Genomic DNA, 47,404 nt, shown 5'->3' with positions numbered 1-47,404 from the left:
TATTTCCCCCACTCGTTGCCGTAATGTTTTCTCCGGCTGACAGCTGTATGGTTTTAGGTGTGACTTGAGCGATTCCTTCAGGAGCAGAAAGTAGCAATGCTGACTTTTTAAGTTCGGTCAGCGCATCGCTCAGTAAAAATAAAATAACCCACTGATGTTTATTCAATATAAAATTTAAAACATAACAACTAGAATCTATACTGTATCAGTAATCTTCAATTATAAATTCAGTTCTTCTTCTCGTGACAATACTTTAAAGGGAATCAGCTATTGTGTGTGAATATTTAAAATGCCCCGGGCCTGACTCTTAACGTTTGACTTATTGCATCCCAGAAACTGACAATTTCATCTTGATTATAAGGTGAAGGAATCCATTCTTCGTTGAGAAGTTCAAGGCTAAAGACAGGGGTTTTATAGCTACCCGTTTTTTCATTTGTTAGCATAATAAAATCATAACGGTCATTATCATTCTTTTCCGAATACTTGCCTTTTGCTAACAACTCCTCAGTAAAAAGTCCATTTATATTACGTACACCTTGACGTAGCAAAGAGCCATTAACCGATAATAAATTACTTACTATCCCTCCACTTCGTTCTAAGAGACTATCCTTTTCCTGAATAAAATTATTGGTCGATATCCCAAATCGTAACTGGCTGGTATTATTACTTTCATAAAGCATATCTATACTTTCTCTATCTTTATTATTATCGAGTATAAATGCATTCTGAATGCAGTTACCCGGTTTCATCGGAATTTCATCCTCTGCTCGCCCTTGGATTCTAACGAGTAAATCATTAAGTTCTGCCAATTTATTTGGCACATTATTTTCATAATTTTTCGGGGATGATTTTCGGTAATCATCATAACGTTTATCAAGTCCATTTTTTGCAGCCAGTTCTATCTTTATAGCCACACCATTGCTATAAAGATGAGCTTCAAGCACTCTGAACACATCATCATAAGTTTCTTGCTCTACACGTTCAAAAATGACACCATTTAACCCATCTGGTAATTTATATATGTTTTTTAGATATGGCATATCAATTGAAGAAATGGTTTTTTTAGATACTAATTCCCGTTCACGCAAGTGAATACTTTGCTCAAAAGCAGGTGCATACATACGTTTGGTAGTTATTTCACTATCATTGACTGTGATAATACTTTTTTCTGACGGCATATATGCTTCGGGAAAATCTACCAGATAGCGACCGACGCAGCGTGTTTTCATATTTTGTAATAATATACTCACTTTAATCTTCTCTTCTCTGGATAATTTAGTTTGGAAAGGTGATGCTGCTTTATGATTGTAGACCCATATACCGTATATCGAGGTGATAATTAGAGTCAATATAAGAAAGTATTTCCTTTTCATTATCGATAGGCCAGCGTGGTGTTTTTAACTTCCTGCGCAATCTTAATTATTGAACGAAGGGTGAATAACCGGGCGTCATCAGTTGGATTGTCGCCTTTCTTTTTATAGGCTCCTTCATGCGATACTTCAACACCCAACATCGCTTTCAGTCCACTGTCTGTAAACTTTGCAGCCTGTACAGGAACAGTACCATCACCAGAATCCTCCGCTGGAGAAATAATATACTCTTTACTTAACCAGTTAGCTTTATTTTGATCGGTAGTCAGTATGACTGTACGGGCATCCGTAATTTCTTCCAGATATCTATCAGCAATCACACCCTTGTATGCTAATATCGAAAAATCTTTCCCTTTACTTTTGTCATGCCAACCATGAACGTTGGATTTCCAACATACTTTTGCATAGGAAAGATAATCACTCCTAAATTTAGAATCGCTATGTTTTCCACCGCGCCCGTAAAATGAATAAGAGTTTTTATTGAACTTACCATCTAGTTTATTTATAAATATTTCAACTTTAGTTATTATATTTATATACTCACTCCAGCTTGCATCTAATAAAATATTATCTCTTTTTTTATCTTCCGGGTTAAGAAAGCGATCCTCACATAATGTCCACCAGGCATTTCTTTCTTTATATATTTCCGTGAATGGATTACCATTTTTTGGTAATCCTTCTTTCAGCCCCTCTATCTGCAACCAGCCTGAACCATAAGATTTACCAGGCAACAGTTCTAAAGGGCCGGGGGATTGTGCTAATACCGCAGTCATCTTCGCCCCCGTATTTCCAAGAACTATCCCCGCACTGCTTGCTTCTCCGGCCTTCATTCTGCGGTATGCCGTGGGTGAACCTAAAGTGGGCATAACTCCATGCACAATACCTAATACTTTATCGCTGCCACTCATATTTTCGGAGAAATGACGAGCAACAAGTCCGCCCATAGAATGAGTGACCAGGATAACTTTTTCACATAACATTCCACGGCTATTATATTTATGAATTACTTCCGTCACTCTTTTATTAAGTAGTGTTGCGGAATCAACATTCGATGCCAGCCAGTTATATCCAGCACCATGTACAGGGAATAGATATTTATAGCTTAATGCTATTTCATCTTGCGTGAGATTTGCCTCGCCGATTTCAGCTTTCAGATTGTGATTTGCTAATTTTTCACGTTGCGTTAATTTTCCATTATTTGTTTGCTTATTTTCTTGCATTTCAGCATGATCATTCAGTGCTTTCTGAAGCCAGGGTAAAAATTCTCCGTAACTCATATACCCTGCTTCTCCCCATTTTCGCTCTTTTCTCGACGAAAATAGTAACTTCTCCATATGGTCTTCTTCATCGACATCACCGTCATCATCGACTGATGTTCTTTTATAATGTAGCAGGCGTTTCCGATCCTCAGCCCCCTTCATTGACCAGTCCCAAACAGTACTAAGAGTTGAATCTAATCGCCAGAGAGGTTTTTTATCAGCCCCAGTTAAATTACTCCCCATAACACCAGGTAGAAATATTACAGGAATGACTCTATTAGGCAGTTTGTAAATAACAGCTTTTGCATCTTTTTCTTTTGCTTCTGGTACCACATTAGTAGGGTTATTTATTCCAGCCATCTTTTATTCCTCATCCTGTAAATAAGCTTTAAATGAATCCACATTCACGCCAGATTGCTTTGGAGCACTTCCGGATGAAGCCGTGGTCAATGTCTGCTCAGTTCCATCTCCACTGACTAACCGGATCATTTGTCCCGCTACAGGTGAATCATCATATGGCCAGCGAACTTCCGGCGTAACAGCAAAATCAGCGCTCTCCCATTCCTGTGCCGCCTGAGTGATACTCTTTCCAACGAACTTCTGCCAGACAGCTCCGCGTTCTATGATTTTGTCCGGCGCTGCGCATTCAACAGTACCGTCAGCAATTCGAATATATCCTCCGCCGCTTGTCAGGATGATTTCCTTTTTGGCACTGATAATGATTTTTCCTTCACTGCTGCTGATACGAATATCTTTCAGCGCATCCAGGGTCATTTCATCACTCTGAGCCTGAATCTCCACTTTCCCTTTACTGGCAAACAGCTTGATGCCCAGCTTCTGTGCATACAAGCTGATACGTTCCCCGGCAGCTACAGTCAGTTTCTTGAGGATACTGAAATCTGTATTTCCCCCACTCGTTGCCGTAATGTTTTCTCCGGCTGACAGCTGTATGGTTTTAGGTGTGACTTGAGCGATTCCTTCAGGAGCAGAAAGTAGCAATGCTGACTTTTTAAGTTCGGTCAGCGCATCACTCAGTAAAGCCTTCTGAGTTTGTAGGTCTGCAAGCTCAGCTTTCGCTGTCTCTGCGGCACTGCTTAATGACTCAGCAAGGCTTTGCGCTTGTTGTAACTGACTCAGTGCAGCAGACATTTCCAGCATCATCCCGCCAGCAGAGGTCTGTGCATCTGCAGTAATGAACACGCCTGCACCACCGCGTACGGTCACCCATTTATCCGTACGCAGTTCAGCCCCTTCACCACGCAATGCCCGCGCTCCATCCACGTTGTGACCTATGTTGAGCTGGGTTTTGCCGCCGTACTCGGTACTGAGCTTGATATGCTCTTCGCCGCGCTTGTCTTCCATGCGCAGCTTGTTGTTCGCCGGGGTGCGCACCACGTTGCGGGTGTTGTTCGCTTCCGAGACGTGGTCGGTGTGGCGTGAATCATGCAGGGCATGAGCAATATACGGGCGGTCGGGGTCGCCGTCGTGGAAAGCTATCGCCACTTCGGTACCCTGAATCAGCGGGAAGTGAATGCCATACACATCGCCGCCGTAGGGTTTGGCGAGACGCACAGGCATACTTTCCTGGCCCTGCGCTTTGTCGTCCTGGTCGGCGTCGAATTTCACCCGGTACAAACCGGATGCGTCCTGCCAGGCATAGATATCGTTGGCTTTTGCGCTGGTCACGCGCGCCATCATGGTGCCGCTGACCTGAGGGCGGCCCAGCAGAGGTGGGCGCCAGCACAGGGTTTCGCTGTAGGGAACGGCATGAAAGTAAATTTGAAGCGAGTCTTCTCGGCTAGCTGTGAACGCCGTGCTGATAATGACAATGCCGTTTTCCGTACCGGCAGGGAGTGTTGGTATTACGGTATCTTCACTTATGGTCAGTACCTGAGCAGGGCGCAGCCTGGCATCATTCGAAATGCCGGTAATCAATATTTGTGACGAGAGAAAGCGCTCATGATCGAGACGAGCAAGAAAGTTACCTGTTTCTGCTGTTGGGTCGAGTTTATCCCCCGTATCGAGATGACGGGGTTTGTAATGATAAACTTCGCCGTAGGTAGAACCTTCACCGTCACCACGAGTCATGTCAGCTCTTGCGGATTGCAATACTTTCTGAGCTTCACGGTAGTTATAGTCTTTCGTCGTAACTGATGAAGAAACGACATTATGCTGAACATGTATATCCCAGACTGATTCAACATCATTATCGTTCATACCTGATGGACTATTCAGTGGCAGTGTTTTGCCGAACTCATAAGCACTCTGCTTATCTGCAAAATGTACTACTTCGGTTTGTGTATCAGGTTGTAAGGTGAAGAAATAAAATACTCCTACCTCTGACAGCAAACGCTGAATAAACGTCAGGTCACTTTCCTGATACTGGTTTATCTGCTCGCGCTTTGGATATGTCTGCTTTAATGAAAATTCATATTCCCAGCTTTTGAGTCCATGCTCAATAAGTACCTGCTCGATGACTTCTGGAACAGATTTATTGACAAAAAATCGATGTGTACGGAACTGATTGCTAAGTAATGACAAGTACGGTTCAATAATTAATTGATATGTTGCCTGATCCTTGGAACCACTGATGCGTTGAAAATGTGTTATCACACCATGAACAATTTTCTCTCCACTGATGGCCATTAATGGCCCGGTACCCATAGTAAGTGTGACAGACTGACGGAGCAGCGAGGAGTTAAGAATGTTTTTTTCTTCTGAGGTGCAATGAATAATGTATCGATATAAACTGCTTACCCCTTCTTTACCACTAAAATCTACGACATCAAGTAATGATTGGCAGGAAGGAATATCTAATCGATAGCGATTAATTGTCGTTTCGGTGACCATTGATTTGATTGTATTCGTCAGGTTCATTGAACTTACTCCTTGATTAAAATCCAAACATCCATAGTTATGTAATTATCATCAAATGCTAATTAATACACCGGAATAATTGAATGAACAATAATATTCAATCTTAATAACATTAAGATATAGGATAAATAGATTATTGAATTAGACAATAGCCTTAGTGAGACTGATTTTTTTTAGTTGATTATCATGCCGCAGATAAAACACAACTCCGTCTCGTTCTGAATTTAGCCATATTTCTTCACGACCATTATCCTGTACCCGGTACAGTGAAAAACCAAGACTGGAGAGATATTGTCCAAGTATCATGGAATCCCCACCTATGAAGGTTATGATGCTCATTTCTCTTTGCCCACCATCAGGTGCCACATATGAAAATGAGTATTTACTTGATATTCTTGGAGCTTTCTTTATTTCATTATCAGTAAACATATAGTAACTGTACAAATCACTTTGTTTATATTCTCTCTCCCCTGCCTCTGGAATAAGTACATATAGAGATACCCCCCCAAGAATAAGAACAACCAGGACAATTATTTTTTTGGATAGAGACATATTACTGGTCACTCATAAATGAATAGTGCGTACCATCGTTCGTCAAAATTTTCACCTTACCGGAGTTTAAATCACAGAAGGGATGTATCCATGTCATAAACGCCGGTAAATTACCTTTATAGGGTTTCCCAGAAACACATTGCTTTTCCGGATTGGGAAATAATAAAGGTAAAAATCCTTTGTTTTTATAACCCCCAATAGGACCATAATAATCCCATCGCTTTAATGCATCCTGCTTACTAATTAGTTGGAGCCTGGATTGATAATTCGACGGTAAAATTGCCCTATAAAACCCCAATAGATCAGATGTTAAATCTTCCCCACTAAATCCACTATCAGTATGCCAACTAAAAAACCACTGTGACTGGTAGTTTTCAAAAAGGCAGGCCGTAGTTAACATCATTGATAAAGCTATACTGTGGATTTCTTCTACCGAAAGGCCTTTGCTTATTTCCCAACGTACAAACTTCCCTGTCCCAAATGTTTTTTTATGGACAAACATTTTTTGGCTATAAGTTATCTGATAACTGCAATTGCTACTCGACTCCCCTTTACGAAAGTCAGCCAATAAACTGATAATATCAGTACCCTGAGCGTGTCCAATATCAATCCAGCCAAGGATTTCACTATAGACAAGCCCAGTCCTGCGGTCATTGGTCCATTCATAAGGCTCAATTATGTCACTACGCTTACTCATAAACTAATCTCTATTTTATTTAAAAGAATGTTCTGAATTTCTGCTGCCTTAATGCTCAGTCAGGCTCTGTAGTAAACAAGTACCCATCGTCAGAGTTGCAGGTTTACGCACTAACTGCTCGGGTTCTATATTCCTATTAGTACTGGTGAAATAAATGGAGTAGCAATAGAGTTCACTTAATACCTCGTTACCACTGAAATTCTCTACATCCAGCGGAAATGAACATGAGGTAATATCAAGACGATAACGATTCATGCTTGTATTAGTCATTGAAACTAGTGTATTCAAAGTATCAGGCGAACTCATGAAATTTGCTCCTTGTTATCAATCAGGGATATATCACAATTAGTTCACTATAATTCCAAACATTAAAATAAACACATTCATTATTACAAGATTTAGCTGTCCCAGTTGTATCTGTAGAACACAAAAATTTCATCTTTAATTTTATATAGTCGTTGAACTCGTAAAAAAAATAATAATAGCAACTATCATCCACAAGACCGAAAGAAATTTCCCTGTGAGTTTTTTAGATTTGATAAATAAGAAAATTTGCATTAAAATTATTAGAAACAAAATCAGGATCAGAAAAATATATCGATTGCCTGCATTATCTTCAATAGTTCCGGATACGACTGCAGGATCAACATCTGACATCCAGTCATATTTACTGCCAGAGAATAATAGCATCAGCGACACACCCAAAGCATATATTCCGTACAGACCGATAAGTATACCTTTATTCATTAGTAGTTCACCTGACGAGCTGGCTAAAACGCTGCCAGTGTTTCACAATAAAATCTCCATAACTGGTATTTTTCTTTATACTTTCCATAGACTGTTCAGTGCCACAGTTATACACTTGCCGTTACGTTATATAGCTCTTAAATGATAGTAGCCTAACGTTAGGTTATTAATATGGATTTGGTTGTAACGGCATTATTTGAAACTGGCTAATTCAATAAACATTCTTATCATTAACGGTATTTTACTTTAACCAGGCGAATTTATAGAAAGTTTCACAGCGGACCTAGCTGTGTCATTTTGTTTATCGCCTTAACCCTTTTACATTCCAGTTATTATCGATGAAAAATTCGTAATGGTAGTTAACACCATTCAGATTATAGCTTGATGAATACCGATAGCCGCTATCAAGAATGACATTTATACAGGTATCAGGGTAAGAAAATTTAAGCCCCTCGTTAACAGCAAGCCTTTTTTCACCATCATAGTTAGAATATAAACTATAACGACTTAATACATCCCTCTTATCTAAACTAAAACATACCCTTCCTTTATCTACATAAAATGGTTTAAATCCCCCGATTTCCTTTCCTTCATGCTCTCCCCCGGGGCAACCAGTTAATAAACCGCACAAAGGAATTGCTAATATTATTTTTTTCATCCTGGTTTTTTTGCACTATCCATAGCCAGTATCCTTTATTTAAAGGTGCTCACCAAACCATGTACCCGTTTATAGCAATCCCATACCCTCCATCAATGCGGCAGTTCACAACTTAATGTTGTTCTGACCATGCCTCTGTATAGCTCAAGATATTTACCCCTCAAGATTTCTCAGCGCTTCTATAATTTACAGTTGACAGGTACCGACTGAGTTGTCCATCACATAGCGACAATATGGCAGGGATATTTCTCTTTCGGTCGGTGTCACGTTATAAATATGCCCGCCGTTTATTTCCAGGGTGATAACGAAACTCCGCGGCTCATCATATTCTTTTGAAATTAATAGATACTCGATGATGAACTGTCCCTTATCCGGGAAATGGTAAAAAGAAGGTGGAATACATAATTTCCCATCCGCTACAGTAAGGCCTGGAGAGAAATTAAAGTTCTTTTCTTTTGAAGGTGTGCTGCGGGGATTAATCCCCATATTTGCGGGCTGATAATCCCGAGCATCTGTAATGTTAAAACATACATTGTCCCCCTGCTGACTGACCTGTGCTGTTTCATCAAAACGCATTCTGTCGCCCGGCCCCGGACATCCAGTCAGCATCAATAAACACAAGGCAAGCGAACAAGCAGGCCATAACACACGAAAGCCTGTCGTCTTCACCATGGGAAACCCCGTAATGCGTTTTTGTATTGTTTACGTATCACTGGTTCAGAAATATCGCCATCAAGGGTATAGCGATAGCTGACCATCCAACTGACCAGGCCTCTCCCGATAACATTCATCCCTCTGGCTCGTTGCCAGACATGGCTCATCTCGTGGATAAACAGGTGTTGAAAGTTATCTCAAAGCCTCTTGATCCGTTAATGAGATGCCAAAAACTTGTCCATTCGAAACTTCAACTCCTGTAACAATTTTTCGGGGGCCAGAACTCTGTGTTGCAGATGTCAGAATGTATCTGACAATAAATTGTCCTTTATCCGGCAAAGGCCAGAAGGATGGAGGAATACACAACTTCCCATCAGCTATTTTCAAATCAGAGCCGAACATAAATTTCTGTTGATTAAAAGGTGTACCTCTGGGGCTAATAGCAAGAGCTGAAAGTTGATAATTGTCTGCATCACCGATTTCAAAACATACTCTATTACTCATCATGCTGACGTGGGCTTCCTCATCAGGTTGCAATCTGTCGCCTGGCCCAGGGCAACCAGCCAGTGTTGTCAGACTGGAAAAGAGAAGTGTTGTATGTAAAAGGCGAGTTTTTTTTCTTTTCACCAAGGGAACCCCCGCAGAGTGTCTTTATACCGCTGCCGGATGACAGTTTCGCTGATATCCCCATCAAGCCTACATCGATAGCTCACCATCCAGCTGATCAAGCCCCTGCCTATAACATTCATCCCTTTCGTCCGTTGCCAGACATGGCTCATTCAAATGTTGCAAGAAAGGAAGCGTTGCAGATAAGTCATCCCTGTACCAGTCACGAAAATACAGCTCACCGTTTGGCGTCATCGCAGTATTCTTATCCTGCGGATCAAAAGGCAGATAGCTTTCCTTGTGGATCCACACCATGCTGTAATCTATGGTGGAACCAAATACCGTTTTTGCTAAAGCAATCTCTCCGGAAGTCAGTAACCGAGCCCCGCCTTCTTTTAATTGATCGACCATCTGAAACCTCCGTTACTGCTCACCAAACTCCAGCACAATCCCGTCTTCTTCATCCCATCCCAGCGCCAGGCTGTGGGTTTTCTGTTGCCCGGCTTTGCGTTGCAGAAGTTGTTGGCTGAGTACCGGCAAAATCTGCTGGTTGAGCAGGCTGTCTATGTTGCGCGCGCCAGTGTCCGGCAGCAGGCAGGCGGCAACCAGGGTGTCGTAAAGGCTTTCGTCAATGGTTGTTTGCAGGCCGTAATGGTTTTTCAGGCGCTTCGCGACCTGCGCCAGCTTCATTTCCACAATGATTCTTAACGCTTTAGCATCCAGTGGGCGGTAAATCAGCGTCTGGAAGCGAGCGAGCAGAGCGGGTTGGAAATGTTCGCGCAGTATCGGTCGCAGTAATTCCTGTAGATCGCCATCTGAAGCTTCCGGTTGTTCGTCCAGCAATTGCATGATGTGGTCGCTGCCAAGGTTGGCGGTCATCAGGATCACGGTGTTACGGAAGTCGATTTCACGCCCTTCGCCGTCGCGCATAAAGCCACGGTCAAACACCTGGTAGAACAGGTTGATCACGTCGCGGTGCGCTTTTTCCACTTCATCAAGCAGCACCACGCTGTAAGGACGCTTGCGCACTGCTTCGGTAAGAATGCCGCCCTGGCCGTAGCCCACGTAGCCTGGAGGTGAGCCTTTAAGCTGGGAAACGGTGTGCGCTTCCTGGTATTCGGATAAGTTGATAGTGATCAGGGATTTCTCGCCGCCGAACAGGCTGTCAGCCAGCGCCAGCGCTGTTTCGGTTTTACCCACACCGCTCGGGCCGACCAGCAGGAACACGCCCAGCGGGCCGTTTTCTGGCGTAAGTCCGGTTTTCGCGGCACGCAGGCGTTGTGCCATGTCGATAAGCGCCGTGTCCTGGCCGACCACGCGGTTGGCGAGGTGGTTTTCCAGCATCAGCAGATCGGTCTGTTCGTCTTTCAGCAGACTGGTCAGCGGCACGCCGGTCCAGTCGGCAATCACGGTGGCGACAGTGCGCACATCCACATCCAGCGACAGCAGTGGAGCACTACCTTGTAAATCTTTGAGTTGCTGTTGCAGCGCATTGGCGACGGCCTGACGGCTGATGTCCAGGCGGACTTCGAGCAGTTGCTGGGTGAGCAATTTTTCCGCGTGGTATTGGGTTTCCAGCGCGGCGAGGTGTTCGTTCAACGCAGCAGTCTGTTGTTCAATTTGCTCCAGGCGCTCGCCATGGCTGTTGCTACCCAGCGCGATATCTTCCAGCAGCGCCTGGTTTTCCAATTCCAGCGCGGTGATTTGCGCTTTCAGGCGGGTGAGTTCTTCCGGTAACGTGTCGAGGCTCATGCGCACGCGGGCAGATGCGGTGTCGAGCAAGTCAACCGCTTTGTCCGGCAACTGGCGGCCCGTGATGTAGCGGCGCGACAGACTGACTGCGGCTTTCACAGCTTCATCGGTAATATGCACGCCGTGATGTTGCGCGTAACGGGATTTCAGGCCGCGCAACATCAGGCAGGCCATTTCATCATCCGGTTCGTCTACCTTAACTATCTGGAAACGGCGCTCCAATGCAGCATCACGCTCGAAATACTGTTTGTATTCAGACCAGGTGGTGGCCGCGATAGTGCGCAATTCGCCACGTGCCAGTGCTGGTTTCAGCAAGTTTGCGGCATCTGCCCCGCCCGCCTGGTTGCCTGCGCCGATGATGGTGTGCGCTTCGTCGATAAATAGCAGCACTGGGGTCGGGGAGTTTTGTACCGCGTCGATGACGTTTTTCAGGCGCTGTTCAAATTCGCCTTTTACACCTGCACCCGCCTGCAAGAGGCCAAGATCCAGAGTACGAAGGCTGACGGTTTTTAGGCTGTCCGGCACATTGCCTTCGGCAATGCGCAACGCCAAGCCTTCGACCAGCGCGGTTTTGCCCACGCCCGGTTCGCCCACCAGAATCGGGTTGTTTTTACGGCGGCGCGAGAGAATGTCAACCATCTGGCGGATTTCGTTGTCGCGGCCAAAGACCGGGTCGATTTTCCCTTCTTGCGCTTTGGCTGTTACATCGAGAGTGAATTTATCGAGTGCAGCCTGTAGTGCTTCACTCAGGGTGTTGCCGGAAACACTGGTCGGTTTTTCTTCCGTAAGTGAGGACGGTTCGCGGTTCAGGCTTTCTTGCTGTTGCAGTTCAGCACGTTCATCTGACTGCACATCCAACAGCGGTTTCAGGCGCTCAAGCTGCGAGCGGGAGAGACTCAGCAGCGGCCACAAGCTGTCGCAGACCAGTATTGACGGTTTATCAGTTAACGCCGCAAGCAGATGATGACTGCGGATTTGTGCATCGTCGTCTTCAAGCGAAGCAATCAGCCATGCCTGTTTAATCAGATGCAGTAGAAGTTCGGCCAATTGTGGACGGCTACGCACGGAGCGCGGCATGGTATCAAGGTGTGCCAGCAAACTCTGCCAAATATTGTCCATGTCCCATTCGTAACGGCGGGCCAGCACAGTTATATCCCCCTCCCCGAGCTCCAGCAGTTTAAGCAACCAGTGTTCGACAGTAATTTCCGCATGTGCCCGGCTCTGGCACAGCGTGGCGGCTGCTTCCAGCGCGCGGGCACAGTACGGGTTTAAACGACGAAGTAATACGGCTGACTGGTTATCCATGCTGGCTCCTTGATTGGGTACGCTACCGCCCTTAGCCTTCTCCTTTGCAGGAGACCCAGGCCCATAAGGTCGATGATTTTTTTGCTGTTTTTGTTTGCCCACACTTTGTCGGATGGCGAGTTGCGTATTCGCGCTACGCTTCGTTCGGGCAAACAAAAACAGCAGACGGTTTCCCGTCTGCTGTGAGTGCTGCCTTACGCGGTAGTACGTTCGTTCCAGGAGTCGGAATGAATGATGTTGCCGTCTTTGTAAGTCCAGGTGATTTTTTCGTAACGCAGTTCAATCATTTCCAGATGGTTGTGTTTTTCCATCGCAGGATTTTTGATGTCATGCATTTTTGGTGCGACTTTCACCAGCTTGACGTTTTCCAGTTTGGTGTTGAAGTACTCAACTTCCTGGCCTGCGTCATTGATGCGATACCATTTGAATTCAGCAGATTTCAGCGTCTGGCCGGTCGTTACCGCTTTGTAGAGGTATGGACTGGAAGAGTCGATTTCTTTGGTAAACAGGAACGGGGTGTGGATACGGGTTCCCGTTAATTTTCCGGTGTTGTTATCGGTCGGGATGTACAGGTTGTGTTCCTGCGCCACCACTTCGATGCTGCCTTCACGGTCTTTAACATCTACGGAGCCTTTAATATCCGCACCGCCGTCGTCTTTCAGCCACAGGTAGACTGGAATAGCCATGTTTACTTCTCCATTTCGTAGGTTGTGACATCACCCTTAGCCGGTGATGTTGTTTTGCCCGGTACCTGGCAAGCATCTGCCTGAGGCACCAGACTGATCTCAACGCGGCGGTTAACCGCGCGATTTGCATCTGAATCATTGGGTTTCAGTGGACGGCTTTCGCCGTAGCCCTGTACCGCAAAGCAACTTTCCGGCACATCACCGGTGTCACGCATCCAGTCACGGACTGATTCAGCGCGTTTGAGGGAAAGAATCTGGTTGGACTTGTCATCGCCGGTATCATCGGTGTGCCCAGCGACAACAATCAGCCAGCCTGGTTTGACTTTGATATTGACGAGCGCACTCACCAGCACTTTGGTAGAGCCAGGTTTAAGCTGCCATTTGCCCACATCGAACAGCGACATGCTGTCAAGACGCACGGTTTTCGGACCCTGAACAATTTTATTGATGACCGGAGGCGGCGGAGGCGGTGGAGCCCAACTATTGATGGCGGCCTCAAGTGGCGCGATGAGGCGCATCCCCTGATAGAGTCCCAAAGACATGCGTACAGGCGCACCACTACGTTGCCACTGATCAAGCAAACGGGCATCAGCACGTAACTGTTGCTGAGCAATCGTTTTTGGGGATGCAGGTGTTCCTGTAAGCCGGTGATACAACGCCAGGTGATCGCCTACGTTGCGAATTAAACGTTGGTTATTGATATATGAGGCCAGCAAGGCAAACAGCAGGAATAACCCACACAGTAAGCCGGCAATCTGCCAGGTCTGCATCAGTTGGGAGACACCCCGGCGGCGAGGAATAAATGGCAGCAGCAGATCTGGTAATGGCAGGTAACTCTGACTTGCAGATGCAGTTGGTGGCAACGAGGTAACGCCTGCAACATGTGTCTGCCAGAGATTGATGGAGCGCCCCGTAACCGGGGTCAAGCAGGCCCCCATGCGCATGGAATCAGCGCCGGGAGATCTCCCTGACGCTGTGCCAGAACATCCTGAACGTGAGTCTTAGCCCACGCCACCAGGCTCTCAATCCAGAAAACTGAACTGAGTTTTTCCTGAATGTTGCGGCCATCTTGTTCACGCTCCCACTCAACCAGCGGTATCACAACAGCCCCCGCCTCACGCATCTGAATGGCTTTCTGACCTGGAGTGGCGGTATACCAGCGTTCCGTTTCAGTTGATTCCATGGCTGGCGGTGAAATCCAGATGCCAATCCACATCGGTGGAATCCCGGCAAGCCAACCTTTGCACTGCACCATCGCACGATGCCAGATGCGCAGTTTTTGAATGAAATCGTCCTCGTCCTGATGTTGTTCCGGCACAACGGTCAACAGCACGGAGATCTGGGCAATCAGTGCCGGGCGAACCTCAGCCAGATGCTGTGCCAATAGTGGAAGTTGTTCTGGTGCTTTGACCTGCAAATACCAGCCCTGACGGGTTTCCCTGAAGAGAACTGAAGCTGAAAACAGCGATTCGCTGTCACCACAAACCAGCACCACTGCGCCCTGGAAATCTTCCGGTGGCAGAATGGAGTCCGCAATGTGCTGATGGGCAACTTTATTGTTGCGGTCTTTACGCCACTGAAAATAGCCGGCAGCACCGCTTAAAATGACAACCAGCAGACTCAGCACCACGCGGCTGCCCCTTCCCAGCGGCCAGAAGCCAAGAATCAGCAACAGCGCGAGGCCGGTACCAAGCAGCAGCAACAGGAATTGCGTTAACCTGCGCATCAGTTATTTGATCCCTGCCAGTTGAGAGAGCTGATTCGCGAGCGTGCTTGACAGGAAAAACCACAGTGCGACCAGTATTGCGACGCCAAGTACCCACGAAAACCAGTACGTTTTGCGCCCGGTGCGCAAACGCGATGATCGGGAAACCACTGGGGTTTCCTGAGCGGAGGAAAAAGCCGGCACCTGCTGGCTCAGCTTACGCACCACATCTTCACGGCGTTCGTCGCCCTGCTCGCGGTAGCGGCCCGCAAATCCTAACGTCAGTGCACGGTAGAAACAGGTTAGGACGGCAGTATCGGGCGCAGGCTCCTGCAAAACGGCGCGAATACGCTCCCACAATTCCTCACCAGCGTTAAGCGTATTGAAATAGCGCGCCTGAAGAGGGTTCTGCAGCCATTTAGTGTTCCCACTGTCCGGCTTCGGACGGTTCAGCACACTCTCATCAAGTAACGCACAAAGGGTGTAAAGCATATGGTCCGTGCTGGTTTCGTTGAACCCGTTACGAGAAAGAGCTTCACGCGCACCATCCACCCACCCGCAGGCACGACGATACAACGCTTCTCCGTCCTTAATTTCCTGGCCATTTCGCAACTGGCTGACCATCAGCCAGCAGGGATAAAAGATCTCATCAACGACAGAAGGTTTTATTTTGCTCATGAGCGCAATACCGCAAACAGTTCGAGTTGGATATCACCAAGTGATCCTGGCGTGTAGAACGCGCAGTTACCCGCTTCCAGCATGGCCTGCGCCGCCTGGCCATTCAGATCGAGGGCGAAATACTGGTTCTCCAGACGCAGAGGAATGGCCGCCGGAACATGTGACAGTGGTTTCATCACCACACCGTTCAGCGCCACGTTCACCACATCGGATACATCTTCAAAGCTGCCCGCTTTACACAACAGCGGGAACTGCGTCTGCAATAGATGATTGGGAATAGTTGAGCGAACAGAGAGGTAGAAATCAGCCCCTTCGCGCAGGCGAGCATCATGCAGCGAACCTGTCCAGAATTGCCCTTCGCGGATAAGCTCAATGGCCACCATCCGTGATGGCAGGCTGGCTTCAAGCAGCGCATCCAGCAGGGTAAATAGTGGCGGGAAAACCTGTTCAGGTGCGTGATGTTGATAAAGCGGAATATCTTCAGCTTTATGTTCAAGGGAGAACGTCAACAGACTGCCTGCCAGACGTACCAGTTCACGATAGAACATCTCTGGATGACGCGAAGGCGCCTGATGAAGTTCAGTCAACACGGGTTCAGCGCTGTTTAATGCATTGAGCAGCCAGAACAATGACACATCTGCCACAACGAAATCGGCCATACGCTCATTGCTTTCGCGACGCATGGCCATCAGACGGCGGCGACGTGCCTGCAGGCGATGGAGAAGATCCCCTAGTGCTGTCAGCACAACGGGACTTGCTGACAGTCGCAACATCGGTGGGATGAAATTCGCATCCTGGATCCATTGCCCTTGTGCATTACGCAGCAGGCGCACCACCGGACATGTCAGGTATGCGCTATTTTCCTGGTGAGCAAAACGCAATGTGACGGCATGGCGCATAACAGCCAGTTCGGTACGTTCATGACCGGCAAGCTCCTGTACCGTCACCCACTCTTGTCGCCAGCGGCGAGGACGTTCACTGTCCTGCCCATCATCAAGATTACCGCCATTAGCTGACAACAGCGGCAGGGCAAGCACAACGTCCACACTTTCGCGATCAGCCACCAATGACAAATCGCAAGCCGGTGGCAGATTATCCGCCAGCTCACTGTCAATCAGCGTGCCATCTGGAAAGCGAATCACCAGACGCAGTGCATTCAGCCGTGAAAGTGCCAACGAGCCGTTATCAAATGCCACATCGATAACACCCCACGGGTTTGCCAACCCCATCTGGGCCACGTTTTCAGCGACAAAAGCATCCCAACGGGATTGTTGCTGAAATTGCTGTGGGGCCAGAAATGCCCCGTCAGTCCATAATGGACGGTAAATTTTCATCCCTGCTCCTGATTACGCTTTCGCTTTAGGCATCTGCGAAACAAGGGATAAATTCACGTCCATTCCTTCAACCTGGAAGTGCGGTATGGCATACAGTTTCACGCGGAAGAAGCCAGGGTTATCTTCAATATCTTCCACGGTAACTTTTGCATCACGCAACGGGTGAGAAGCCTGCAGGTCGTCACCCGGATCGGTCATTTCAGTGACCAGACCACGTACCCAAGTATTCAGCTCCAGTTCAAGCAAACGACGGTCTTTAGTGGTACCAATGTTTTCACGCTGGATAAGCTTCAGGTAGTGAGCGATACGTGACAGCAGGAAGATATATGGCAGGCGTGCGTTGATGCGGCTGTTAGCTGTCGCATCAGCAGTGTCATACAAGGCTGGTTTCTGTGCAGAGTTCGCGGAGAAGAAGCATGAGTAATCGCGGTTTTTGTAGTACGACAGCGGGATGAAGCCCAGGTTGGCGAACTCAAATTCACGCGTTTCCGGAATCATCACTTCACTTGGGATTTTCACCTGATTGCCGGTGCCGAGGTCATATAAGTGGATTGGCAGGTCAGTCACTGCACCACCCGCTTGCGGGCCACGAATCTGCACACACCAGCCGTTTTTGATGAAGCTTTTCACCATGTTGGCAGCAAATGCGAATGATGCGTTGGTCCACAGGTATTTGTCGTGATCCGGGCCTTTCACTTCTTCAACATAGTTGAAACTGCGGACTGGCACCGTGTCCGGACCATACGGCAGACGGCCAAGTACACGTGGCATCACCAGGCCCAGGTAACGGGAATCATCAGAATCGCGGAAAGATTTCCACTTGATGTATTCAGCACGGTCAAAGTAGTTGCCGATGTCTTTAATCGCAGCCACTTCTTCCATGGAATCTTTCAGGAAGAATTTCGGGCCAACAGAGGCGATAAACGGCATGTGCGCTGCAGCAGACACTTTAGAGATGTTACGCATCAGCGCCACGTCTTGTGGACTTGCGTCGAATTCGTAGTTGGAAATCACTGAACCAATTGGCTCACCACCTGGGGTGTCGTATTCAGCGATATAGGTGTGCGCGTATAAACCACTCTGGATGATTTCCGGGGAGTCTTCGAAATCCTCACGCAGATCATCTTTGGATACGTCCAGCACTTCGATTTTCACATTCTGGCGGAAATCAGTACGGTCAACCAGGTGCTTGAGGCCACGCCATGCGGATTCGACTTTCTGGAAATCGTCGTGATGCATAACTGCATCAAGCTGGCGGCTAATCTGGAAATCCAGCTCAGCAATATGGTAATCCAGCAGAGTTTTATCGAGCTTTTCAACGCTCTGACCGGAATTTTTCAGACGCTGTAACAACACCTGCACAGCCGCGGTTACACGTTCATCAGCAGTTGCATCAGCCAGCGCTTGATTGTCCTGCCAGACATTAATGTCCGACAGACCGGAAACCGGGTTCAGGTTGATTTTTTCAAATAAAGAAGCGTAAACACCACCAGCTTCAGAGCGATCCAGAACAGTGGTCTGGGTACCGGATGAGGAATTTTCATTATTAACTGACATCAGCATTATCTCGTGTTAATCCGTTAATTCGGGAGGGTTACGCTTTCGGTGCGAGGGCATTAAGTTCATCGCGCAGTTCATTGCTCAGCGATGGGTCTTTCAAGATATTTTCAAGCTCCTTTCGAAAAGTAACGTTATCCAATAAATTAGATTTAAGGTCGCGTAATAAATTACGCATGGCCAGCATGGCTTTTAATTGCGGGATCTGTCGAGCAACTTGTTCTGGCTCAAAATCTTTCATCTCACTGAAAGAAAGCTGGACGTTTTCTTGTGAACCATCACCCGCAAGGGTATTTTCAACTGTAATATTTATAGAGGGGGAAAATTCTGAAAGCACACTATTAAAGTTATTTTTATTGATGTTTATCTTTTCACGTTCAGACAGTGGGCGAATCTCCTGCCCGTTGCTGTAATCACCCATAACAACTAATTTAAGTGGTAATTCAACTTTCTTTTGTGCCCCTCCTGTGTGCAAATCTAACTTTATGTTTACACGTGCTTTAGGTACTTCATTCTGGAAAGAACTTGACACAATTAACTCCTTTTATGGCATCCATGGCAAATCACAGGCGACAAAAAACGCGCGCAGTAATCCAAACGTTAATATAAGAAGGAAATTCAAGGCAATATTCTGAGTAAAATAGCATTAACAACTAAGGGGATAAATAATAATTCCGTATAAAGTACTTTTTCAGAATTATGACTGTATTACAAAAATGCATTACATTTTATAAACTGATATATTTAGCGGGTATTATTTTCATGATGAATATTTGAGTGGCTGATATTCTTATCTCAGCAAACATGGAGCCGTATTACGGGGTGGTAGTGCTCAATTGAGCCTACGTCGATCCATTGCCCGGCAAAATTTCAGAGCAAGATATTCGACTGCTATTGTTATCCCCTCACCTTTTCTTAAGGCTTTGAGCAAAACATCCCTGTTCCGCTCAACTGTAGAGGCTATTTTGTTAGCTACCGATAATTCCACCATCAGCTTTAACAATAACCACCGTGGAAGATCGTGGGCGACTGTTTTTATCACCATCAGGCCAAGTGGAGACGGCAGTCGGGTTTGCCGGATCGCTGATATCGTCACTAGGTTCACCGGGGTGTTGAATATTAATAAACAGCGTGCGGTTATCTGGAGTAAAGGCGATGCCAGTTATCTCACAGCCACGCGGCCCGGTGAGGAAACGACGATATTCGTTGGTACCTGGAACAGTGGCGAGCATCTGGTTGTTGCCCATTCCCTCATAGGCTTTTTTGTTGATGGTGCTGGAGGAGACATCAGTCTGAATCCACAGAACGCCGCGATGGTCGAAAGATAACCCATCTGCACTACCAAACTCTGCCCCCTTCATTGAGCCTTTGGTTTTCTCATCTGCGCTATCCGGCTTGCCGCCTAGCACCAGGATATCCCACTTGAAGGCGGTTGATGCAGAGTCACCGTTCTCTTCCGTCCAGTGCATGATGTGGCCGTAGACATTATTAGCGCGCGGGTTGGCGGCATCGACGGCTGCTTTGCCCTCCTTGCCTCGGTCACTATTGTTGGTCAAGGTGCAATAGACACTGCCCGTTGCGTGCGAGTCGACCGCAATCCACTCAGGGCGGTCCATTTTTGTGGCACCTACGGCATCAGCAGCGAGACGCGTTTTAATTAGCAACTCACCCTGACTGGTAAATCCCTTAGTTTCATCAAGGCCCGATTGCCCATATACCAGCGGTAGCCAGGTGCCACTCCCATCGTCATTGAATTTCGCCACATACAGCGTGCCTTCGGAGAGCAGGTCCATGGCAGCATCTCGCAGGCTCGAATCATATTGATTTGTAGAAATGAACTTATAGATGTATTCGAATTTCTGATCATCACCCATGTAAGCAACTACACGGTTATCCGCCGCCAGGGTAATCGCAGCGCCTTCATGCTTAAAGCGCCCTAATGCCGTATGTTTACGCGGAGTCGATGACGGATTATAAGGGTCGATTTCTACCACCCAACCGAAACGGTTAGGCTCATTAGGCGTTGTATCTACGCTAAAGCGCGGATCGACTTCGTTCCAGCGATAGGATTCATCGCTGTCGCTGATGCCATAGCGCTTTTCAAGGGCATTTGGCGCAGCTTTTTTAACGAAAATATCCGACCAGTTTTCTTCGCAAGTCAGGTAAGTGCCCCACGGTGTATGGCCGTTGGCACAATTTTGCATTGTACCAAGCACCCTTTGCCCCTGCGGATCGTCCGCAGTTTGCATTAATGCATGATTTTTGGCAGGCCCTGTGAGGGTCATCGGTGTATTCACAGTAATACGACGCGCAAACTCAGAAGGACGAACCACGCTCCAGTTATCGCCCTCTTTTTTCACTTCAATAACCGAAATGCCCATCGCATTTTGGCCCTTGCGCACTTTATCCAGATTCCAGTTCGCCACGCCGTCTTTAAACAGCAAACCGTTGTCGATGTATTCGTGGTTCATCGCCAGCAAACCGTGATTGGGATCGGTTCCTCCCCGCGGCAAGCTAAACCATGCCATACCATCATGGTGCATTCCCGCCTGAGCGGCCTGTTCATCAGTAGTGTTACTGCCGTCGGTTTTAAATTCCGGCAGGTTACCCTTTAAACCTACGGCATCTCCCCAGCGGTAAAATGGTCGCGCGATGTAGCCTTCCGGCACCCGCACGGTATCCTCCGTTGAAACTTCAATACTGGTAAAACCAAGGGAAGAAGGACGTGCCAGAGCCGTTTCTACAGCCCATGCAGCCTGGGATTTTAATAACGTCGGGAAGGCTACTGCGGCGCCCGCGACTGCACCCATTTGCAGGAATCGGCGGCGGCTCAAATACGCACTGGCAACATCTGAAAAAACGGGGTTGGCGCTGCGGTTACTGATTTCGTCGTTGTGTTCCTGTTTAAACAACGGCTTAAGAGGTCTGCTCATCATGGCTTCCTTTCGATATTGTTATCAGAAGTGAGCAGTGTAAGAAGGTTTTGTTACACATTTATAACAGCATCAGAAGGCCATGGTTGTTTGATTACCGATGAACGAACATCCAGTAGTAACTTCACCACCCTGTAACGTGCTTAATGTTTTTCGACTAAGGTTTGATTATTTTTAATAGTGGAATTTGATGTCTGGACCGAAGTTTTAGCTCTATTTCCTTTTCAAACAACCGAATAATTTCGGTCACATCAACATATATTAACCTCAACGAGGTGAGTAGTCTGCCACCAAAAACACTTCACGCATTCCCATTTTCAATAATCCCAACCTTGTTCTATTACGTCATCTAAATAAAGAATATCTTTCTGAATTAGAATGTTAAGCAATTACAATCCCTTTACCTTTGTGATTGTTTACATCTGAAATTATTACATTATTGCCAGTTTTTATATCCAGCATTTCAGGCCGAAATGACTTATAGCAGAATTTTCTGCATGTAATAATCAAACTCACCTAATAAAACTTAAAGTGCGCATCTGATCATATTAAAAAACTTAATACATCCTGAAATTGGCATAAATATGCACCTCATTCTATGGTTTTAATAGACATACAACATTCATCCGTATGCATTATTGACAAACTGCAGGTATCTGAATAGGTGCAAAGATATGAAATCAATCATTAAAATGCGCATATTTTTTCCTTTCATGATTTTTGCTTTTGTTCCATCTGCAAATGCCGTCGTGGCCACCAACACATTTCAGGTACAAATTACTATTACTGCATCTTGCGTTGTAACCACAGGTGCGGGCGCAAATATTAATCTGGGCTCTGTCGCTAGCAATGCAACTAACACAGCCGGGAATAGCTCCTTTACTGTCCAGTGCTCAAGAACCACTCCTTATTTCATCGGCCTTGCACCATCCACAGCTAATGGAGGCAATACAACAGGTGCTGGGTCTATGTCATCAGTCGCTAACAGTGGAACAAACAGCGATAAAGTCCCTTATCAGTTACATCAAACATCAGGCACAGGTCCCGTCTGGGGCAATACTGCCACCACCACAGCAGTAGGTAACGGTGTTGGGGGAACTGGTTCAGGAGTGGCGCAAACCTATACGGTTTATGCAGTTGCCGCCAGCGCCAACTTCGCACCTGATAGCTATGCAGACACCGTAACCGTTAACGTAAATTATTAATATAAAGGGTTATTTATAAAAATGAAGCCACAGACGCGAACGGCTGTTGGGGTGATGAGCCTGTTATTGGCGGCAATCTTTCCACAAAATACAGTGGCAAGCGGTCTACAAGTTTCGCCTGTGACACTGACCCTACAAAGTATACAAAATGCTGATGGCATCTGGTTAATGAACCAGGGTGAAGAGACTATAAATGCGCAAGTTCGCGTTTATAGCTGGAACCAGCAAAGTTATGAAGACCAGCTCAACTCTTCTCAGAATCTGGTTATTAGCCCGCCAATGCTCAAACTGGCACCCGGAGAGAAACAGTTAATTCGAGTGATTCACATGGGGCCCGCCTCAAATACTGTGGAGGAAGCTTATAGGCTGTCAATCAATGAACTCCCTCCAGCCGAACTACAAAAGAATAAAATTCAGTTCGTTTTGCATTATTCAGTTCCCGTTTTTATTCAACCGAAGGGTACCAGCGAGCATTCAGCAAAATTGCAGTGGGGAATCCAACGTATTGGTGGTGAAGCATTTCTTGAAGTGAGCAATCAGGGGAATAGCCATGCTCAGTTGTCTGGTGCTTCATATATCAACACGCAAGGTAGAAGAAAAGAGATAACACAGGGGCTATTGGGATACGTTCTTCCAGGCGCTACCATGCGCTGGAAATTGCCTTTTCCTGCCTCGGATACTGCCCCTGGAAGCAAATTAGAAGTTACTATAAATGGACAAAAAAAGGTGCAGGAACTTTAAGGTAATCATTAGAATAATGATAGTTCTTCTGCTCGGTGGAATGTTAGCGCCAGGAATCACCTCGGCCAATGATAATAATTCCATCACACCGGTGATTAGTAACGATAACGAGCATCCTAATGCAATAGACTTGTATCTTGATGTTACTTTGAATGGAAACCATATTGGCATCGAACATTTTCGTGAGCTTGCAGGTAAATTATATAGCAACAAAGAAACACTACAAAAAATAGGGTTTAAATTACCTGGTGAATCGGCCCAATCGATTCGTCTGGATAGTTTAAGTCAATTACAATTTGATTATGATGTTTCATTACAAACACTGAAATTGACCGCCCCTCTTAGCACCTTGAATTTAAATACCACCAAACTCAATCAAGTTGATATTCCTCCGCCAGTCGTCTCCACATCACGGGGGATGTTACTCAATTATGATGTTTACGCAGCCCAAGGCGATGGAAGTAACGTCAGCAGCTTTACTGAATTACGCGCATTTAATTCTGCTGGGGTGCTGAGCTCGACTCAATTAACTCAATACTCCACGCAAACTGATGGAGTTACGGCCGATAACAATTTCAGTCGTCTTGATACGCAGTGGCGGTCATCGTTTCCTGACAGCCTCCTTAGCTTAACCCTCGGTGACACACTCACCAGTAGCCTCACATGGTCGCGCCCGACACGCATCGCGGGTATTCAAATAGGCACTGATTTCAACCTGCAACCTAATATGCCGACCACACCACTACCCTCTTTTTTAGGTTCGGCAACGGTACCGTCAAATGTGGAATTATTTATAAATGGCATGAAATATTATAACGGCGAAGTACCTGCGGGTAATTTTGAAATCAACACCCAGCCTAATATCAGCGGTGCGGGCTACGCACAGGTGAATATGACTGATGCGTTAGGTCGAACGACGACACAGAGCTTTTCCTTTTATCAGGATCAGCAACTATTACGCGAAGGGCTGACACAATGGTCAGCTGAATTGGGTGTGGTACGCGAAAATTACGGAATCTCTTCATTTGATTACGCCAGCACACCTTCTTTTAGTGGAACCTGGCGGCGGGGTATCAGTAACAGTTTTACAGGTGGCGTTCATTCTGAGGTAAGCAAACAGTTGCTCAATTCTGGATTCAGTATGGACTGGATACCTGGCGGTCGTGTTGGCACTCTATCAACGGCTCTGGCTATGAGCACCGATGCGGGTGACAACGGAATATTGTATAGCCTGGGTTATCGCTGGATTGGCAGCAATTTTAACTTCAGCACCTCGACGATTGCCACCGCAGGTGATTACCGTGATATCGCCAGCCGCTATGGTTCAGCACCGCCATCACTTAATAGCAATGTTGTTGTTGGGTACAACATGCCCTCATATGGCAATGTCAGTCTGAGCTACCTGCAATATCGCTACCCACAGGAAACTTCAGTACGTTACGCGGGTGCGAACTGGTATGCCGCGGTGGCAAATAATATCTACCTCACTGCTGGCGTGAATCAAAACGTAGACGACAGCCGGGATCGGAACCTCTACCTGACTGCCACATTTATCCTTAGTAATAACCTTACCGCCAGCAGCACAGTACAACGCACGAATGATGAAAACGGTTATATGCTTAATGCCAGCCGCACCCAACCTTCAGATGGGGGTTGGGGTTGGAACCTTGCAGCTAGCCAACAATCCTCCCAACAAAACGGCCAGGGAGAGCTGGGTTACCTGGGTCGCTATGGCAAAGTTTACAGCGGTTTTAACCGCACCTCAGATACACAGTATGCCTATGCTGGTGGTAGCGGCTCCCTGGTGATGATGGGGGGCGGTTTGTTTGCCGCGCGCACAATTGATGATGGCTTTGCTGTTGTATCCACCGACGGTATTCCTGATTTACCCATCAAACTACAAAACAATCTCATCGGCACCAGCAACAGCCAGGGCTTGCTGTTAGTGACGCCAATTAAAAGCTATGAAAATAATCTGTTAAGCATCGACCCGATGAACTTACCCGCCAATACGCGTATCGACCAGGTTAATGCTTACGCAACACCTGCCGACCGTTCTGGCTCGCTGGTCAAATTTGGTATTACACCGGTTCGAGCCGCGCAAATAATCGTGGTTGATGCACAAGGAAAACCGATTGAGGAAGGGACACAGGTAGAGCTGAATGCTAAGCAAAGCCAGCAAACCATCGTGGGTTTTGATGGTCTGGTTTATTTCGATACGCTGGAGCTGCATAACACATTAAAAGTGATGGCTTCCAAAGGCACTTGCTCCGTGCAGTTCGATTACCCGCAGAAGGCTGCAAGCATTGTGCAACTTGGCCCACTCGTTTGTCGCTAAGGACGAGATGAATTGGACTTCCTAAGAGAAAGGAAACCTGTATGCGTTTAAGAGAGTTATTTTTCTTTGCAGCCTTAAGTTTGTGTCCTGGTGTTAGCCACGCGCTGAGTTGCTCAATAAGTGGCGTGCAACCCATTAATTTTGGGAATGTAAATCCACTGTCCAGCACAGGTGCTGAAACGTCGATGACATTCAGCTATTCGTGCAGCAAAGTCCTTACAGATGTGCTTAGCGCGATTACTCTTTGCTTTAATATTGGCGCGTCGAGTAATGGCCAGACTAACCCTCACGGCATGTCTTTTGCTGGCCCACCAGCCAGCACATTAAACTATCAACTCTATCAAAACCAAGCTCATACTGTCGTTTGGGGAAATCAGAACCAGGCTGGAACCCCTCCTCCCATGGCCCAAATAACGCTCCTCAATCTCACGCCAGTAACGGGTAGTCTGACGGTTTACGCAAAGCTTACGACACCCCAAATCACCGCCGCTCCCGGTAGCTATTTAGATGTTTTTAATTCAGCCACCGCAAGTGTTACCACGAATACAGGCCTGGCTCTCCCCCCAGCTGACTGCGGCAATGGAACCGGCCCGAGTTTCCCGTTTAACGTGACCGCAGTCGTGACCAAGCAATGCAACATTAGCTTCGTCAATAATATAAGTATTGGCCCGGTAACAATGAATCAATCCAATATCGCATCGAGTAATACTCTTGGTGTCGCCTGCTCGAATAATACCCCTTATTCGATAGGGCTTAGTCCCTCGAACGGCAGTACCACAGGCAGCGGACAAATGAAAACCAGCGGGAGCGGGAGCAATACCGATTTAGTCCCGTATCAGTTGCGTTCAACGTCGGGCCAGGCCGGGACTCCATGGGGAAGTATTACAGCAAACAGTGTCAATGGCACCGGTACCGGATCGACCACTGCATATACCGTTTACGCAACCGTACCCAATGCAAATTACGCCCCGGATAATTACGCCGATACCGTCACCATTAATGTGACGTACTGAAAAAGGGAAATGGCTTACGGCCTGATTAACGCGCAGATCGGGTGCCGGTTAGACTTGGCATCACCTCTTTCATTAGCTCAATAAATTTGCGCAGACGGGCCGGGTAGTAACTCGCGTAAGGATAGAGCAGATAGATGGGTAGAGGTGCGGCCTGCCAGTTAGGGAGAACATGCTGCAACGTGCCTTCCGCCAAATCCTCTTTCACGACCCATGAAGAAACCATCCCTACACCCAACCCGTTTAAAGCTGCCTTGCGCACCGCATACAGGCTATCAGTGCTCAGCCTTGGGGTAATATCGAAGCGGAAAGGGTCGCCGCTGGTTACCTCGTTTAACGTCACTTCATTACGATAAAAACTACTCAGTGCCACCCAGGGGAATTTCACCAGATCCGCGGCTTCATTGACCGGCCCATAGCTTGCAAGTAGTGAAGGAGCAGCCACCACGATACGCGGCACTTCGGCCAGTAGGATGGCAACCACTGAAGGATCGGTGATTGCCCCAACATGAATCGCGCAATCAATCCCTTCAGGGATAAAATCCGGCGAACGATCGTTGAGAATCCACTCAATATTGATTTGCGGATAGCGCGCCAGGTAATCGCCAAGCGGCCCAATCAGCTGATCCTGCCCGAATGCGTGTGGCGCACGTACGCGCAGCACCCCGGCAGGTTCATCCCTGGCGCCACTGACTTCATCTTCCAGAAGGTGCCAGTTTTCAATCAACCTACGGGCATGCTGATAGCAGCGTTCGCCATCATCAGTCAGCTTCATGGTGTGGGTCGTACGCTGGATTAACTTAACGCCAAGCATTTGTTCGAGGCTTTGCAAGCGTCGGCTTATTGTTGGCTGGGTAGTATCCATTTGTGCGGCTGCGGCTGAAAGGCTGCCGCTCTCAACGATTCGCACAAAGGTTTGCAAAATGGCTATACGGTCGCCAGCAGGATTAAAGTTTTTGTTCATACGTTAAGTGTATAACAGTTTTACCCCTGCGGGGGCTACAGCCGAAAGCAAAAAACGACAAGAATGGCCGCACATTAACCCACTGGAGCGAGCCATGAGCCAGCTTTCCACAATGACCGCATCAACGTCCAACACCATGCTGTCTGGCAAAATCGTTTTTCGTCTCGCCCTTGGCGCGGGCCTGAGTGTTGCCTCAATTTATTATAGCCAGCCAATGCTGGGGATTATTGGCAGCACGTTCCACGCCCGTGTCGGTGATGTCGGCCTGGTACCCACACTGACGCAAATTGGTTATGCGCTCGGCATTTTGTTGCTCGCCCCACTTGGGGATCGCTTTGACCGCCGTCGTATCATTCTGATTAAAGGCACCCTGCTTTCGTTGACATTACTGCTGTGTGGATTCTCCTCTTCCTGGCATGTGCTATTGCTCAGCAGTCTGGCGATTGGGTTGGTTGCGACCGTAGCGCAAGATATTATCCCTGCCGCTGCCACACTGGCCTCTGACAGCAATCGCGGTAAAACCGTAGGAATGGTGATGACCGGGCTTCTGGCGGGCATTCTGCTTTCACGTGTATTTAGTGGCATCGTGGCACAACTTTGGGGCTGGCGTAGTGTTTATACTATTGCGGCAGTAGGTGTCTGGGTCGTCACGCTGATACTCTGGTACGTACTACCCTCTTTCAAGCCGCAAACCACACTACGCTATCCCGCACTACTGCGCTCATTAGGCAAACTGTGGATGGAGTATTCGGCTTTACGTCGTGCCGCTCTGGCACAAGGGTTGTTGTCGATTGCGTTCAGCGCTTTTTGGTCAACGCTTGCGATTATGCTGGCAGACCGCTTCCAGATGGGCTCCGCCGTAGCCGGTACTTTTGGCCTCGCTGGTGCCGCTGGAGCGCTTGCCGCACCGCTGGCAGGATCACTCGCTGACCGTCGTGGCCCTGATTTCGTCACGAAAATTGCAGCCGCGTTGGTTGTTATCTCCTTTGCCCTGATGTTTGTGATGCCGTTTGTTCCCGTCCCTGTGCAACTGGCTATTATCGCCATTAGTGCGGTCGGGTTTGACCTGGGTATTCAGGCCTCACTGGTGGCACATCAGACCATTATCTACGCGTTAAATCCGGCTGCCCGCAGTCGCCTGAACGCCATTATGTTTACCGTCGTGTTTATCGGCATGGCAATAGGGGCAACAGTGGGTAGCAAAGCTCTGGAAACCTTTGGCTGGACGGGAATGGTTGGGCTGGCAACGTTCGCGGCACTGTGTGGGCTGTTTATCCGGTTAATGGGGCGCTCCACCAGATAAATAATCACCACCGGGAGGTGGTGATTCGCCAATGAGCTTGAAGCTTCACAATCGTAGGGATAACAGGAATTATTGCGCCTCATCCACCGCGTGAATTTGGCCGGTAAATCCTGTTTTAGCAATGGCCGACAGCAGTTGTTGGTTATCAAAATTCTCCGGAACAATGACTTGCGCCTGATGCGTTTTTAATGACGCCTTCGCTTTAATAACCCCATCGGTACTGCGTAAAGCCTGATTTATCGAAATCACGCAGAGCGGGCAGTTCATCTGCCCTATATCTATAGTGACCATTTTATTGGCCGCCCAACTCAGAGGCGTCAACAAAAGCAGCCCCAGGCATAAAAATCTCTTCATTCGATACTTTCCCAAATCCAGGGTAAGACATACGGATAAGTAGTCAGGAACAGTACCAATGGTACTGATAACCAATACAACAGGACCAGCACGCGACGGCTGACAACACTTGTGCATATTGGTTTAGGGGACAAATAGAGCCGCCAGAATCCACGCACCATCAATCCCAGGGAGACGATTACCATGGGAATTTGTAACCAGGGTAGCGTCGGGATCCCTGTGAGTCCTGCTGCTGAAATACCAAACAACAGATACAACAACGGCCCAATGCAGCACAGTGTTGAAGCGCCAGCGGCAATTAATGCCGCCAGCAACGTGACTAAATTACCCTTAATGCTGTTCGGTGCTGACGTAGTCATAGCTAAATGCTGCCGGATCGTAGAAGTTTAAAGGATCGCCATCTACTTCGGCATACGGGTAACCCAGGTTGTTGACATCACCTTGTTCTGCTGCAGGATAAAGCGCGAAATCACGTGCATGATTAAAGCCCACCCAGTTCATTTCCCAATTACCAAAGAGATAATCGCTAACCGCTTTTACAGCCGGATCACCATTCTCTTTCTTCTCGGTCAGACGCATCTTGGTGACATCGGCCGGGTCGGCCGGGATCCAGCCAAAGCCCGCCAGCCAGAACATCGCGCGGCAATGCTGGCCACCGTTTATTTTTGCAATACCCTGCTCATCGGCGCTACCGAAAGCTTTCTTCGAATACTCGCTAAGCTTGCGGCTGGCACCAAGACGAATACCGAACATTTCCCGTGCCGGGATACCTACCGCACGACACAGCGCGACAAAAACGGAGTTAATGTCGGTGCATTTGCCACCCAATTTGCCCGCTTTCAGTATTTCGCCCACATCACCCGTACCGCAACCAATCACAGCATCATCGCGATGCATATGCGTGCTAACCCAGTCGTGAATCAAACGAGCCTGTTTTATCGGTGCTTTTTCGCCAGCGACAATTTTCAGCGCCGTCTCTTTAACGATACCGTCGACAGGAATATGGGGAGTAGCCAGCAAGAAAGGTTTAATTTCGTCCGGGATGACTGCGTCTTGCTCAGGTAGCAACCAGTCGGCCAGTTTATTGTCTTTTAGCACTTCCCAATCACGGGTTTCGACCGTCATCTCAACGCGAATATCCAGCGCGCCTTCAGAATCTGGCCAGGTAACAAAAAGCATTCTGGCACCATAACGGTTATTAGCCGTCAGGCTGGCTTTCTGGTAGTTACCGTTGAAGGAAAGGTCGAGCAATGTCTGAAATGAAGTGTCTTCTGGTACAGGTATCCACAAATTAACTTTGCCCTGGGAACCTGCCGGCGCTTTGAGACTATACGTTTGTGTGACCACAAAACGGCGGGAGGTATCAGAAGATGCGATTGCCGGGTCATCAACACGTTTGGTTCCTGAAAATGCCGGACGAACCAAACCAATAGTTGATAGTGCTACAACGCTTTTCAGAAAGTTTCGCCTTTCCATTGAGATATACCTTCGTCGCCAGAAAAAGCTGGCGCTTAACCCCGCACCTGCGGAGGTCGGCCGGTATTATGCAGTTAAGTATTCTGCTCAATTATAAACTGGATCAATTGGTCGGCTGTTTATTGCCTCTATTCCTGCTTTGGAATGGGTAGGCTTGCCACTCTTTTTTGCCGCGTCGGGTTACACAAGCTGACGGCTGCAGCAAACAACACATATGACGTGGATGAAGGAAAAGTGGTGAAACTCTATGTCACTCCCCCACTTTCTCTGACATTGACGCTCGAGATCCTTCGGCTTACGGAATGGATATATAACTATCGAGGGGTTAATGGCCTGTCACGACGCACTGCAAAGATAGATTTTTTCATTCACTCTTTACTCTGGATAAACAGTGTCCTGGCAATAAAAACTGACAAGCACATTGGGTTACCCTACATTTACGCTATTGCTTTATATTTCATCGACTGAACGATACCTGTCAGATATAAGACAGATACCGTTTTTATTGATATATATCATTAAGTTGATATTTTTATTCGCCAGCTATGATTTCAGCCTGCGTTGCAGTGACATTATTAATAAACCTTTTCACAATTGGAGATCGCTCATGTACCCGACTGACTATCGACAATGGAATATAAGCTCCCTCTTCCGAGATATCATAAAATGCAACACCGGATGATGAGTGACTCATGGTTTTCATTGATGAGGGAACAATCGAGACCCCAATTCCTGCAGAAACCAGATTAATAATGGAAGATAGTTCTAGTGGAGTTTGCTTCACCGTCGGCACACACCCTGCTTTTTCAAACAGTGAAATGATAGTATCGTGCAGGTGCACACTGTAATCTCGAGGACACAGAATCATTTCTTCGTTTGCCAACTGATTCAATGTGATATGACTTTGCGCGATATACGAGTGCTGCTCAGGTAACACAATTGCCAAAGGCTCCCGAAGAATTAAATGGAGCTCCAGTAGTTCACTATAAAGATGGTCAGTACGAACAAAAGCCACATCGATGGTGCCATTTTCTACTGCTTTAATTAGATTATCGGTATGTGCCTCATCTAATTGCAAACTGACGTTTTTGTAATCTCTTCTAAATTTTTTAATACCCCGTGTAACCACACAGTTAAATGCCGAAGATGAAGTAAAGCCAACTTTAAGCACCCCAAGTTCTCCACGCGAGGCCAGAAGTGCTGATGATTTTGCTTCTTCTACTAAACCCGGCAACACTTTTACCGCATCATAAAACGCGGTGCCTGCGGTGGTTAATTCAACACCTCGAGCGATGCGATGAAACAATTTGGTACCAATTTCATTTTCCAGATCTCGTATTTGTATACTGAGAGGCGGTTGGCCAATACCCAGCACTTCTGCTGCATAGGTAAAACTTTTGGCATCGGCAACGGCCAGAAAATAACGGATATGTCTTAACTCCATCTATATGCCTGTTTAATAAGTATTAATTAGAACGAATCAGGTGATTGCATGTTCTCTTGCAACCATATGAAAATGGTGCATCTGTCTCTCAAATTATAGATGGCTTTTAGGTGTGTATTTAACCCAGCACTCTTCGTGCTTATCGGTGGCAGGTTCTTTTTTGTAAACACGATAACCAATTGAAAATGCCCATTCTAATGCGGAATTATAATCATTAAATGTTGATAACTGTTTATCTTCTACACGTACGACGATATTTCCTTCACTATTTTTTTCCACAAATGCATTTTTAATCATAAAAATTAACCTCGTTACATATGAGCAATATAGTTAAAGTCGCGTATTTATCACACCGGTAAGCGATGTGCTGAATATATATATCCAACTATCCTCAAGCAATGATATGGCGCATACCTTTGGTATATGTTTTTTATATAGGCAGTATAATTTTAATACAGGCCATCATTGTCTATTTGTTACACCCTGGTGAATTCAAAGAGCACGTAAGGTTATTTATTATTTACGTCAGCATTAAACAACGGCACTCGTATTACCACGGTGGGCACACAACATGCATGCCATATCTGGCAAAGTATGCGGTTGGTTATGGATACGCCGCTTGTAACCCGTCTTTGCAGCATTCAGGAATAATCCCAACGCCAGCACCGTCTATGATTAATAGTTCGTTATAAAAATTTGAGCATCGCAGAGACTTCCATTTTCCTGGTTCAATCTTTCGAACACTGGAGGCGGTATGAGCAACCATGACCATGAAGCGAATAAAAGGCACTTACATAGTGCGAGCAGCAACAGCAGCGGTAATCACTACCTTAATATTGAATATTATGGCTTTCGCCTGACAAGACGGGAGCTTCTCAAAGTCGGTGTTGTGTCAGCCGCAACCGTGGCGATGACGCCAACTCATGCTTTTGGAGCGAGCGCGAACGACCCCACTCCCCCGCCTGAATTGTCGCACGTAACATTAAATGTTAACGGCGAATCCCGCCAACTGGACGTTGATACGCGAACCACACTTTTGGATGCGCTGCGCGAAAACCTGCACCTTACCGGGACCAAAAAAGGGTGCGACCACGGCCAGTGTGGCGCATGTACAGTTATCGTCGACGGTCGCCGGATAAACGCCTGCCTGACCCTTGCCGTGATGCAGCAAAATGCCGAAATCACCACCATTGAAGGTCTCGGTAAACCGGATAACTTGCACCCTATGCAGGCCGCCTTTATCAAACATGACGGCTTTCAATGTGGGTACTGTACGCCTGGGCAAATTTGCTCCTCCGTTATGGTCCTCAAAGAGATCGAAATGGGCATTCCAAGCCACGTCACCTCCGATTTGAATTCATCCCCTCAGGCCACCGCCGACGAAATACGTGAACGTATGAGCGGCAACATCTGCCGTTGCGGCGCTTATTCCAACATTCTTGCGGCCATTGAAGATGTCGCAGGGGGGCAAAAATCATGAAAGCTTTTACTTTTGAGCGAGTGAAAACCCCGGCCGAAGCGGCAGCGAGCGCCCAGCGTAATCCTGGTGCCAAATTTATTGCCGGGGGCACGAATCTTCTTGATTTGATGAAGCTTGAAATAGAGACGCCAACCCATCTGATTGACGTGAACGCTCTTACGCTGAACAAAATTGAGTCGACGGACGAAGGTGGTCTGCGCATTGGCGCACTGGTGCGCAATACAGATCTTGCGGCAGATTCGCGTATTCGTCGAGACTATGCGGTACTTTCCCGAGCGCTGCTAGCAGGCGCATCAGGCCAGTTGCGCAATCAGGCAACCACTGCCGGTAATTTGCTCCAGCGCACACGCTGCCCCTACTTTTATGATACCAACCAACCTTGTAATAAGCGGCTTCCCGGCAGTGGATGTGCCGCTCTTGAGGGTTTTAGCCGCCAACATGCTGTGGTTGGGACCAGTCGAGCCTGTATCGCAACCCACCCCAGCGATATGGCTGTCGCCATGCGCCTGCTCGATGCTGTGGTAGAGACCGTCAACCCAAACGGCAAGGTGCGCGAAATCCCGTTGGCAGATTTCTATCGCGCACCGGGCAACACACCACATCTGGAAACAGCACTGACTTCAGGTGAATTGATCACCGCCGTCACCTTGCCTCCACCGCTGGGCGGCACACATATCTACCGCAAAGTTCGAGACCGCGCCTCCTACGCCTTTGCTCTGGTTTCGGTTGCCGCCATTGTGCAGCCCGATGGCACCGGACGTGTGGCTCTTGGTGGCGTTGCGCACAAGCCGTGGCGGCTTGAAGAAGCTGACCGGCAATTGAGCAACGGCAGCCAGAGCGTTTATGAAAGGCTGTTCGCTGATGCGCGCCCTACTCCTGAAAACGAATTCAAGCTGATACTGGCGCAGCGCACGCTCGCCTCGGTATTAATGCAAGCACGGGGATAAACCAATGAAATTTGATACTCCGGCAAAAGATAACCCAATAGACCAGCTCACCGTTGTTGGTCAGCCCCATGACCGTATTGATGGCCACCTGAAAACGACCGGCACGGCTCACTATGCCTACGAATGGCATAATGAAGCAGCCAATGTGGCATATGGCTATGTGGTGGGCTCCGCCATTGCTAAAGGGCATATCAACTCAATTGATTTAGAAGCAGCGCGTAATGCCCCGGGTGTGATAACTATTGTGACGGCCGATAATGCCGGCCCGCTTGGAAAAGGTGAAAAAAACCCGGCAAAGCTCCTCGCAGGCCCAACGATTGAACACTATCACCAGGCCATTGCCGTGGTGGTCGCGGAAACCTTCGAGCAAGCTCGTGCGGCGGCGGAACTGATTAAGGTCGATTACCGCCGCGAACAGGGCGTATACAATCTTGCCGAGGAAAAACCTGCCGTCACCACAGCTACTGAAGAAGAGCCGGACAAATCAACCGGCGATTTTGCTAGTGCCTTTGCCGCTTCTGCGGTGCAGTTTGATGCCACCTACACCACCCCAGATCAAAGCCACATGGCGATGGAACCGCACGCCTCAATGGCTGCGTGGGAGGGAAATAAACTTACCCTATGGACCTCCAATCAGATGATTGACTGGTGTCGTAGTGACCTGGCTAAAACCCTGAAGCTCGCCAAAGAAAATATACGGGTGTTTTCGCCCTATATTGGCGGTGGTTTTGGCGGGAAGCTGTTCTTACGTAGCGATGCGCTGCTGGCGGCCCTTGGTGCTCGCGTGGCAAAACGCCCCGTCAAAATTGCATTGCAAAGACCCTTTATTCCCAATAACACCACTCACCGTCCGGCAACTATTCAGCATCTTCGCATCGGCACGGATAACACCGGGCGGATTAGCGCAATCTCACATGAGAGTTGGTCCGGTAATCTTGCTGGAGGCCCATCGGAAACAGCCGTTCAGCAAAGCGAGTTGCTGTATGCCGGTGCCAACCGCCATACCGGGCTGCGTCTGGCCAAACTTGATCTGCCTGAAGGCAATGCCATGCGCGCACCAGGAGAAGCACCGGGATTGATGGCGCTGGAAATCGCAATTGATGAGGTGGCCGCAAAAGTAGGCATCGACCCGGTTGAGTTTCGCATTCTCAACGATACCCAGGTTGACCCTGCAAACCCTGAGCGATTCTTTTCGCGCCGTCAGTTGGTTGAATGCCTGCGTACCGGAGCCGACCACTTTGGTTGGAAGCAGCGGAACGCTCAGCCTGCACAAATCCGCGATGGGCGTTGGCTTGTCGGCATGGGTGTCGCGGCAGGTTTTCGTAACAACCTGGTGATGAAATCGGGCGCGCGCGTTCATCTTGATGCACAGGGCATCGTCACCGTTGAAACCGATATGACGGATATCGGCACCGGCAGTTACACCATCATTGCCCAGACAGCAGCTGAAATGTTGGGCGTGCCGCTGGAAAAAGTCGTGGTGCGGTTGGGGGATTCAGATTTCCCGGTTTCGGCAGGTTCAGGCGGTCAATGGGGTGCTAATAGTTCAACGGCCGGGGTTTATGCCGCTTGTGTTAAGTTGCGCGAGGCAGTGGCGAACAAACTGGGCTTTGATCCGCAACAGGCGGTGTTTGGTAATGAACAAATACGCATAGGTGACCGCTCAGCCCCTCTTAAGGAGGCCGCCGCAACGGGGACGCTGACGGTTGAGGATGACATCGAATTTGGTGAGCTCGAAAAAAAATTCCAGCAATCCACTTTCGCGGCACATTTCGTTGAAGTCGGAGTGGATATTGCAACCGGTGAAACACGCGTTCGCCGAATGTTAGCAGTGTGCGCTGCTGGCCGAATACTTAACCCTAAAACAGCCCGCAGCCAGGTTATTGGTGCGATGACCATGGGGGTCGGGGCTGCGCTAATGGAAGAGCTAGCCGTCGATACAAGATTAGGTTATTTCGTTAACCACGACCTTGCCAGCTACGAAGTACCGGTACATGCCGATATCCCCGTGCAAGAGGTCATTTTCCTCGACGATGCCGATCCGGTCTCCTCACCTATGAAAGCCAAAGGTGTCGGTGAGCTGGGGTTGTGCGGCGTGAGCGCTGCCATCGCCAATGCCGTTTATAACGCGACAGGAGTGCGGGTGAGAGATTATCCCGTTACGCTCGATAAGCTCCTGAAAGGGCTGCCCGAGTTAATTTGATACGCTTTTTCTGTCTCTGAAAACAGGCAACTGCGAGAAGGAGCAGTTGCCTGTTTTCCTGCCATTTAGACTAATCACCGCTAACGCTATGCCGGGATAAAACGCCCACTTAGCGAGATTTTTCTCACATTGTCTGAATTCTCGGTTTAAAACATTTCTCTCCGGTTCTCTCAACTACACTTAGTTGCGCAATTAAATCTAAGGAGCTCAGTATGTTTGACAAAACAACAGACAAACTCAACGAAGCAGCAGGCACTGCCAGGGAGTTATATGGCAGACATACCAATAACCCTGATGATGAATTTAAGGGTGCGGCCAGAAAGTATGCGTCGCAAGCCAGTTATGCAGTAAGAGATGCCACAGATAATGTGCGGGATCAGGTGTCAACCAACCCTATTGCCGGTTTAGCGATTGCCGCGGCGGTTGGTGTGGTATTTGGCTTCTTGCTGGGTCGTAAATAACAAAATGGGCTGTTAGCAACAGCCCATCAATCTACTATTTTTCAATGATTTCAGTGATCACCAGCCAGGAACAGCCCCACCATTAAAGATTGTTTCGGCCGCTTTCGCCACCTCTGGTGACTGATAAGATTGCAGGAACTCTTTCACATTTTCCGCATCTTTATTGTCTTCACGTGCAACCAGGATGTTCACATATGGCGAGTTTTTATCTTCGATAAAGACGCTATCATGTACCGGCGACAAGCCTGTTTGCTGGATGTAAGTCGTACTAATAATCGCCACATCAACTTTCGCATCGTCCAACACTCGCGGTAACTGTGCTCCTTCCAACTCCATAATATTCAGATGGCGTGGGTTTTCAGTAATATCCAACGCGGTCGGCAGCAGTCCTTTACCCTCTTTCAGAGTGATAAGCTTTTCTTTTTGCAGCAGCAGAAGAGCTCGCCCCAGATTGGTTGGGTCATTCGGGATTGCAACCGTGGCACCGTCTTGTAATTGATCTACCGTCTTAATCTTTTTCGAATAACCGGCCATCGGGAACACGAAGGTATTACCCACCGCCACTAATTTGTAATTATGTGCTTTGTTGTCTTGCTCGAGGAATGGACGATGCTGGAAAACGTTAGCATCTAACTCTCCATGGTTGGTGGAGTCATTTGGTAGCAATGAACCGCTAAACCCGACCAACTCCACTTCCAGGCCATACTTCTCTTTAGCGACTTTTTTCGCGACTTCCGCCACATCCTGCTCTGCGCCGTTAATCACACCAACTTTAATATGTTTCGCATTACTGCTTTGTTGATCACAGCCCGCCAGCATCAAACCTGCCAGCAAGACAGCCCCAATCCGTAAGTGAGGTATTGTCAATCGCACGCTTTTTTCCTTAAAAAATAACTGCCAATGTGTAATGAAACGACTATAGCAGGATGCCTGTTGTGGTTTGTAAAACCAAAAAGGTATCAGTTAGAAGAAAAAAGCATAATTAGACTATCGATTCTTTTCTGGCAGACAAACTAACTTGGCAGCGATTTCTTAGGACAATATTAATATATGGATAATTTAAATAAACAAACCGAGATAAACACCCAGTAATTCAGGTCACGAAAAAACCGAAAGCCAAAAGGTTCCTCTCTTATTCCCTTTATATGCATTCATTGAATAGCCGTTTAGTTTTTATCGCATGGAATACATTAAGGTTAAATTAAGGTTGGTCATTAATAATCACTCTCACACATACACCGCTGGTGGTCTACAGCAGAAATTTCGATGGCAAAACCATCCTGCTCGCCTGTGTATCAATAGTATAAAAATGAACCTGTTGGAGATGTTAATGCCCGTACTTTTCAGGATGAAGGTCATCCCGCTGATTTTACTGTTGGCGGCAGTCTTTGCCTTCTTACTCAACTGGCCCGTGTTACTGCATTTTTACGATATCTTGACCCATCTTGAGCATGTAAAAATCGGTTTTGTTATCTCCATACCTTTCGTGTTAGTTGCAGCTCTCAATTTCGTCTTCATGCCCTTCTCTATTCGTTTTCTATTGAAGCCATTTTTTGCCCTGCTGCTAATTACTGGCTCAATGGTCAGTTATTCGACGCTGAAATATAAAGTGATGTTTGATCAATCGATGATTGAAAACATCATTGAAACGAACCCGCAAGAAGCGCATTCCTATCTGAATGGCTCAATTATTTTATGGATTCTTTTGACCGGTGTACTGCCTGCTATCTTATTGTTTTTAATTAAAATTGAATATCCAGCCAAATGGTACAAAGGCATCGCATATCGCCTGCTGTCGATGGTGGCTTCGCTGGCGCTTATTGCAGGTGTTGCAGCGCTTTACTACCAGGATTACGCCTCGGTTGGGCGTAACAACTCAACGCTTAACAAAGAAATTATTCCGGCTAACTACGTCTACAGTACCGTTCGCTATCTGAAGGATACGTACTTTACGACCAAAGAACCCTTCCAGTCGCTCGGCGATGATGCCAAACGGGTTGCCAATAAAGAAAAACCAACGCTGATGTTCCTGGTGATTGGTGAAACGGCCCGTAGCCAGAATTTCTCGATGAATGGTTATTCGCGAGATACCAACGCCTTTACCAGCAAGTCCGGTGGGGTTATCTCATTTAAAGATGTTCACTCCTGCGGTACCGCCACCGCTGTTTCCGTACCGTGCATGTTCTCGAATATGAACCGCACTGACTACGACGGTAAGAAAGCGTACAACAGCGACAATCTCCTCGACATCGTGCAAAAAACGGGGGTTTCACTGTTGTGGAAAGAGAACGATGGAGGCTGTAAAGGTGTGTGTAGCCGCATTCCGACTATCGAAGTCAAGCCAACCGATAACCCGAAACTGTGTGACGGTGAGACCTGCTATGACGATGTGATGCTGGAAAATCTTGATGCTGAAGTGGCTAAAATGGCCGGAGACAAACTGGTCGCCTTCCATATGATTGGCAGCCATGGGCCGACCTATTACCAGCGTTACCCAGCAGAGCATCGCCACTTCATGCCGGAATGTTCACGCAGTGATATTGAAAACTGTACCCAGGAGCAGTTGGTCAATACCTACGACAACACCATTCGCCATACCGACTCTGTGTTAGCGCAAATGATTGAGAAGCTGAAAAAATACAGTGACCAGTACAACACCGTGCTGCTGTACGTTTCCGATCACGGTGAGTCATTAGGAGAAAGTGGCTTGTATCTGCACGGTACGCCTTACAAACTGGCCCCGGATCAGCAAACGCATATCCCGATGCAGGTGTGGATGTCACCGGGCTTTATCGCCGAGAAACACATCAACATCTCTTGTTTACAAGATAATGCGGCGAAAAAACCATACTCCCATGACAACCTGTTCTCGTCGGTTCTCGGGCTTTGGGACATCAGCACCAGTGTCTACCAGCCTGCTAGCGATCTATTCCGCGAATGCCGGCGTTAACTCACTGCGGGTAGAGACATCAACAACCGCTCTCACAGTCCCGACCTTTATCCCGAAACTGCAAAGGAGATAGCTGGACATGATTCTTAAAGAATCGTGAGTAAACGGAATGCGAAGAGAACCCCAGGTAGTCGCTGATTTCCTGAATCGAGAGCGTCGATTCACGCAGCATACGCATCGACAGTAGCAACTGCTGCTGGTTTAGAAGCTGAGTGAACGTCGCAGACTCGAGTTGCAGGCGGCGGTTGAGCGTCCAGCGGCTAATCCGTAGCTCCTGGCACACCTTTTCCAGTATTGAGTTTGCAGAAATTGCCTGCCCTGACAAATAACACTGTTCAATAATTGTGTTCACCGCAGCGGTCAGCGGTGGCTCTGCGAATATTTGCTTTTTGAGTGCGCAGGCATGGCTCTTTTGTAAGCGATTTAGCAGCGGGTTAAATGAGGCGTTTTCACAATCCAGGTAGCGGTTTTCCAGAATAATGGCGTCGTGCTCCTGGCGCAGCAAACAGGTTTTGTTAAACAGATCGTTCACCAGCGTCTGATGATGAACCGCTGAGTCCGTAAGCTCTATTTGCATACTCATACCTGGGGAATAACTCTTCAATATGCTGCCAAGCAACACCAGATTAAAGATGGCTGAAGGGTTATTAACGGAGTGTGGAGCACGGTTTTTATATCTTATGCGAGTATGTGACTGCCCTTTTTCTATAAAAAGATCATCACAGTTGCCAATCAAAAACCGGTTATCCGAAAAATTCCATAATGCTGATTCCAGTGTTTTTTCATTCAGGCACAGACCTATTAACTCTGGAAAAATAGCGTGGGAATGTTCAACACTATTAATGTAAATAGTTTCCGGAATAGCACTCCCATAGAGCGTTTTGTTAAGCCCACTAATTTTTGCCATTAATTGATAATGGTTATGTTCAGTAATACGCCCGTAGGGTTTGTCTATTTCATGAGTTGACAAACCCAAGCCCCCTAACAAGTTATTTGTGTCAATTCCTTTTTGACGTAAATTATTAAGACTTGTCCTATATATTGAATTAGATACGCTTCTGGTAAGCATGTGGACCTTGCACAAAGTTGAACGTTAATATTGTTTTTGTAATGTTACTGTATTGTAGCATTCTGCATTATTTTGAGATACCACTCACAAAAAAACGCCCTGCTCCCAGGAGCACAGAATTAGCTTTCCATTGCAAAGTCGCCCGCCATTTATCTGGTTATTATTCCGCTGCTGTTGATGTACTTACCTTTGCGAAACCTGGATATATACCCTACATAAATAAGGCCAATAACAATGGAATCCTTAAGCGTTAAATCAAAATTGAATACCCTGACAATCTGTCTCACCCTGGCATTAGCCGGGATGGTTTCTGGTTGTAATGACGACGATGATGACGACAACCAGGAAGAACCGCCTGTCTCACAAGTAAAGGACGCTGCGTATTACCAAAAAATGGCCAAAGAAGCCGCAGGTAAAATGAGCGTTGAAGAAAAGCTTAATATGGTGGTCGGGCCAGGAATGGATCTTGGCAATGGTGAATTTCCGGCAACCAATAATAAAAATGATGTATCCGGTGTTGCCGGTTATATCAATGGCGTAAAAAGCGACAAGCTGGATATTCCTGCGGCAAAATTAGCCGATGGTCCCGCCGGATTGCGCATTAATAGTACTCGTAACGGCAGTTCTGAAACTTTCTATGCCACCGCCTGGCCAATTGGTTCTTTACTGGCTTCATCCTGGGACACAAAATTAGTGGCTCAAGTGGGTAAAGCGATGGGCGAGGAAATTAAAGAATATGGCGTCGACTTTATTCTCGCACCGGGTATGAATATTCAACGTAACCCGCTGAATGGGCGTAATTTTGAATATTACTCTGAAGACCCACTGCTGAGCGGGAAAATTGCCGCCGCCATGGTAGATGGTGTGGAGTCAAATGATGTCGGCACCACCATTAAACACTTTGTTGCCAACAACTCAGAAACCAACCGTAACTCCATCGATACCATCGTATCGCCGCGCGCCATGCGTGAGATTTATCTGCGCGGTTTCCAGATAGCTGTAGAAGAAGCGCAGCCGTGGGCGGTGATGTCGTCATATAACAAACTAAACGGTACTTACACCAACGAACGCCGCGACCTGCTAACCGATATTTTGCGTAATGAGTGGGATTTTAAAGGGTTGGTGATGTCCGACTGGCTGGCAGGAACGCCGCAATTAACGGGCTGGAAACAGCTAAAAGCGGGTAATGACCTGATTGAACCCGGTGGATTTACCGACCCAGTAACCGGTGCTTTCAACAATACTGGTGTGTTGGCCGCACTGAAAGACTCTTATAAAAAGGGGGATATCAGCGAAGCAGATGTCACGGTTAACGTGGAACATATTCTCTCGCAAGTCTTCCAGTCCCCTTCTTATAACAACTACGCCGCGTCCAATAAACCTGACCTCGAACAACACCGTGTATTGGCACGCCAGGCTGCGGCAGAGAGCATGGTGTTGTTAAAAAATGACAACCAGGCGCTGCCATTAACGCCGCGTTTGAAGCTCGCAAGTTTTGGGGTTAGCCAGATTGAAACCATCAAAGGTGGCACCGGTAGCGGCCAGGTTAACAATGAAGCGACCATCATGCTGTCCGAGGGCTTGCAACAGCAGTACACCGTTGATGAGTCGCTAACCTCCTTCTACCGCGATTACTACGCGCAAAATAAAGTTGAGCACCCGGGCTTTGTGGCCTCGATCGGCACCTACTTTACCTGTGACGACCCGGCAATTGACCCGGCAGTGGTTGAAAGTGCTGCGCAGAACAATGATGCAGCACTGATCACTATCGGGCGAATCGCGGGTGAAGGTGTGGACCGCACCAATACCCGTGGCGACTACCTGCTGACCGAAAATGAACTCAATTTGATTCAGAATACGTCTGATGCATTCCATGCTGCAGGCAAGAAAGTGGTTGTCGTGCTGGATGTCTCTGCCATCGTCGATACCAGCGAGTGGGCCGAGAAAGTCGATGCCATATTGCTGTCGTATCTGCCAGGCCAGGAAGCAGGCTTTGCCATCACCGACGTTCTCTCAGGCGTCGTCAACCCTGGGGGCAAACTGGCACAAACCATTCCGCAGTCTTATGCCGATGTCCCTTCCGCAACCACCTTCCCGGGCAAAGACACCAACGGCGACGGCACACCAGATGAAATCTCTTATAACGATGACATCTACGTGGGCTACCGCTACTACAGCACCTTCAGCAAACCGGTTGCCTGGCCGTTCGGCTACGGCCTTTCATACACCACCTTTGGTTATGACGGCGCGGCAGTTGAGTCGAACACCCTGGGTAATGGCGCAAAAGGTGGCATTACGCTGAGCGTTTCGGTGACCAACACCGGGAACGTTGCCGGGAAAGAAGCAGCCCAGGTCTATATCAACGCACCAGAAGTTAAGCTGAAAAAACCGGCTCTTGAGCTTAAATCTTTCAGCAAAACAGACAGCCTGCAACCAGGCGCAAGCCAGAAGCTTACCTTCACTATCCCTGCCAAAACGCTGGCAAGCTTCGATCCGCAAAAGAACCAGTGGATTGTTGAGCCTGGCACCTACAAGGCCTGGGTATCTCCTTCTTCCGACGTAACGGGTCGTGAACCTGTGACCTTCAACGTTAGCGAGGAAATTGTGGTCAGCAACACCACTCCGGGTGCGCTTGCACTTCCGGCGGGTGTGAACGCCGCTGATTTTGTCACCGTAAGTCAGTAAGTCAATCCAGGGCGAGTTCGTTCTCGCCCTGGTTAATAAGGCAATAAGTGTTAATGAGTAAACCGGTGTTCAGGCTGAGTTTTTCTCAGCCATTTTTAGCGCAGATGGTGACAGTGGTATTGCTCTGCGGCCTTGGCTATCAGTTGGCTGTGGCTACATGGTGTATTGGTGAAATGCTTTATCCGCAAGCACCACTCCCGGCTCAGGCACACAACGCTAACCCGCAGGCCACACCTGCTGAAATCAGGTTTAAGACGCTATTCCCAGGCGGGGATAAAGAGATCGCACCAGTGGCAACACTCTCCTCACTAAAAGTACGACTGACCGGGGTGATAGTCAGCAGCTCATCTGAAAGTTCACTGGTGATAATTGAGCAAGGTGGACATCAAAATAGTTATGTTATTCATGATGTTATCGATGGAACGCAGGCGAGTGTCATCGCGATTAAGGATGACCATGTTGAACTGCTTAACGGGGGGCAGCATGAAATCCTACGGTTGTATGACGACGGTGCCGCAAGCGCACCTGACGCACTTGCGACTACCCGGAATCAGTTACTGAAAGAGCCGAAAAAATTGCTGGAGATGGTGGCAATCACTCCGGTGAATAAAGACGGTGTGATGCAGGGATATCGCCTCAATCCAGGCAAAGAGGCCACGCTTTTTCAGCAAAGTGGATTACAGCCCAACGATTTGGCAATCGCCATCAATGGCTTTGACCTACGCGATCCGCAAGAGGCCGCAAAGTTTATGGGCCAACTCAGCACATTGACGCAGCTTGAAATCACTATTGTGCGTGATGATGCTGAGAAGAACATTTTTGTAGATTTATCAATAAAGTAAGGTTGGGTATGTCATTACAAATAACAAGAATTGCCCAGAGCCTCACTCTGCTGATGGCTCTCTTGCCTGCTGCCTGGGGAGCCAATTACAGCGCCAGTTTCAAAAGTACCGATATTCAGGAATTTATTAATATCGTCAGTAAAAACCTGCATAAAACCATCATTATCGATCCCGCCGTGCGCGGTGTGGTCAACGTTCGTAGCTATGACTCACTCAATGATGAGCAGTACTACCAGTTCTTCCTGAGCGTGCTGGATGTGTACGGTTTCGCCGTAGTGCCAGGAGCCAGTGGCGTGCTGAAGGTGGTGAAAGCCGCCAATGCCAAAACCGCAGCTATCCCGCTGGCCGATGATTATCATGCGGGAACCGGAGACGAAGTGGTGACGCGCGTTATTCCGGTTTCAAACGTCGATGTGAAAGAGCTCGCCCCACTTTTGCGCCAGCTTAACGATAACGCTGGGGCCGGAAATGTGGTGCATTACGAATCCGCCAATGTGCTGCTGGTGACGGGTCGTGCGGCGGTTGTGAATCGTCTGGCAGAAATTGTGCGCCGCGTAGATTCAGCCGGTAATCAGCAATCGGACATCATTAAATTAAAGTACGCCTCTGCACGTGAGATGGGTTTAATCCTTAATGGCTTAAACAAAAACGACCGTAAAGGCAGCGGTCTGGCACCGAATGTGGTGGCTGATGAGCGTACCAATAGCGTAGTGATTTCCGGCAGTGCACAGGGCCGCCAGCACTTAATCACTATCGCCCGTCAGCTTGACCGTGAAGAGCAAAACCAGGGGAACACTCGCGTTTTTTATCTTAAATACGCCCAGGCGAAAAACCTGGTTGCGGTCCTGAGCGGTGCAAATTCATCGCCATCCCAACCAACCAAAGGTGAAACTGCGCCTGCCAGCACGGCTGCCGGTGCCAGCAGCACTACATTTAGCGGCAAAGAGGTCAGCATTGTTGCCGATGAACAAACCAACTCACTGGTTATTACCACGCAGCCTGATGCCATGCAGGCGCTGGAACAAATCATCAATCGTCTCGATATCCGCCGCGCCCAGGTGTTGATTGAGGCAGTCATTGTAGAAATGCAGGATGGTGACGCGCTCAATTTCGGCGTGCAGTGGTTTAACGAAAATGGTGGCGCAACCCAATTTACCAGCACCGGGCTGCCGATAAGCGCAGTGGTCGCCGCCGAAAACCGGAAAAACGGCTCGTCTGGCAGTGCTGCCTTACTCAGTAGTTTTAACGGTATCGCCGCCGGTTTTTATAACGGTAATTGGGGCGGACTGGTTACAGCACTTGCCAACAACTCACGCAGCAATATTCTCGCCACCCCGAGCATCGTTACGCTTGATAACAAAGAAGCAGCCATAAACGTTGGCCAGGAAGTCCCGGTTATTACCGGCAGCCAGGCCAGTACAACCGGCAGCGTGTACAACACCGTCGAGCGCAAAACGGTGGGCACTAAGCTCAAGGTTATCCCGCAGATTAATGACGGTGAAAGCGTGTTGCTTAATATTGAGCAGGAAGTTTCAAGCGTGGCCTCCGCCAGTTCCGTTGACTCATCTTCAGCCGGGAGCGATCTGGGTGCCACGTTTAACACCCGCACCATCAACAATGCGGTAATGGTCAGAAGCGGCGAAACCGTGGTGCTCGGCGGCTTGCTGAACAACCAAACAACCGAGAGCGTCAGCAAAGTACCGATCCTCGGTGATATTCCGCTGCTCGGTTATCTGTTCCGCTACAACAGCACCAGCACCAGTAAACAAAACCTGATGGTGTTCATTCATCCGGTCATCCTGCGCGATGGTGCCAGTTATAACGGCGTCTCCAATGAAAAATATCGCCAGTTCCGTGATGAACAAAAATCCGATCGTCTCAATCGTGATCCTCTCGCCCTCCCCACCCCTGACCTGACTCTGCCTGCAACACCGGGTGCCCGGCCGCGCGGAGGCTTCTTCAATGAGTGAGGAGCGAAAATGGGTAAAGCTCCCCTTTAGCTTTGCCCGCGATCATGGCGTGCTGGTGCAGTGGCAAAATGAGACGCCAGTACTGGTACATCATGGTGAACTCAGGCCACAAACCCTGCTGGAAATACGTCGAGTCATGCGCCAGTCATTTTCGGTTAACGCCGTCGCCACAGCGCAGTTTGAGCAACTCTTGATCAAAGAGTATCAACGCGATGGCAGTGAAGCGCGCCAGTTAATGGAGGATTTGGGTAACGACGTGAGTTTTAGCGACCTCGCCGGGCAGTTGCCTGGTACGCAGGACCTACTCGATATGGAGGATGACGCGCCGATAATTCGCCTGATTAACGCCATGCTGGGCGAAGCGATAAAACTTGGTGCCTCCGATATTCATATTGAAACCTACGAGTCCCGGCTTGCGATTCGCTTTCGTATTGATGGCGTTTTACGTGAAGTTATCCAGCCACAGCGCCAACTGGCGGCGGTATTTATCTCGCGTATCAAAATCATGGCACGTCTCGATATTGCCGAGAAACGTGTTCCGCAGGATGGACGTATTAGCCTGCGCATCGGTGGGCGGGCCGTCGATGTCCGT

The 47,404-nt window shown here is 47.9% G+C and carries 38 protein-coding genes and 4 pseudogenes (1 of these 42 running past the window's edge); 14 read left to right on the top strand and 28 right to left on the bottom strand.

Annotated features, from left to right (window positions below):
- The 20 genes and pseudogenes from GC128_RS20015 to GC128_RS19920 all read right to left on the bottom strand — a co-directional run.
- Nucleotides 1-136, bottom strand: a pseudogene (locus GC128_RS20015) (DUF2345 domain-containing protein); the annotation flags it as partial.
- A 148-nt stretch (nt 137-284) separates the two neighbouring features.
- Entirely contained in the window at nt 285-1,250 is a 966-nt protein-coding gene (locus GC128_RS20010; RefSeq protein ID WP_226812202.1) for a T6SS immunity protein Tli4 family protein, read from the bottom strand.
- Nucleotides 1,251-1,372: 122 nt separating this feature from the next.
- Nucleotides 1,373-2,989, bottom strand: coding sequence for an esterase/lipase family protein (locus tag GC128_RS20005; RefSeq protein ID WP_151995772.1), 1,617 nt, complete (start codon nt 2,987-2,989; stop codon nt 1,373-1,375).
- A gap of 3 nt (nt 2,990-2,992) precedes the next feature.
- Nucleotides 2,993-5,506: a type VI secretion system Vgr family protein gene (locus GC128_RS20000; RefSeq protein ID WP_151995771.1), complete on the bottom strand. Its 2,514-nt coding sequence runs from the start codon at nt 5,504-5,506 to the stop codon at nt 2,993-2,995.
- A 141-nt stretch (nt 5,507-5,647) separates the two neighbouring features.
- Nucleotides 5,648-6,058, bottom strand: a complete 411-nt coding sequence (locus GC128_RS19995) for a hypothetical protein (protein WP_151995770.1) — start codon at nt 6,056-6,058, stop codon at nt 5,648-5,650.
- Nucleotide 6,059: 1 nt separating this feature from the next.
- Nucleotides 6,060-6,755 carry a hypothetical protein gene (locus GC128_RS19990; protein WP_151995769.1) on the bottom strand — a complete coding sequence of 232 codons (696 nt, stop codon included), beginning with the start codon at nt 6,753-6,755 and terminating at the stop codon, nt 6,060-6,062.
- 447 nt (nt 6,756-7,202) lie between these two features.
- Complete coding sequence (locus tag GC128_RS19985; RefSeq protein WP_151995768.1) at nt 7,203-7,502, bottom strand: hypothetical protein; 300 nt, start codon at nt 7,500-7,502, stop codon at nt 7,203-7,205.
- A 301-nt stretch (nt 7,503-7,803) separates the two neighbouring features.
- Nucleotides 7,804-8,160, bottom strand: a complete 357-nt coding sequence (locus tag GC128_RS19980) for a putative T6SS immunity periplasmic lipoprotein (protein ID WP_151995767.1) — start codon at nt 8,158-8,160, stop codon at nt 7,804-7,806.
- 186 nt (nt 8,161-8,346) lie between these two features.
- Entirely contained in the window at nt 8,347-8,832 is a 486-nt protein-coding gene (locus GC128_RS19975) for a putative T6SS immunity periplasmic lipoprotein (protein WP_226812198.1), read from the bottom strand.
- A pseudogene (locus GC128_RS23175) lies at nt 8,826-9,008 on the bottom strand (type VI secretion protein); the annotation flags it as partial. The pseudogene GC128_RS23175 and the gene GC128_RS19975, both read right to left, overlap by 7 nt.
- Nucleotides 9,007-9,441, bottom strand: coding sequence for a putative T6SS immunity periplasmic lipoprotein (locus tag GC128_RS19965; RefSeq protein ID WP_151995766.1), 435 nt, complete (start codon nt 9,439-9,441; stop codon nt 9,007-9,009). The pseudogene GC128_RS23175 and the gene GC128_RS19965, both read right to left, overlap by 2 nt.
- Nucleotides 9,438-9,831, bottom strand: a pseudogene (locus GC128_RS19960) (type IV secretion protein Rhs). The gene GC128_RS19965 and the pseudogene GC128_RS19960 overlap by 4 nt, the downstream one beginning before the upstream one ends.
- A gap of 12 nt (nt 9,832-9,843) precedes the next feature.
- Nucleotides 9,844-12,477 carry a type VI secretion system ATPase TssH gene (tssH, locus tag GC128_RS19955; RefSeq protein ID WP_151995765.1) on the bottom strand — a complete coding sequence of 878 codons (2,634 nt, stop codon included), beginning with the start codon at nt 12,475-12,477 and terminating at the stop codon, nt 9,844-9,846.
- A gap of 194 nt (nt 12,478-12,671) precedes the next feature.
- Nucleotides 12,672-13,163 carry a type VI secretion system effector Hcp gene (gene hcp, locus GC128_RS19950; protein WP_151995764.1) on the bottom strand — a complete coding sequence of 164 codons (492 nt, stop codon included), beginning with the start codon at nt 13,161-13,163 and terminating at the stop codon, nt 12,672-12,674.
- A gap of 2 nt (nt 13,164-13,165) precedes the next feature.
- Nucleotides 13,166-14,889 (bottom strand): annotated as a pseudogene (locus GC128_RS19945) (OmpA family protein).
- 3 nt (nt 14,890-14,892) lie between these two features.
- On the bottom strand, nt 14,893-15,546 hold the full coding sequence (gene tssL, locus GC128_RS19940) for a type VI secretion system protein TssL, short form (RefSeq protein WP_151995763.1): 654 nt from the start codon (nt 15,544-15,546) through the stop codon (nt 14,893-14,895).
- Nucleotides 15,543-16,880 (bottom strand): type VI secretion system baseplate subunit TssK, encoded by a 1,338-nt coding sequence (gene tssK / locus GC128_RS19935; RefSeq protein WP_151995762.1) that lies wholly within the window; start codon nt 16,878-16,880, stop codon nt 15,543-15,545. The genes tssL and tssK overlap by 4 nt, the downstream gene beginning before the upstream one ends.
- A gap of 12 nt (nt 16,881-16,892) precedes the next feature.
- Nucleotides 16,893-18,443: a type VI secretion system contractile sheath large subunit gene (gene tssC, locus GC128_RS19930; protein ID WP_151995761.1), complete on the bottom strand. Its 1,551-nt coding sequence runs from the start codon at nt 18,441-18,443 to the stop codon at nt 16,893-16,895.
- A 31-nt stretch (nt 18,444-18,474) separates the two neighbouring features.
- Nucleotides 18,475-18,969 (bottom strand): type VI secretion system contractile sheath small subunit, encoded by a 495-nt coding sequence (gene tssB / locus GC128_RS19925; protein WP_151995760.1) that lies wholly within the window; start codon nt 18,967-18,969, stop codon nt 18,475-18,477.
- Between the two features lie 436 nt (nt 18,970-19,405).
- Entirely contained in the window at nt 19,406-21,370 is a 1,965-nt protein-coding gene (locus tag GC128_RS19920) for a PhoX family protein (protein WP_151995759.1), read from the bottom strand.
- Between the two features lie 674 nt (nt 21,371-22,044).
- On the opposite strand from GC128_RS19920, the gene GC128_RS19915 reads away from it, so the two are divergent.
- Genes GC128_RS19915 through GC128_RS19900 form a run of 4 tightly spaced genes read left to right on the top strand, consistent with a single transcriptional unit; the run spans nt 22,045 to nt 26,667 of the window.
- Nucleotides 22,045-22,575, top strand: a complete 531-nt coding sequence (locus tag GC128_RS19915; protein WP_151995758.1) for a Csu type fimbrial protein — start codon at nt 22,045-22,047, stop codon at nt 22,573-22,575.
- A 54-nt stretch (nt 22,576-22,629) separates the two neighbouring features.
- A complete protein-coding gene (locus tag GC128_RS19910; RefSeq protein ID WP_226812215.1) occupies nt 22,630-23,316 on the top strand; it encodes a fimbrial biogenesis chaperone in 687 nt (228 codons plus the stop codon).
- A 16-nt stretch (nt 23,317-23,332) separates the two neighbouring features.
- Nucleotides 23,333-25,654, top strand: a complete 2,322-nt coding sequence (locus tag GC128_RS19905; RefSeq protein WP_226812197.1) for a fimbria/pilus outer membrane usher protein — start codon at nt 23,333-23,335, stop codon at nt 25,652-25,654.
- Nucleotides 25,655-25,695: 41 nt separating this feature from the next.
- Nucleotides 25,696-26,667: a Csu type fimbrial protein gene (locus GC128_RS19900; protein WP_151995755.1), complete on the top strand. Its 972-nt coding sequence runs from the start codon at nt 25,696-25,698 to the stop codon at nt 26,665-26,667.
- Nucleotides 26,668-26,692: 25 nt separating this feature from the next.
- Here GC128_RS19900 and GC128_RS19895 read toward each other — a convergent pair whose 3' ends face one another.
- Entirely contained in the window at nt 26,693-27,628 is a 936-nt protein-coding gene (locus GC128_RS19895; protein ID WP_151995754.1) for a LysR family transcriptional regulator, read from the bottom strand.
- Between the two features lie 94 nt (nt 27,629-27,722).
- Between GC128_RS19895 and GC128_RS19890 the strand changes: the two genes are divergently transcribed.
- Nucleotides 27,723-28,931 (top strand): MFS transporter, encoded by a 1,209-nt coding sequence (locus tag GC128_RS19890; RefSeq protein WP_151995753.1) that lies wholly within the window; start codon nt 27,723-27,725, stop codon nt 28,929-28,931.
- 69 nt (nt 28,932-29,000) lie between these two features.
- On the opposite strand, the gene GC128_RS19885 is transcribed toward GC128_RS19890, so the two are convergent.
- From GC128_RS19885 to GC128_RS19865, 5 genes are all read right to left on the bottom strand, one after another.
- Entirely contained in the window at nt 29,001-29,285 is a 285-nt protein-coding gene (locus GC128_RS19885) for a heavy-metal-associated domain-containing protein (protein WP_151995752.1), read from the bottom strand.
- Nucleotides 29,282-29,644 (bottom strand): mercuric transporter MerT family protein, encoded by a 363-nt coding sequence (locus GC128_RS19880; protein WP_151995751.1) that lies wholly within the window; start codon nt 29,642-29,644, stop codon nt 29,282-29,284. Before GC128_RS19880 ends, GC128_RS19885 begins: the two co-directional genes overlap by 4 nt.
- Nucleotides 29,616-30,761, bottom strand: coding sequence for a transglutaminase-like domain-containing protein (locus tag GC128_RS19875; protein WP_151995750.1), 1,146 nt, complete (start codon nt 30,759-30,761; stop codon nt 29,616-29,618). Before GC128_RS19875 ends, GC128_RS19880 begins: the two co-directional genes overlap by 29 nt.
- A 532-nt stretch (nt 30,762-31,293) precedes the next feature.
- Entirely contained in the window at nt 31,294-32,205 is a 912-nt protein-coding gene (locus tag GC128_RS19870) for a LysR family transcriptional regulator (RefSeq protein ID WP_151995749.1), read from the bottom strand.
- 93 nt (nt 32,206-32,298) lie between these two features.
- Nucleotides 32,299-32,502, bottom strand: a complete 204-nt coding sequence (locus tag GC128_RS19865) for a hypothetical protein (RefSeq protein WP_151995748.1) — start codon at nt 32,500-32,502, stop codon at nt 32,299-32,301.
- A gap of 457 nt (nt 32,503-32,959) precedes the next feature.
- Between GC128_RS19865 and paoA the strand changes: the two genes are divergently transcribed.
- The 4 genes from paoA to GC128_RS19845 all read left to right on the top strand — a co-directional run bounded on the left by paoA (nt 32,960) and on the right by GC128_RS19845 (nt 37,296).
- On the top strand, nt 32,960-33,685 hold the full coding sequence (gene paoA, locus GC128_RS19860; RefSeq protein WP_151995747.1) for an aldehyde dehydrogenase iron-sulfur subunit PaoA: 726 nt from the start codon (nt 32,960-32,962) through the stop codon (nt 33,683-33,685).
- On the top strand, nt 33,682-34,632 hold the full coding sequence (locus tag GC128_RS19855; RefSeq protein WP_151995746.1) for an FAD binding domain-containing protein: 951 nt from the start codon (nt 33,682-33,684) through the stop codon (nt 34,630-34,632). The genes paoA and GC128_RS19855 overlap by 4 nt, the downstream gene beginning before the upstream one ends.
- Nucleotides 34,633-34,636: 4 nt before the next feature.
- A complete protein-coding gene (gene paoC, locus GC128_RS19850; RefSeq protein ID WP_151995745.1) occupies nt 34,637-36,835 on the top strand; it encodes an aldehyde oxidoreductase molybdenum-binding subunit PaoC in 2,199 nt (732 codons plus the stop codon).
- A gap of 212 nt (nt 36,836-37,047) precedes the next feature.
- Nucleotides 37,048-37,296: a DUF883 family protein gene (locus tag GC128_RS19845; RefSeq protein ID WP_064511796.1), complete on the top strand. Its 249-nt coding sequence runs from the start codon at nt 37,048-37,050 to the stop codon at nt 37,294-37,296.
- 57 nt (nt 37,297-37,353) lie between these two features.
- Here GC128_RS19845 and nlpA read toward each other — a convergent pair whose 3' ends face one another.
- Entirely contained in the window at nt 37,354-38,169 is an 816-nt protein-coding gene (nlpA, locus tag GC128_RS19840; protein ID WP_151995744.1) for a lipoprotein NlpA, read from the bottom strand.
- Nucleotides 38,170-38,626: 457 nt separating this feature from the next.
- On the opposite strand from nlpA, the gene GC128_RS19835 reads away from it, so the two are divergent.
- Nucleotides 38,627-40,246: a phosphoethanolamine transferase gene (locus GC128_RS19835; protein WP_151995743.1), complete on the top strand. Its 1,620-nt coding sequence runs from the start codon at nt 38,627-38,629 to the stop codon at nt 40,244-40,246.
- A gap of 19 nt (nt 40,247-40,265) precedes the next feature.
- Here GC128_RS19835 and GC128_RS23000 read toward each other — a convergent pair whose 3' ends face one another.
- The gene (locus GC128_RS23000) at nt 40,266-40,823 is read right to left on the bottom strand and encodes a helix-turn-helix domain-containing protein (protein ID WP_193216288.1); all 558 of its coding nucleotides are present in this window, start codon (nt 40,821-40,823) and stop codon (nt 40,266-40,268) included.
- Between the two features lie 726 nt (nt 40,824-41,549).
- Between GC128_RS23000 and GC128_RS19825 the strand changes: the two genes are divergently transcribed.
- The 4 genes in view from GC128_RS19825 to gspE are tightly spaced (at most 53 nt apart) and all read left to right on the top strand, a layout consistent with a single transcriptional unit that may run on beyond the window.
- Nucleotides 41,550-44,000, top strand: a complete 2,451-nt coding sequence (locus tag GC128_RS19825; protein ID WP_151995741.1) for a beta-glucosidase — start codon at nt 41,550-41,552, stop codon at nt 43,998-44,000.
- Between the two features lie 53 nt (nt 44,001-44,053).
- Nucleotides 44,054-44,842 (top strand): type II secretion system protein GspC, encoded by a 789-nt coding sequence (gene gspC, locus GC128_RS19820; protein WP_151995740.1) that lies wholly within the window; start codon nt 44,054-44,056, stop codon nt 44,840-44,842.
- Between the two features lie 8 nt (nt 44,843-44,850).
- Nucleotides 44,851-46,812: a type II secretion system secretin GspD gene (gspD, locus tag GC128_RS19815; RefSeq protein WP_151995739.1), complete on the top strand. Its 1,962-nt coding sequence runs from the start codon at nt 44,851-44,853 to the stop codon at nt 46,810-46,812.
- A protein-coding gene (gspE, locus tag GC128_RS19810) for a type II secretion system ATPase GspE (protein WP_151995738.1) crosses the window boundary here: on the top strand, nt 46,805-47,404 show its beginning. It continues 879 nt past the right edge of the window; 600 of the gene's 1,479 nt are visible here — the first part of the coding sequence; its start codon is at nt 46,805-46,807; its stop codon lies beyond the right edge, outside the window. The genes gspD and gspE overlap by 8 nt, the downstream gene beginning before the upstream one ends.

This window comes from Buttiauxella massiliensis (genome assembly GCF_902500225.1).
Classification (GTDB): domain Bacteria; phylum Pseudomonadota; class Gammaproteobacteria; order Enterobacterales; family Enterobacteriaceae; genus Buttiauxella; species Buttiauxella massiliensis.
Note: the sequence above shows the minus strand (reverse complement) of the source record. Positions and strands in the feature narration are given on the sequence as shown.

Coding starts and splice junctions, on each gene's coding strand:
- GC128_RS20005 (WP_151995772.1), bottom strand. CDS start 2,989: ATGGCTGGAATAAATAACCCTACTAATGTGGTACCAGAAGCAAAAGAA.
- GC128_RS20000 (WP_151995771.1), bottom strand. CDS start 5,506: ATGAACCTGACGAATACAATCAAATCAATGGTCACCGAAACGACAATT.
- GC128_RS19995 (WP_151995770.1), bottom strand. CDS start 6,058: ATGTCTCTATCCAAAAAAATAATTGTCCTGGTTGTTCTTATTCTTGGG.
- GC128_RS19990 (WP_151995769.1), bottom strand. CDS start 6,755: ATGAGTAAGCGTAGTGACATAATTGAGCCTTATGAATGGACCAATGAC.
- GC128_RS19985 (WP_151995768.1), bottom strand. CDS start 7,502: ATGAATAAAGGTATACTTATCGGTCTGTACGGAATATATGCTTTGGGT.
- GC128_RS19980 (WP_151995767.1), bottom strand. CDS start 8,160: ATGAAAAAAATAATATTAGCAATTCCTTTGTGCGGTTTATTAACTGGT.
- GC128_RS19975 (WP_226812198.1), bottom strand. CDS start 8,832: ATGGTGAAGACGACAGGCTTTCGTGTGTTATGGCCTGCTTGTTCGCTT.
- tssH (WP_151995765.1), bottom strand. CDS start 12,477: ATGGATAACCAGTCAGCCGTATTACTTCGTCGTTTAAACCCGTACTGT.
- hcp (WP_151995764.1), bottom strand. CDS start 13,163: ATGGCTATTCCAGTCTACCTGTGGCTGAAAGACGACGGCGGTGCGGAT.
- tssL (WP_151995763.1), bottom strand. CDS start 15,546: ATGAGCAAAATAAAACCTTCTGTCGTTGATGAGATCTTTTATCCCTGC.
- tssK (WP_151995762.1), bottom strand. CDS start 16,880: ATGAAAATTTACCGTCCATTATGGACTGACGGGGCATTTCTGGCCCCA.
- tssC (WP_151995761.1), bottom strand. CDS start 18,443: ATGCTGATGTCAGTTAATAATGAAAATTCCTCATCCGGTACCCAGACC.
- GC128_RS19920 (WP_151995759.1), bottom strand. CDS start 21,370: ATGAGCAGACCTCTTAAGCCGTTGTTTAAACAGGAACACAACGACGAA.
- GC128_RS19915 (WP_151995758.1), top strand. CDS start 22,045: ATGAAATCAATCATTAAAATGCGCATATTTTTTCCTTTCATGATTTTT.
- GC128_RS19910 (WP_226812215.1), top strand. CDS start 22,630: ATGAGCCTGTTATTGGCGGCAATCTTTCCACAAAATACAGTGGCAAGC.
- GC128_RS19905 (WP_226812197.1), top strand. CDS start 23,333: ATGATAGTTCTTCTGCTCGGTGGAATGTTAGCGCCAGGAATCACCTCG.
- GC128_RS19900 (WP_151995755.1), top strand. CDS start 25,696: ATGCGTTTAAGAGAGTTATTTTTCTTTGCAGCCTTAAGTTTGTGTCCT.
- GC128_RS19895 (WP_151995754.1), bottom strand. CDS start 27,628: ATGAACAAAAACTTTAATCCTGCTGGCGACCGTATAGCCATTTTGCAA.
- GC128_RS19890 (WP_151995753.1), top strand. CDS start 27,723: ATGAGCCAGCTTTCCACAATGACCGCATCAACGTCCAACACCATGCTG.
- GC128_RS19885 (WP_151995752.1), bottom strand. CDS start 29,285: ATGAAGAGATTTTTATGCCTGGGGCTGCTTTTGTTGACGCCTCTGAGT.
- GC128_RS19880 (WP_151995751.1), bottom strand. CDS start 29,644: ATGACTACGTCAGCACCGAACAGCATTAAGGGTAATTTAGTCACGTTG.
- GC128_RS19875 (WP_151995750.1), bottom strand. CDS start 30,761: ATGGAAAGGCGAAACTTTCTGAAAAGCGTTGTAGCACTATCAACTATT.
- GC128_RS19870 (WP_151995749.1), bottom strand. CDS start 32,205: ATGGAGTTAAGACATATCCGTTATTTTCTGGCCGTTGCCGATGCCAAA.
- GC128_RS19865 (WP_151995748.1), bottom strand. CDS start 32,502: ATGATTAAAAATGCATTTGTGGAAAAAAATAGTGAAGGAAATATCGTC.
- paoA (WP_151995747.1), top strand. CDS start 32,960: ATGAGCAACCATGACCATGAAGCGAATAAAAGGCACTTACATAGTGCG.
- GC128_RS19855 (WP_151995746.1), top strand. CDS start 33,682: ATGAAAGCTTTTACTTTTGAGCGAGTGAAAACCCCGGCCGAAGCGGCA.
- paoC (WP_151995745.1), top strand. CDS start 34,637: ATGAAATTTGATACTCCGGCAAAAGATAACCCAATAGACCAGCTCACC.
- GC128_RS19845 (WP_064511796.1), top strand. CDS start 37,048: ATGTTTGACAAAACAACAGACAAACTCAACGAAGCAGCAGGCACTGCC.
- GC128_RS19835 (WP_151995743.1), top strand. CDS start 38,627: ATGCCCGTACTTTTCAGGATGAAGGTCATCCCGCTGATTTTACTGTTG.
- GC128_RS23000 (WP_193216288.1), bottom strand. CDS start 40,823: ATGCAAATAGAGCTTACGGACTCAGCGGTTCATCATCAGACGCTGGTG.
- GC128_RS19825 (WP_151995741.1), top strand. CDS start 41,550: ATGGAATCCTTAAGCGTTAAATCAAAATTGAATACCCTGACAATCTGT.
- gspC (WP_151995740.1), top strand. CDS start 44,054: ATGAGTAAACCGGTGTTCAGGCTGAGTTTTTCTCAGCCATTTTTAGCG.
- gspD (WP_151995739.1), top strand. CDS start 44,851: ATGTCATTACAAATAACAAGAATTGCCCAGAGCCTCACTCTGCTGATG.